This is a genomic window from Acinetobacter sp. YH12097 (assembly GCF_013419225.1).
GTDB lineage: Bacteria > Pseudomonadota > Gammaproteobacteria > Pseudomonadales > Moraxellaceae > Acinetobacter > Acinetobacter amyesii.
Window position 1 is genome coordinate 1 of sequence record NZ_VPAN01000005.1, and the last position, 57,671, is coordinate 57,671.

Below are 57,671 nucleotides of genomic sequence, written 5' to 3' on the forward strand. Positions count from 1 at the left end.
TATAAAGAGTTCCTGTACCGCCATACTGTCAGCGCAGTGCGGTATCGAAAGGTGCAATCTCTAAGATTGCATGGGTCGCAAAGATTCCCCCACCATAGCTCTTAGCTTGGTGGTGGGAGTATGTCAATGTTTAAAACCGTACCACAGCAGTTTTTCCCACCGTCAAACCGTGCTGAAATTTTAGTGGATTTAAAGCTTGAGGAAGGTGCATCACTGAAAGCCACAGAAGCGGCCGTAAAAAAAGTCGAAGCGTTCTTGTCAAAAAAACAGGGCATTGATAATTTTGTGGCTTATGTGGGGACAGGTTCACCGCGGTTTTATTTACCTCTAGATCAGCAGTTACCCCAAGCCAGTTTTGCTCAGTTTGTGGTATTGGCTTCATCTTTAGATGATCGCAATGAGATCCGCCAGTCATTAGCAGAAGAAATCCGTAAGCTTTTACCTGAAGTACGTACACGGGTTTCACTTTTAGAAAATGGGCCACCTGTGGGTTATCCATTGCAGTTCCGCGTGTCGGGTGAAGATCTAAGCTTAGTGCGTGAGTGGGCACAACGCGTGTCTGCAAAAGTCAGTGAAAACCCGAACACCACCAATGTGCATTTGGATTGGGGTGAACCAAGCAAAGTCATTAAACTGGACATCGACCAAGATCGCGCACGTCAAATGGGGGTTTCCAGTCTAGATCTGTCCAATTTCCTGAATAGTTCAATCAGTGGTGCGGTGATTAATCAGTATCGTGAGAAACGAGAGCTGATTGAAATTCGGATGCGTGGTGATCAAGCGGAGCGATTGGATGTCGGTTCTCTCAGCAGTTTGGCTGTACCGACCAGCAATGGTGGTTCAGTGCCATTGGCGCAGATTGCGAAAATTGAGTATAGCTTTGAAGAAGGTTTGATTTGGCATCGTAACCGTTTACCGACCATTACTGTGCGCGCGGATATTCGCAGTAAATTGCAACCTGCAACGGTGGTGGGTGAGTTAAAAGATTCATTTGATCAGTTACGTGCAGAGATGCCGAATGGTTATCTACTCGAAGTAGGCGGCACTGTGGAAGAGTCAGCACGAGGCCAAACTTCTGTAAATGCAGGCATGCCATTATTTCTCGCAGTTGTCATGACTTTGTTGATGATTCAACTACGTAGCATGTCACGGGCGATGATCGTATTTTTAACTGCACCTTTGGGCATTATTGGCGTGGTGTTATTCCTGTTATTGTTCAATAAACCCTTTGGTTTTGTGGCAATGCTCGGCACGATTGCACTGTCAGGAATGATTATGCGCAATTCACTGATTTTGATTGATCAGATTGAACAAGATATTCAGTCCGGGGAGTCGGCTTGGGATGCGATTATCAATGCGACGGTACGTCGTTGCCGTCCCATTGTGTTGACTGCATTGGCCGCTGTATTGGCGATGATTCCACTTTCTCGCAGTATTTTCTTCGGTCCAATGGCCGTGGCGATTATGGGTGGATTGATCGTGGCGACCCTGCTGACCTTGTTCTTTTTACCTGCGCTATATGCACAGTGGTTTAAAGTGAAAAAAACTCAGCAGAATCCTTAAAAGTGTCATAATATTGGGTGCGAAATATTGAATTTTTCTCTATAGTAGCACCTGATCTACAAAGACATTTTTAAAAAGTAAAACTACCACAAGTGCAGCGCGGCATATTGTGGTGTACGGGGTTGAATCACAGATGACAGCAGAGAGTTTAGCTAAGTATCGCCGTTATATTGCGATTTCTTATGTCTTCATGTTTTTCGCTTTATTTACCCTGATTAGTGGTGTATTTGCCTACGGTTTTGCACGCAAAGTGACTCAAATCGATTCTACAGAAGTTTGGCTACAAGCCCAAGCGCTTTGGGTCATGCGCACCGTCGTGATTTATTCCATGATGGCCATTTTTGCCGCACTGTGGTTTATTCCTTTATTTTTCTATTATTGGGACACCTATCTTTGGGTGACTGCATGCACGGTAATTGGTGTGATCTTTTCTTCGATTGCCTTTTTGTATCTATTAAATGCATGGATCCAAGGTCTATCCAAATTCGTTAAAAATAAGGCTGTTTTCTAAGTCGATTTATTTTTTTCCTGCCTACCCCTTGAAAAAATGGTTTGATTCCCCAATTTCAGACCACAGTTAAGTATTAAATTAAATTCCGTGAGGAGCATCGCCAGACATGGCTAAACGTGATTATTATGAGGTTTTAGGTGTATCTAAAACCGCAAGTGATGATGAAATTAAAAAAGCCTACCGTAAGTTGGCGATGAAGTATCACCCTGACCGTAATCCAGATAACCCAGAAGCTGAAGAAAAATTCAAAGAAGCTGCAGAAGCATATGAAGTTTTATCGGACAGCGAAAAACGTAGTATGTATGACCGTATGGGACATCAAGCTTTTGAAGGCGGCATGGGCGGCGGCGGTGGCTTCGGTGGCGGTTTTAGCGCAGAAGATATCTTTAGTCAGTTTGGTGACATATTCGGTGGCGCATTTGGCGGTGGTGGCCGTGGTGGTCAGCAACGTGCACGCCGTGGTTCAGACTTACGCTATGTTATGGAGCTTACCCTTGAGGAAGCTGTGAAGGGCGTGAAAAAAACCATTACCTTTACTGCGCCAGCGCCATGTGATGCCTGTGATGGTAAAGGATCTAAAAATCCGAATGACGTTGAAACCTGTAAAACCTGTCATGGTGCCGGTCAAGTGCGTATGCAACAGGGCTTCTTCTCTGTGCAGCAAACCTGTAGCACCTGTCGTGGTCAAGGTAAAATCATTAAGAACCCATGTAATAAATGTCATGGTTCAGGGGTTTCTGACCGTCAGCAAACTTTAGAGGTGACCATTCCTGCAGGTGTGGACAATGGCGACCGCGTACGTTTAAGTGGCAAAGGCGAGGCGATCCGTGATGGCCAAGCAGGCGACTTATATGTAGAAGTGGTGGTACGTGAACACGAAATCTTCCAACGTGATGGCGCTGACCTATATATGGATGTGCCTGTAAGCATTGCAGATGCTGCATTGGGTAAAGAAATTCAAATTCCGACACTCGATGGTCGTGTGAGCTTGAAAGTACCTGAAGGGACTCAAACTGGTAAATTGTTCCGCTTACGTGGTAAAGGTGTGAAGCCTGTACGTACCAGCATGACCGGTGACTTACTCTGCCGTATCGTGGTGGAAACGCCTGTGAACTTAACGGCTCGTCAACGTGAATTGTTGAAAGAGTTACAAGACACGATGGATGGCGATGACAATAAATCATCTCCGAAGAAAAAATCATTCTTCGACCGTTTGTTTGATTAATTGAAATGATTTGCTTGAGTTCGCTGTGATGTGAACTCAGGTATAAAAAAGCCTGCATAATTGCAGGCTTTTTTATTGAGCGTTTTAAGGTTTCGGCTGTGCTGTAGGCGGTAATAAACTCTCATAGCTCATGTCGAGCCTATAGATATTTTTAAGACGCTGTAGCTGATGACGTGCTTCAGCCTCACGACCATTAAATGCCAATAAACGTGCATATTTAATGATGTGGTATTTCGCTGGATAGCTGCGAACCAATTTTTCAGTATCCTGAATGGTTTGTTCAGAAACGATGGAATATGGATTTAAACGAATAATCGCTACCCGATGTCTAAATTCCGTGAGTAAATAGATCGGCGCATGGTTGGTGATTTTCTCCGGTGTTTTTTCATATTTTGATGCCTGACCCAGCTGAATCGCTGCATTGGCATAATCACGATAAATCACCGTAATCAGCACAGCGCCAATCACGAAAACAATGCGGATAAACCACGGAGACAGGCTCAAAGTAGCCGTCTGTGGCTTCGCTGCTTGAAGAACCCCGATAATAAAACCCGCAGGCAGTAAGAAATATGCGTAGTTTTGCGGAAACTCCAACATGGCATGAATAACGAAGACACCGACCATCAATAGGCCAATCACAGATAATGCAGACTTGGCTAACTTCTGTAATTGAATGCCCCAATAGGCGAAATAGGCCAAGAACGGCACACCAATAATGGCGCCATTCCACAATAAGAAATCCAAAATAAAATTGTGTGAGCTACGAATCCAAACAGGCCCTTGCACCGTGTCAGAGATCGAGACAAAAGCGCTACTGGTTTGATGCCAACCATAGCCAAACCAAGGCTGTGCAGCTACGGCATGCGCCATTTGTTGCCAAATGGCTAAACGAGACATATCTCCACCAGCACGTTCAGCTACGTCACGACTTTCTTGAATATTCATGTCGGATATTTGGCTCATGATTTGACTTAATTTTGGCATCAATACAATCAGTGCCACAAAGCCGATAAACCAGGCCAAGCTGTAAAACCAGCGAAGACGGATATAATCTTTGTACTGTGCATAAGCCAAATAGACTAGGACACAGATACTTGCCACCCAAGAGGTGCGAGATTGGCTGAGCACGACCCCAATTAAAATAGGAATTGCACAAGCGACCAAATAGCGGGTTTTAACTTTTTGCTGTTCATATACATATAAGCAGGCTAACAAGGACATGAGCAGAAACGTGGCCATGTTATTCGGCTGAGCAAAGTTTGCAAATGGGCGCGTAGTTCCACTAATTTTCATCACAAAAGGAAGAAACGAGTCAAAATCTAGCCACTGACATATTGCGATGAGTCCGGTCATGACCCCCGAAGCAACAAAGGTATAGCTCAGGTATAGGAAGGTTTTTTCGCGTTTTTCCGTACCTTGCGAGAGGCTGAAACCAAGATTGATACATAGCCAGAAGCTGAACACAAACAGCATACAGAGTAAGGCAATACTAAAATAATACACCTGCCCAAAAGCCAATTGGACGAAGGGAATCAGCGCTAAGAGCAACAGGGGCAAGGAAATTTTTGCCACTATGAGCTTTTCTTTAAAGAACGTTGCCGCTAAGGCAAACAGGGCAAAGAAGGTATAAAGCTCACCGGTATACGTGGCCCAAGGTCGGTAATGAATCGGAATCAGCCATGCCAGTGCAATACAGACTGCCGCACAAAGATACAATAGGGTTTTCATGAATATTCAAGATCAATAGAACGCGCCTATCATACCGTGAAAATGCTCAAACTTGGTGAGGGAATAGTCAGCGTCTGTGGTAGAAGTTGATTTGCAAAAGTCTTTCGGAAAATACAGGATTTTTTTGTTTGCAACTTAGCCTGCGCATGGAGTTTTGATATAGTAAGACCAATTTCGAATCAACATTAGGAAAATGTTATGTCAGCAGCTCCACGTATTGGTATCTTGGGCGCAGGCGGTCGTATGGGACGCATCTTAATTCAGGCGGTTCAGCAAGCTGGCTATCAATTGGCTGCTGCGGTAGAACGTCCTGAAAGTAGCTTGGTCGGTGCGGATGCCGGTGAACTTGCAGGGATTGGCGCGGTTGGCGTAAAGGTTGTTGGTAACCTTGCTGAAGTTTTAAAAGATTGTGATGTCGTGATCGACTTTACTGCACCTGCAGCAACGGCACAGCATCTAAAGCTTTGCCGTGAAGCAGGCGTTGCGATTGTCATTGGTACCACAGGTATGAATGATGAGCAAAAAGCTTATCTCGATGAAACAGCAACAGAAACCCCAGTAGTCTATGCAGCGAACTATTCTGTCGGTGTAAACGTTTCAATCAAACTTCTTGAATTGGCATCGAAAGTGTTTGGCGATACTGTAGATATTGAAGTGATTGAAGCCCATCATCGCCATAAAGTTGATGCACCATCAGGTACAGCGCTGATGTGGGGCGAAGCCATTGCCGGTGCTTTAGGACGTGACTTAAAACAAGATGCTGTGTATTGCCGTGAAGGTCATACGGGTCCACGTGAACGTCAAACCATTGGCTTCCAAACGATTCGTGGTGGTGACATTGTTGGTGAACATACTGCGATGTTTATTGCGGATGGCGAACGTGTTGAAATTACCCATAAAGCGACCAACCGTATGAACTTTGCCTCTGGTGCAGTACGTGCAGCTGCATGGGTAGTCGGTCGTGAAGCACGTAAGTACGATATGAAAGATGTACTGGGTTTTAACGATATTGACGTATAAAAGCGCGTTAAAATCCGTTATAACAACAGCATAAAATTAAAATAAGACGATCAATGGAATGAAAAAAGTCATCTTTATGGCCTGTGCTGTCGCATTCACTGCGGCAGTACAAGCGAAAACTATGGATAATGCCAAACTCACGATTAATAAAAATAATATTAAAGTTTGGACCTACCAAAATGCTCAAAATCCTGTCTTTCAATACAAAGCTGAAACCAGTTTTGATGTGCCCATCGAAAAAGCGGTTACCCTGATTTTAGATGTGGAAAATGCAGTGAATTGGGTCCCTTATATGGGCAGTGTCAAAGTCTTATCCCGCGATGACCAGAAAGGTGAATTCAGTTTATATATGGTGTTGGATTTTCCTTTTCCCTTAAAAGACCGTGATTTGGTGGTACAAGGCAAAATGCGTAAAGATGCACAGGGCATTATTAGCATCCAAAATAAAGCGGTGAAAAAAGGTTATCCGATCAATCCCAATTATGTACGCCTAACCGACTATGAGGGCGATTGGACCTTCCAGCGTTTAGGCAATCAAAAGGTCAAAGTGTCGACCTATGGCTACGCCAATCCGGAAGGTTCCATTCCGCTCAGTTTCGTGAATATGTTCGTGCAGCAACAGCCTTATCAAATGCTACAAAAAATGAAAGTGCAGTTGGGTAAAAGCAAAACTGTTGAGACCTTTCCCGAAATTTTAAAATAAGCAGCAGTAATGATTCAGTTCAATATGAACGATCAATGACTTCGCTACTCAGGCAGGCGAAATGCAGTCAACTGCTGCATGTGTTGTGTTTCTGGAAGTTCGATACTGAGTAAGGTCTGTTCTGGAAATTGATGCGGATGTAACTTGATTTGAAATTGCCGCGCAGTCAATTGTTCACAGGCAAAGCGAAGTTTGGCTTGCTGCGGCATGATATTCATGCCGTTTTCAGATTTGGCTTTATAAATATATAGCTGCTGATGTAACCCGCCGCTAGTGATCGGTTGGATCTGCTCAAGTTCATATTGCGTCAGTTTTTGGGCACTCAAAAAACCTTGAATTAAAGATTTACAGATAAAATTTTGTTGGCTTTGAGCTTGAGTGTGCTGCTCGGGTTGGCACGCCATAAGCGTGAGTGTACTGATGATGATTAAACCCGCTCGAAACTGCGTGAAGTCATTCATTTAATTGTCCCCCTATCGTTATTTTTGAGATATCAACCTGATGCATTCAGCTTAAATCTGTTAACTTAATGGGTACAGATACAAGAATGATTAAAAAAAGGGTACAGATGGCTTTTCAATATCAGCAGCTTGCGCAGCAGTTGGCACAGAAAATTTATAGTGGTGAATTGGCCGCAGGGCAGCGTCTGTATGCGCTACGTCAATTTTCACAGCAGCATCAGATCAGTTTAAATACTGCGAAACGCTGCTATGAATTACTTGAAGCCAAAGGCCTGATTTATGTCAAAGAAAAGTCTGGTTATTTTGTGAAATCCTCACAGAAAGCCCAGCAAATTGCCGTGCCGAATCATCCTGATTTTGATTCCCGACCTCGTGAAATTTCGAATTTAGAATTGCAAATTCAGATCCATGAAGCATCTGCAAATAGTCGCCTGATTCATTTGGGTTCAATTCAGTTGTCCCCCAATTTTGTTCCTGTTGAAGCAATCAGACGTTCAATCCAAAGGGCATTAAAGCATTGTAAACCAGAAGATTTTTTATATAACAATCGGCAAGGTCATCCACAATTGCGTGAAGCTTTGTCGGCACATTGGGCTGAAGATGGTTTTTACATGCCTAAGGATGATATTTACATCAGCAATGGTTGTATGCCTGCTTTGTCAGTGATGTTGCAAAATCTGAGTGCGGAAGGGGAGAGTGTCATTGTTCCGACGCCGAACTATAACGGGCAATTGCAATTATTGGCTTTATTAAAGCGGAAAATTGTTGAAATTCCTGCCAATACGGAAGGTTTTGATTTAGATCGTTTAGAGCAGGCGATGCGGGATTCAGGCGCGAAAGTATGCTTATTGACTGCAAATTTTCAAAATCCTTTGGGTTTTTGTTTAAGTAATGAAGAAAAGGAACGAATTGCACAACTGGCTGAAAAATATCAATGTTATGTGATTGAAGATGATATTTATGCTGAGTGTAGTTTCAATGCAAAGCGACCATTGCCTATCAAATATTGGGATCGGGCGGGCTATGTGATCTATTGTGCGTCGATTTCAAAATCTTTGTCGCCTTCTTATCGGGTGGGGTGGTTTTGTCTTCCACCACATTTGCAACATTTGCGTCCCAAATTACTTTTGCAAAATGATTCGGTGAATACGCCTTTGCAGTTAGGACTTGCCGATTTGATTTTTAGTCGTGCGTATCGCCAACATCTTGCTGAATTGCGTCCTAAATTAATGGTGCAAGTCGAGCAGTATCGTCAGTTTATTTACGATGCTTTTCAAGGGGTTGATATCCGTCTAAATCGGCCTCAAGGCAGTTATGCACTGTGGTTGCAGATGCCTGAACAAATAGATAGTTTGGCGCTGTATTACCATGCGCAAAAACATGGCATCAATATTGTGCCAGGTTTAATTTTTGGTGAGGACAATCGTTATAACAATTGTATTCGTTTAAATGCAGGGCATGAGCTGTCGACAGAAATTCAGCAGGCTATTTTGTTGCTCGCAGATTGGGTGCGTAAGGAATGCATAAACTCAAATACCGTCTAATTTTGATGAGTGTATAAAGGACACAAAAAAGCCTGCATGCAGCAGGCTTTTTGGGCTTAGATTTTTGCCGTTAAAAATCAGCTTTCAGCACAATTCGATAACGCACGTTTCCTGAATGCAAACGTTCAATCGCTTCATTCACCTGAGACATGGGATACATTTCAATTTGTGGTGCAATATTTTGACGTGCGGCGAATCGAAGTAATTCACGCAGTGCTGCAGGAGAGCCTGTTGATGAGCCAGTGACAGATTTAGCACCACTGATCAGCATACCTGCGGGGATTTGCATCGGCTCAAGTGCTAGGCCGAGCATGTGAACGCTTCCATTCGGTGCCAAAGTTGAAAGATAGGCTTGCCAATCCAACGTCACATTGACCGTGCTTAAAATTAAATTGAACTTACCACGTTGTGCTTTAATCGCGGCAAGATCACGACTATTCACCACATGGTCAGCCCCCATAGCTTTAAGTTCATCGGTTTTATCTAAGTTTGAGCTGAATGCGGTAATTTCACAGCCCCAAGCTTTGAGCAATTTAATCGCCATATGACCTAAACCACCAATGCCGATCACGGCAACATGGTGAATGGCCTGAATTTGGTGCTGTAATATGGGATCAAATACCGTAATCCCGCCGCAGAGTAGAGGACCAGCACTGGTTGGATCGAGATCATCTGGAAGTGGAATAACCCATTGCCAGCCCGCACGGACTTTGTCGGCAAAGCCACCTGCATGACCGACGATTGTCGCCGTCTTGGTTCCAGTACATTGCACTTGGCGACCATCGATACACGAGTCACAGTGTTGACAACTTTCTGCTGTCCAGCCAATGCCCACACGCTGTCCGATTTTCAGTCCTTTGGCTTCGCTGCCGAGTTGGGTAATGGTTCCAATCACTTCATGCCCTGGGACCACAGGATAAACCGAAGATTTCCAATCATTTTGGATAATAGAAATATCTGAGTGACAAAGACCGCAATACTCGACTTTGACTTCAACCTGATGGGCTTGTAATTCACCTGCATCAAATTGGTAGGGAACAAGGGCTTCACCACTGTTCATTGCTGCATAAGCGTGGATTGTATTGTCACTCATTATTCTATCCTTTATGTTTTGAGGTCATTCTTCGTGCGTGTATTTAAAGTCACAGTGATTTTCATGATCATTGACCATGCCGATAGCTTGCATCAGAGCATAGCAAGTCGTCGGGCCGACAAATTTAAAACCAAGCTTTTTTAATGCTTTGGACATTGCCTGACTTTGAGCGGTTTGTGCAGGGGCGCTACGATATTCAACTACATCATTATTGGCAATTTGACCTTCGACAAAATTCCAAAGAAATTCCACCGGATGAATCCCTTGGGCTTTTAACTGTTGCCATGCTTTTGCATTATCTCGAATGGCAGTGAGTTTGCCGATATGACGAATCAAACCTGAATCTTGTAATTTTTCTTGTAATTGTAGGTCACTCAACGCTGCGATTTCGGCAATGGGATGTTGAAAAAAATGCTGCTGATAACAGGCCCGTTTTTTCAGCACAGTAATCCAAGACAGCCCCGCTTGTTGTCCTTCAAGACACAGCATTTCAAAGAGATGCTGCTCATCAAAACTGGGTTTAGCCCACTCAGTGTCGTGGTAGGCAATATACAAAGGATCTTCGGAGCACCAAGCACAGCGTTGTATCGTCATGTTGAATGCTCCTTTTTGACTTAAATTTTAAAAGCTGTCCATTGGTCGTTTTTATTGTCCCAATACAACAGTTCCGCTTGATCGAGATCGGCAAATTGAATCCATACATCTTTACCAGATTTGTCTGCGTAGCCGGTGCTGATGAGTAATGCTTCTTCAGTGATCTCCATGATCCAGCCCTGATAAGACTGTCCATTGAGGCTGATTTTTTGTTGATTACCAGATTCTGCAAATTCCACCAGACGATTGATCAACGCTTCTGACATGTATGTTTCCTAAAATTAACGTAAATACGGATAGGGGTTAACGGCATTGCGACCTTTACCACCCAAGTAAATGCCATAATGCAAATGTGGTGCAGTATGTCGAGCATTGCCAGTATTACCTACATAGCCAATGACATCACCTTTTTTGACATAGTCGCCGACATTTAAGCCACGTTTATGACCATCAAGATGCGCATAATAATGCCAAGAACCTGCGGGCCCCATAATCCATATCACTTTACCACCCAAATTGTTATTACGTAAGTCAGCAACTAAACCTTCTGTAGCACTGAGGACTTTTGTTCCACGTGGAACAATAATATCAATGCCTTCGTGGCTTCGTCCTTGGCTACGCGCTGCGCCCCAAGTATCCTTAAGCGCACTTCGTTTGACTTGATGAACAGGAACAGGTAATTGATTGGATAAACGCATGTTTTGTAATTTTTTCACTTCATGAGCAGGCAATGTACTGCCTGATGGTTTGGGTGGAGTCGACGTACAGGCGCTGAGTAAAAGCAAAATAAAACCAATACCGCCGAACAACCCTTTGCGGAGCTGAAAAAATCCTTGAGTCACATTTGTCCCTTTACAATTGATGAGCAGTTCAAAACTATGGCATAGAATGGCTTTCGAGTTCTAGCGTAGAAATAAGTTTTTTCATGGCGGTTGGAATACCGAGTGCAGTGGCTTGTATCGGGGTATACCACTGTGCGTTGCATTCAATGGCTAAATGCTCTTTTTGATCGGCAGCAATGGTAAATACAGTAGCTTCTAAAAGCCAAGTGAAGTGGGTAAAGCTATGTGATATTTGCACTTGAGTGGTGGTAGGTTTCAGTCCAAGTTGCTGAGTGTGGGATTGAAACTCATGGGGTTGATCAAAAATAGGTAAACACCACAGACCGCCCCATAGACCGCTATTCGGACGTTGTATCCACAGCCATTCTCCTGCAGATTGAATCAGCATGACTTGAGCCTCTCTCACTGGAACAGGCTTTTTAGGCTTTTTATAAGGTAATTCAGTCTCTAAACCTTGTGCATGTGCTTTGCAGTGCTGTTGCATGGGACAATATAAACAGAGCGGTTTTTTCGGCGTGCAAACGGTTGCACCCAGATCCATAATCGCTTGGGTATAATCGTGGTTGCGTTCAGTGGGGCAGAGCTCTGTCGCCAGTTGCCACATGGCCCGTTCATTTACAGGTTTCGATAAATCATCTTCAATAGCAAAGAAACGAGACAATACACGCTTGACGTTGCCGTCCATAATCACGCCATATTGTCTTAAACCTAAAGACATCAGCGCACCCGCGGTAGACGGGCCGATGCCCGGTAGTTCCATCCACTGCTCAAGATTGCTTGGAAAATGTCCCTGACGTGCAACAATACCCGCGGCTTTGTGTAAGTTCCGAGCCCGTGCATAGTAGCCTAAGCCAGCCCAATAGGGCGCCACATCATCCCAAGAGGCATGGCCTAAATCTTCAACAGTCGGAAACCGTTGAATAAATCGATCAAAATATTGTAAGACGGTTTTGACTTGAGTCTGTTGTAGCATAATTTCTGAAACCCATACTTTGTAAGGGTCATCCTTCACTTGCCACGGTAAGTCATGACGACCATGGACATCAAACCAGTCGAGAAGGGCATCAGAAAAGTTAAACATGCAATACAGTCAAAATTGAAAAAACCTGCCTAGTATACATCTTTCAATAGTCATTCTTTTTGTTCAAAACGAAAACTGTATATCAGGGGAAATGCAAAAATAGTGGCTATCAAAAAAGGAGCCGAAGCTCCTTAGTGAGTGTCAATTTTTAAATTTTAGCTTTTAAAGCCCCAGCGGGTATCAAGCGCCAATGTTTGGTTTTCATAACGTGGAATAATGTGAATATGCACATGTTCAGTGGCTTCGCCAAAAACTTGTCCATCATTAAACCCAATATGAAAACCAGTGGGTTGATAGCGTAAATTTAATTCATTACGCGCTTGTTCAAGTAAGGACATTAAACTTTTACGTTCTTTATCAGTAATTTCAAAAAATGAACCAACATGACGTAGCGGGACAATGACAGCATGCCCTTTAGACAGTGTATGTGGTTCAGGAAGTACAACACCAAAATCATTTTTTGCAATAACGTCATATTCGTCAAAATTGCAATATGGACAATTGAGTTCTGTCATTGTGCTCTCCTCATTTTTATAAATTAAATATTGGTATTGGTTCTTAGCGCTTTAAGAACTAAGCTGGCGTGCTAACAAGGCATACATGGCCGCTAAGCTTTGTTGTTCTGCAGCAGCGTTATAAGCTAAATCTACGCCGTTGGCTTTGGCACGTTCATCCGCCATCGGGTTGCTAAAGCCGTGTTTTGCACCTTCAAAAATATTGATTTGATACTGCACTTGGGCAGCATCCATTTCATTTCTAAAGGTTGCAACATCTTCTAAGCTCACCATCGAGTCGAGCTCACCATGTTGCACTAAAATCTCTGCTTGAACTTGTCCTGTTTGTGCAGGAGTCGCTGTAGCAAGTGTTGCATGGAAGGTCACCACTGCTTTTAATTCAGCACCTGAACGAGCTAAATCCAGCACGACTTTTCCGCCATAGCAAAAGCCTATAGCTGCGAGTTTATCTGCATTTACTTCTTTTTGCTGTGCCAAAGTGTTTAATGCAGCAGACGCACGGGTCACAATGGTGTCGGCATGATCAAAAGTATGCATCATCCATGCATAAGCTTGCTTGGCATCTGTGGTGACTTTTTTGTCACCATACATATCCAAAGCGAAAGCAGCATAGCCTTGTTCTGCCAATTCGCGCGCACGTTGTTCGGTATATTCATTGCGTCCCCACCATTCAGGGGCAACTAACACACCTGCGACTGCAGTGTCTGACTCTGGTGCGGCAAAATAGCCAAAAAGTTGAGTTCCATCAGCTGCTGTATATTGAATTTCGCGCGTCTTAATTTTAACGGTCATGGTCAAATCCTTATGTGCGGCTACGCAGTTAATGAAGATTTAAAATAAAGGGGAAAATAGTTTTTGTGAAATAAATATAAGATATCAATGTGAATTTTAAGTCAAATCAATCAAAAAAATTGTAAAAGAAAATAATGGAAAGAAGAAATATTGGGGAGCACCGAGATTTGTCGATGCTCCTGAATGGAGTATTGTTATTTCGGGAGAACTTCAATGAGCTCTACATCAAAAATCAGCGTGCTGTTTGGCTCAATGACGTCTGCTGAACCAATTTGACCATAGCCTAAATTTGCAGGAATGAAGAAGCGATATTTTGCACCTTCTTTCATCAACTGTAGACCTTCCGTCCAACCCTGAATGACTTGGCTCACTTGGAACATCGCAGGTTGGTTGCGTGCAATTGAACTATCAAAAACAGTGCCATCAATTAAGCGCCCTTCATAGTGAACTTTCACTGTTGAATTGGCTTTGGGTGACTTACCTTTGCCGGCTTGAATGACTTGATACTGCAGGCCAGATTTCGTGACCTGAATGCCCGGTTTTTTGGCATTTTCAGCAAGGAAAGCGGCACCTATGGTGGCATTCGCATCCGCTTTTTGCTTCAGTTCAATCAGTTGTTTCGCTTCGGTTTGCTTTTTATATTGGGTTAAGGCACGGGTCATTTCTTCATCTGTTAATGACGAAGCTTGACCTTTAGAAGCTGCTTTTAAACCTGCAACAAAAGCATCAATGTCTAAGTCCTTAATGGATTCAGCATTACTGCGTCCCATTAAATAACCAAAACTATAACCCACTTGTTCTGCAGCACTACTTTTATTACTGATATCTTTGGCAAATACAGTGCTTGAGCAGAGTGCCAAACACAACATACTGATCTGTAATTTCATGACCGAGTCTCAAAATAAAGCAGGAGAGCGAAAAGCTCTCCTGTACCGGTTTTATTATTTAACTTCAATGAGTTCTACATCAAAAATTAAAGTACTGTTCGGTGGAATCGTTCCTGGAACACCTTGAGCACCATAACCTAAGTTTGAAGGAATATATAAAGTGGCTTTACCGCCTTCTTTCATTAACTGTAGACCTTCAGTCCAACCTGGAATTACTTGGTTCAATGGGAATTCAATTGGCTCGCCGCGCTGTACTGAACTATCAAATACTGTGCCATCCACTAACTTACCTGTGTAGTGAACTTTAACAACTGATGTGGCTTGCGGTTGTTTACCTGTACCTTCTTTCGTTGTTAGGTACTGTAAACCAGAAGCAGTGGTTTTAACCCCAGCTTTACTTTTGTTTTCTGTTAAGAAATTATCGCTGCTACTTTGTGCTTGCTTATTGCTTTCGAGCTGCTTGTTTTGCATTTCTTGCTGGAACTCAGCATATGCTTTTTGTAATTCTTCTTCAGTATATGCAGGTTTTGCACGAGCATGACCCGCACGAACGCCAGTGACAAAGCTATCAATATCTAATTCTGGAGGCGTTTGATGGGCAACTTCATAACCAAGTGCATAACTGATTTTAGCGACAGCAGAAGCATTTGCAGCTGGTTGAGTTGATGTTGCTGATTGCGTAGCAGGTGTTTTAGTTGCATAGTAAACAGGAACAAGTGCGGCACCGCCGAGTAATACAGCGACAGCGATAGGTAGGGCCTTACTCATATATTTTCCCACAATTATTTTATATGTAAAAAGTTGCTGAAATTCTAGCAGACTTTTCCTGTTCAGCGCTTACCTATCTCTATGATCAGGTAAGGTGCAGGAAAGATCATCATAGTCATGTTCTTATTTTTATACTATAACGGTATGAATATATAAAACATTTTTTATACAGAAAGATGCATGCAACATAAATTTCGCAAATAAAAAAAGCCACCGTAATCGGTGGCTTTTTGAAAGAGCTTGAATCAGTCTTGATCTTTTGAAGCTTTATAACCATAAGAATAGTTATAGCCATAACCATAGCCTGCTGAGCTACGTTGAATGTCGTTTAGAATAATACCATTGACCTTCACACCCACTTGTTCAAAGCGGTTCACGGTTAACTCTAATTCTTTCAACTGAGTTTTCGCATAACGAGCAATCACCAGATTCACGCCAGCAAATTGCGAAATAATGATACCGTCTGTCACCGCAAGTACAGGAGGGGTATCAATGATCACATGATCAAACATCGGTGAAATCAAATCTAAGAATTCTTTGAATTTACCAGAACTTAAAAGCTCAGATGGATTAGAAGGGCTTTTACCACGAGTAATCACACTCAAATTTGGAATTTCAGTGGTTTTAATGATGCTGTCTAGATCACGCTGACCATTTAAATACTCAGAAAGGCCTGGTTGGTTATCATGATTGAAGTATTTGTTTAAATAACCACGACGTAAATCGGCATCAATAATTAAAACGCGTTTATCACTTTGCGCAAGAATCGTAGCTAAGTTGGTAGAAATAAATGATTTACCGACTTCAGGCGCAGGCCCTGAAATCATAATCAGGTTATTTTTTGCAGATGTCAGTGCAAAGTGAATAGCAGTACGCATACTGCGCAGGCTTTCAATTGCAATATCATCGCTATTTTTAACTGCAAGTACGGGAATTGTTTTCTTCTTCTTCAAGAGTTTAATACGGCTTTCTTGAACAGGCGAACGTGGCACAGTGGCATAAACCGGAAGATCCAGATTATTTTCAATTTCAGTAGAATCTTTAATCCCTGAACGGAGCATATTACGGAGTAAGGCAATTAAGACACCAATAAAGCCACCGACAAATAGCGAGAGTATAAGGACAATTAACTTTTTAGGTTTAATAGGTTTAATTGGCTCTACTGCAGTATCAACGATGCGGACATTACCAATTTCCCCTGCTTTTGCAATACGGAGTTGTTGGTAAGAGTTGAGTAGAGCGGTATAGAGTTGCTGTTTTACTTCAACTTCACGGTATAGCTGTAAATAGCGGCGTTGTAAATCTGGAAGTTTTTTTAATGTGGCATTGAGTTCAGCAATTTTGCTATTAATTGCCCCCAATTGTGCATTCATTTGCTGCATCACTGGGTGTTCGCTGGTGTATTTTGCAGACGCCTCAGCTACTTTTTGCTCTAATTCAGCTTTTTGAGTTTCAAGAGTGACGCTTTGAGTTAAATATAGCTCAGATTCTTTAGTGACATCGACAGTATTAAACTCTTGACGGAATTTGTTAAATTCACGTTCTGCGACATCAAGCTGTTGTTTCAATTCAGGGAGTTGTTCATCCAAGAATTTTAAAGTTTGTGCACTTTCAGCTGAACTGCGTTCAATATTTTGCTGGCTATAGGCTGCTAAAATTGAATTGAGTACTTGGGTAATATGTTCTTTATCTTGACCCTGATAATTTAATCCAAGGACACCGGTCATTTTCCCTTTTTCAGCAACCGAAAAATTCTCTAAAATATTATCAACTGCAGCAGGTAAAGATTGCTTTTGAATTAGGTAGTGATCTTTTAACTTGTCGCGGGTAAAAATCGAAATATCCCACGATCCATCAGTGGTATGTAATGAATTCGCTTGATTGAGCTTCGCAGTCAGAATTTTTTCTTCAGTTTCGGTATCTATCAGTGTAATGAGATTATCTTCGAAGCTTAAACTGAGGTCTTTATCACGATATACGTTAGGCACATTAAATTGACGGACTTCAAAACTTTTTTCATCGTCTTTAAAAGTTACTGATTTATTTTTATATTCTGTGACATATTCATGTGGAGAAAATAGGCGATCAATAAATGAATTCTCTGTACCCGAAACTTTAAGATCAAGATGCAAATTTTGAATCACAGTACCTAGAACTAAGCGTGATTTAAGAATCTCAATTTCTGTTTGGGCAGGTTGTTTTTGATCAATCATGCTTGATAGATCACCCAAGAGTGCTGCTGAAGTTCCTTTACTTTCCTCAACCTGTACCAGTGCATTTACTGCGTAGGTATCAGGCGTGGTTCTTAAATAAAGCAGGGCACAAACGAGACTTAAAATTACACATAAAGCAATTAACTTCCATTGTGCAATCAGAGAGAAAAATAATTCTTTTAAATCAATTGTATCTTCTGTATTGGTATTTTGGCTCATAATCGTACATCAAAAGTTAAATATGTTTAGTCCAATCCGCAACGCAAGACTGGATCAATTGTGAAGTTTGGTCAAAAAAGGCCTGATCATGCTGGTATGGATCGGGAACATTTTTACCTTGCCAATGACCTAAACGAAAAGTCTTTCCCTTTGCAAATGGCCATGTCTGTTCAATATGCTTTTGTTGATTTGAACTCATGACCAAAATTAAATCTGATTTTTTGATCAGTTCAGCATTTAATTTTTGGGCAATATGTCCACTCATATCGATGCCAATTTTTTGCATACAGTATTGAGCTTTTTCATCTGCTGCATGTCCAATCATACCTGAGATTCCCGCTGAATAAATATTCAGATCGGGATGAGCTTTTTTTAGGAGATATTCTGCCATAGGGCTTCGGCAAATATTACCTACACAGACCACCAAAATATTTTTAAATAACATTATTGGCCCAATCTGTCCATGTTATAGATCATATTTGAGAAAGGAATCACTTGATTGATCACACGCTGCCAACGAGCTAAACCGGATGCATCAACATACACAATATCATTGCTACGCATTTTGAACTGGTTTGCGAGACCAAAATCACCGATACTGGTCAAATCTAAATGGTAAATTTCAGTCATTGGGCTATTCATATCGCTACGCACAACGTATATTTTACCTCGACTCGCTGAAAGTGAGTTAATCCCTAGACTTTCCCCCAGGACATCACTGAGGCTCATGCCTTGTTCACGCATGGGTAAAGATTGGTTTTTTCCAGACTCTCCCATCACATAAATTTTTTGGTTTTCACGGGAGTTGACATAAATTGTGTCATTCGGTTTGATGAGTAAGTTGTGTAAAGAATATCCAGCTTTTTCAAGTTCAATACTATTGAGTACATAACTTTGACCATTTCTAACTAAGGTTAAAGATGCATTGTCACCAAATTGACTATTTACTCCGCCCGCCATACCTAAAGCAGTATAAATACTTGTCGGCTGATCGGTTAGATTAAACTGACCACCTTTCATTACATTACCTTGAACCGAAAAACGTTGTCCTTGGTAGGAAAGTACGCGAACAATCACATCTGGGGTTTTTAAGTAACGAGCAAGTTGGCTGCGTAATTCCTGATTGACTTGTGTCAGCGATTTTCCTGCAGCTTTATATCGGCCAATAATTGGAAATTGGATATAGCCACTTTGATCAATTTGGTAGCCATTAGAAATAATGGCATCTTGATTGTTAATTGTATTTGTGGGTGGTGTAATTTCAGGGTATGCCCATAAATAAATAGATAAAATATCACCCGGATTTAAACGATAACTTTTTTGTTGTTGATTGAACAGATGGGCAAAATTTTGCTGATTTACTTGGGCGGGTTGAACAGCAACTAAATTTTCTTGAGTTAGTTTAATAACATTGACTGTCGAGCCTAAATCAGTTTGAAATGTGCCTTCTTTAGGAAGGTCATAGGTTTGTAAGCCTGAAGTAATGGCACAACCCGTCATACTTAGACTCAAAGCTAACATACAGCTATAACGATAGTAACTCACTCGAATACAAATCCTATTTATAAAATATTTGAATCATTGAAATACGGGTTTAAGTACCCAAATTACTCATTTTAGAATGTTAAGTTTATACTATTCACCTTGTAGAATATAGCTTTACATTTGTTTTAAATCGTAAGTTTAATCAAGACTTGCATGGATGAATATCTTTTTAAAGATCTTATTGTTATTTGAATTTTTTTAAATATACAAAGTTGGTTTTATAGGGTGAATTGTTTAATCCTATAAATATTTTTGATTAAAATTACAGTCCTCATAGAACATCATTACACAATCGAAATTTGATTTTCTGATATAATTTAACGCTATTTACAACATAACGATGATTGATGATTCATCGATGACATAGGCTTCAGTATGTTACAACTCTCCGAATTAAAAATTGCCATAATCGGATTAGGTTATGTCGGTTTACCGCTAGCTGTTGAGTTTGGAAAAAAAGTTCCCGTGGTGGGTTTTGATATTCATCAAAAGCGTATTGATGAGCTACAGAGCGGACAAGATCATACTTTAGAAGTTTCACCAGAAGAATTAAAGCAAGCAACGCATTTAAGCTACACCACGAACTTACAGCAGTTAGTAGACTGTAATTTCTTTATTGTTACAGTTCCAACACCGATTGATGAATATAAGCAGCCAGATCTAACGCCATTAGTGAAAGCCTCAGAAAGCATTGCAAAAGTGTTGAAAAAAGGTGATGTGGTTGTTTATGAATCGACCGTTTATCCGGGTGCAACAGAAGAAGTCTGTATTCCTGTTTTAGAGAAAAATTCAGGCTTAATATTCAATCAGGATTTTTATGCAGGCTATAGCCCTGAACGAATTAATCCGGGCGATAAACTGCACCGTGTGACGAATATTTTAAAAATCACTTCGGGTTCAACACCTGAAGTTGCTGATTATGTTGATGAAGTCTATAACCTGATTATTGAAGCAGGCACACATAAAGCAGCCAGCATCAAAGTAGCTGAAGCTGCGAAGGTGATTGAAAATACACAGCGCGATGTGAATATTGCCTTAATTAATGAATTGGCATTGATTTTCAATAAAATGGGCATTGATACCGAAGCGGTATTACAAGCGGCAGGTACTAAATGGAATTTCTTACCATTCCGCCCAGGTTTGGTTGGTGGTCACTGTATCGGCGTTGACCCGTACTACCTAACCCATAAAGCACAAGCGATTGGCTACAACCCTGAAATTATTTTAGCGGGTCGCCGTTTAAATGATGGTATGGGCGCTTATGTGGTCACTCAGTTGGTGAAAGCCATGCTGAAAAAACGCATTCAAGTAGAAGATGCCAAAGTCTTAATTTTAGGTTTAAGCTTTAAAGAAAACTGTCCGGATATCCGCAATACCCGCATCATTGATATTGTGAATGAGCTGAAAGAATACCATATTGATGCCGATATCTATGATCCTTGGGTTGATGGCGTTGAGGCTGAACATGAGTACGGCATTAGCCCAGTACAGGCGCTGGAAAATGGCAAGTATGATGCTGTAATTTTGGCTGTTGCTCATCACCAGTTTAAAGATATGGGCGTAGATGCCATCCGTGCTTTGGGTAAAGCTGATCATGTGCTGTATGACTTGAAATACGTGTTATCTCAAGCCGAATCTGATCTTCGTTTGTAAGAGGGCCATACCAAAATGAATCAATATCAACAGGTATGTGAAAACCTTAAAATAGCGCCTAAAACATGGCTGGTAACTGGAGTTGCTGGATTTATTGGTTCAAACTTGCTTGAAACTTTATTAAAGCTGAATCAAACCGTAGTGGGTTTAGATAACTTTGCCACAGGTCATCAGCATAATTTGGATGAAGTGCAAAGTTTAGTGACTGCTGAGCAATGGGCAAAATTCAGTTTTATTGAAGGTGATATTCGCCAATTTTCCGACTGCCAAAAAGCCTGTGCAGGCGTGGATTATGTCCTGCATGAAGCCGCTTTAGGTTCTGTACCGCGTTCGATTGCCGATCCGATCATCACCAATGACACCAATATTAGCGGTTTCTTAAATATGCTCACTGCTGCGCGTGATGCAGGTGTTGCCAGCTTTACATATGCAGCCAGCAGTTCGACTTATGGTGATCATCCTGCATTGCCAAAAGTAGAAGAAAATATTGGTAATCCGCTTTCACCGTATGCAGTGACCAAATACGTGAATGAACTATACGCCGATGTTTTTGCACGCAGCTACGGTTTTAAAGCGATTGGTTTACGTTACTTCAATGTCTTTGGTCAACGCCAAGATCCAAACGGCGCTTATGCTGCGGTGATTCCGAAATGGACGGCATCGATGATCGCGGGTGAAGATGTCTTCATCAATGGTGATGGTGAAACCAGTCGTGATTTCTGTTTTATTGATAATACGGTTCAAGCCAATATTTTGGCGGCGACAGCATCGGATGAAGCGAAAAACCAAGTGTATAACGTGGCTGTGGGTGACCGTACTACGTTGAATGAGTTATATCGTGCCATTCAGGTGGCACTTGCTGAAAATGCGGTGAACTTTGAGCGCGATCCTGTGTACCGTGATTTCCGAGCTGGTGATGTACGTCATTCACAAGCCAGCATTGCCAAAATTGAGCAAGGCTTGGGTTATGCACCGCAGTTTAAAATTGCCGAAGGCATTCAACTGGCGATGCGTTGGTACGTAAACAACTTAAAATGATATTGAACAGATGATTGCGAAAATTTTCGCAAAGTATCAGTCGATTGGGCTGATTACCTTAAGTTTACTGGCAGGTGCGATAATGACATTTATCGCACTTCCTGTTTTAACACGCCTATATTCTGTTGCTGACTTTGGGGCTTACGGGATTGCATTGGCGATAGTCAGTGTTATATCGACGGTGGCGAATTTACGTCTTGATCAAGCTTTATTGGTTGCCGAAGAAGGTGATAAAAAAAGCCTGATCTTTGAAGGGGCTATATTCTCAACAGTAATCGCTGTGATGAGTGGCATCGTTATCAGCGTGATTTTAAATGTTGAAATGGCGTTTGCTGTGGCAACGGGTGTGCTTGCCAATACCCTGATTCAAAGCCTATATAATTATCAATTTTCCGCACATAAAGAATATTTTTGTGCAGGTTTAAATATTTTTAGAAGTGCCATTGTCGTGTTGGTGCAACTCTCGTTGCCATTCGTGATGCAGATCAGCTTGGTGAATAGTTATAACGTCAGCTCGATTATCATGATTGTGGCGGTGCTGATTTATTTACTAAAGAATCAACTGTATCAAGTGAGTTGGCAAGCATTTAAACATTACAAAGATTTTATTTATGCCAATACACCTCATGCCTTGCTGAATAGTTTTTCGCATAATTTGCCTTACTATGTGGTGTCGCATTTTGTCGGTGTGCAGGCGATGGGCTTCTATGCCATTGTCGAAAGGACTTTGCGTGTTCCGATTAATTTGATTTCGCAAACTTTGCGTCAGTTCTTTATTCGCAAATTTAAAACCACGGATTCCAATCAAAGTGCTTTAAAGGCGAGTGTACTACTCAGTCTGGTTTCACTGCCATTATTTGCTTTGGTCTTTGTATTGCCTGAATCTTTATATTTATGGGTTTTTGGCAGTGAATGGGTGGGTATTTCGAGCTATTTCCAAATTTTAGCTTTGGGCTATTGGGCGATTTTCTGTAATCCGCCAAGCTCAGCTTTTCTGATTGCTAAGCGCAATAGCCAAGTGCTGTTTAAGTTGCAAATCGTAGAACTCATGATTAAGTTCGCTTTATTTGCAGGCTTCTATGCAGTCTTTGCTGATAAAGTATATATGTTGCTTGCGGTGCCTGTAGCACTGATCATTTATAACTTTGCCATTTTATATGTGGTGTGGAGAAACAAAAACTGATGTTTTTTAAAATCTTAAAATACATGAATTGGTTTGCTTCACAGTGCCGTAAAGTGATGTACAACATGGCATTTGGCACGCAATTCCGTTACTTCGGCAAAGGCTGTACAGTCGAAATCAGCGGACAAGTGAAGATCGGCAACAATGTTTATATTGGCGATCATGTCAGTTTAATCGTCGAGCAAGGTGCGATTTTAGAAATTGCAGATCACAGTTTTATTGGTGAAAGCTGTTATATCAAATGCTTTGGTGGCAAGGTGTCGATTGGTCAAGACGTCAGCATTAACTCGAAGTCTTTTATCAATGGCTGTGGTGGTATCACCATTGGCCATAACACCCGTATTGGTACGCAAAGTATTATCATCGCCAGCAACCATAAATTTGGTGAACCTGATCTGTTGGTGAAAGATGCGATTACCAAGCAGGGCGTGAGTTTGGGGCAAAATATTTGGCTTGGCGCACGGGTTACGATACTTGATGGTGTAACTATTGCCGATGATAGTGTAATTGGCGCCTGTAGTTTGGTATCTAAACCTTTGCCTGAATCAGGGGTGTATGTCGGTATTCCGGCCAAAAAAATCAAATCTGTGTAAAGTGCTATGCGTATCGTAAAACACATTTTCAGCGTAAAATATTCAGCTTAATTTTCTCCCTTTTGATTTTCTGGTCCTGACATAGGTCATACGTATGGCATTTATGGTTTCTGCTTTTCGACAGCTGTTTGATCTTGCTTATTTTATGGCGAAGGGCAGTGTGGCTTATGCACGTAAAAAAGGTGTGAAAGTCGGTGAAAACTGCCGAATCTATATTAAAAGTTGGGGCTCAGAACCGTTCTTGGTCAGTATTGGCGATCATGTGACGGTCACTTCAGGAGTGAAATTTATTACCCATGATGGCAGTACTTGTTTAATCAAAGATGAGCAAGGTAAACGCTACCAACGCTTTGCCCCAATTCAAGTCGGTTCGCATGTGTTTATTGGGGTCAATACAATCGTTATGCCCGGTGTGAGCATTGGTTCAAATGTAGTGATTGGCGCAGGCTCAGTGGTGACCAAAGACATTCCTGATCATAGTGTGGCGATTGGTGTACCTGCCAAAGTGGTATCCAGTTTTGCCGACTACCAAGCCAAAATTCAAAGTACCTGTGCCAGTGATACTGACTTAGCTGGTATTACGGATTATCGTGAGCGGGTGGAACGTGCCATGGCGATTCAAGCCTCAAAAACACTGCATTAATATTCTCCCATTTTAAAATTTAGGTCTGATTATGTTGAATAAAGTCATGTTCTTTTTGCCGAGCTTGGGCGGTGGCGGTGCAGAACGTACAGTCATTCAACTCGCTAACAGCTTTGCTGAACAAGGTCTGAATATTCATTTGGGCGTGTGTGATGTCACAGGTGATAAAGCTAAGCTGTTGCCTGAAGTCAGCCGGAAAATTCAATTGGTCAATTTTAATTGCGGTCGGGTGATGAATAGCATTACACCGTTAAAGATGAAGCTGAAAGCTGAGCACTATGATTGTTTGGTGGCAACGCAAACCCATACCAATATTGTGGCGGGCATTGCCAAAAAGCTGGCAGGCGTTCAAACCGCATTAATTTTCCGTGAAGTATCGACGCCATCTAAGAATTTGAAATTGCAGGGCATTGCCAAATTTGTGCTGAAAACTTTGGTGAATTGGACCTATCCCATGGCCCAGCAAGTGGTTTGTGTCTCTAAAGGCGTAGAAGCCGATTTTCGTGAATATTATGCTTATAAGAAAAATAATCTGAGCACCATTTATAACCCTGTACTAGATGATGCCTATTTTGAAAAACTGAAAGTGCCCGTCACACACAAATTTTTCAATGAAAGCAATAAAGTGATTTTGGCGGTAGGTCGCCTGACTGAAGCAAAAAACTTTGGTTTTTTGATCCGTTCTTTTAAAGCCTTACATGATCAGCATTCTGAAACCCGATTATTGATTTTAGGTGAGGGCGAACTGCGTGCAGAGTTTGAGGCTTTAGTTGCTGAATTGGGTTTAAAAGACGTGGTGGATTTGCCGGGCTTTGATGCCAATCCATACGCTTATTTTAAATATGCATCGCTATTTGTTTTAAGCTCGAATTGGGAAGGCTTGCCGGGTGTACTTATTCAAGCCTTAGCCTCTAAAGTGAAAGTGGTGAGTACCAACTGTCCAAGTGGACCAATGGAAATTCTAGAAAACTCTAAGTTTGGTTTATTGGTTGAATGTAATGATCAGGCAGGTTTAACCCAAGCGATGCAACAGGCAATTTTTGCAGATTATGTGCGATATCAAGATGCTGATTTTGAATCACATATTCAGCAGTTTCATAAGCAAACCGTGCTCAAGCAGTATTTGCGAATGATGGAGTCGGCGGCATGAGCAAACCCTTGATGGTACATGTGATCACCAACTTTGCAGGCGTGGGTGGTGCCGAAATGATGTTGGCACGCTTAATTCAGCAAACTGAACATGACTATCAGCACGTGATCATTGCACTGATGAAAACTTCCGAGGTGTATCAAAGTACTTTAGAGCGTTGTCAGTCGCATTATGCGCTCGGTTGGAATGGTTTAAATACGCTGAGTACGGTGAGTCAGCTGCGCGCATTACTCAAAAAGCTACAGCCCACAACGGTGCAATGCTGGATGTACCATGCCAATGCATTGACCAGTCTGAGTGTTATTGGTTTAGCGAAAAAACCAAAGGTCGTATGGGGTATTCATCATTCTCTTGCTTCTCCTAAAGATGAATCAATCAGCACCAAGATTGCCTTGGGCATAAGCAAAATACTGTCACAGCAACCTAGTGCTATTATTTATTGTGCGCATTCGTCCATGCAGCAGCATCAGGCCTTCGGCTTTAAAAATGGCAATAGCCAAGTGATTGCCAATGGCGTATTTCTCGATAAGTTTCAGCCTAATCCCCAATTGCATGAACCAACCGTGATTGGTTTTGCAGGGCGTTACCATACGGCCAAGGGCTATCCCTATTTGTTTGAAGCTATGGGTTTGCTGAAAGATAAAAACATCATCTTTAAAATTGCAGGCAGCGGTGCAAGCCTAGAGAATCATGAAGTGAAAACTATGTTCGAGCAGTATCAGCTAGATGCTCAAAAAGTGTATTTGCTTGATCAAATCTCAGATATGCCTGCTTTTTATCAGTCGATAGATGCCTTTTTGATGACGTCAATTACCGAAGGTTTTCCGAATGTCTTGGTAGAAGCGATGGCATCAGGTTTGCCCTGCATCAGCACCGATGTAGGTGATGCGCAATATATTGTGCAAGAGCTTGGCGAAATTGTACCGCCACGTAATGCTCAAGCGTTGGCAGAGGCGATTTTGTCATATCTACATAAAACTGAAGCAGAAAAACAAGCCTTAAAACAAGCAGCGCGTGAACGGGTCGAGCAGAATTTCAGTATTGCGACCGTTAGCCGTCAATATATGCAGGTGTGGAGCCAACAGGCATGAAATTTTTAATGATCAGCAGTTTTTTGCCTTCTGTTTTAAATTTCCGCGGGAAACTGTTGGAAGCTATTCATGCACAAGGCTACGAAATTCATATTATGGCGCCTGAATTCGCATCATTCCCTGAAGAACAGCAAAAACTGCAAGCCCTTGGCTATCATCTGCATGAAATTCCCATGCAGCGCACAGGCACCAATCCACTGGCAGATTTAAAACTGTTAAAACATCTTTATCAGCAAATCCGTCAAATTCAGCCTGACTATGTGCTGTCTTATACCATTAAACCAGTCATTTACGGCACGCTGGCTGGATGGCTTGCAAAAGTACCACATCGTTTTGCTTTAATTACCGGTCTAGGTTATGCCTTCCAAAATGTAGAATCGGGCAAACGCAGTCTGTTTCAAAAACTGGTGCATGGTTTATATGCACAGGCTTTAAAACATAGCGACAAAGTCTTTTTCCAAAATCCGGATGATCTCAAATTATTTCAAGAGATGCATTTGCTTGACGCTGAAAAACCGACGGTGGTGGTGAATGGCTCAGGGGTCAATGTACAAGACTTTGATGTATTGCCCTTACCGCAAAATGATGCGGGGACAGTCAAAGCCTCATTCTTACTGATTGCACGTTTGCTCGGTGATAAAGGCGTACGTGAATATGCCGAAGCCGCACGGATCATCAAAGCAAAACACCCAGCAACAGAGTTTCATTTGGTCGGTTGGATTGATGATAATCCTTCGGCCATTTCACAAGCTGAACTTGATGAATGGATTGCCGATGGTCGCCTCAAATATTGGGGCAAACTCAGTGACGTGCGTCCTACAATTGCAGAAAGCTCGGTCTATGTATTGCCGTCCTACCGTGAAGGTACGCCACGTACGGTATTAGAGGCGATGGCGATGGGTCGAGCGATTATTACCACTGATGCACCGGGTTGTCGTGAAACGGTATCGCACGGTGTGAATGGTTATTTGGTCGGGGTGAAGTCTATAGATGATTTGGTGCAATGCATGCAATACTTTATTGAAGATCCAAAATTGATTGAATATATGGGGCAGCGTTCACGTGAAATCGCGCTGAATAAATATGATGTGCATCAAGTGAATAAGCACATGATGGCTGAAATGGATATCCATTAAAGGCGATTCATCGAATTTTAGAGGCGATCCAGATGACTTTAAAATATATAAAAAGTGATTTATACCGCTATACGGGCAATCTTGGTTTTAAATCATTTTTGAAAACTTATTTATTCAATCGCGGTTTTAATTTTTCATTTTGGCTGCGTTTAGCCAGTGCAAAATCATTTTGGGCGAAGCTGGCTTATCCAATTTATTATTATAAAAAAAAGCAGTACGGCATAGATATTCATACCACAACTCAAATTGGCTATGGCTTGTTTATTGGTCATGGCGGGCCACTGGTTGTTAACCCTACGACTGTGCTTGGCAATAATGTGAATTTATCACAATTTACAACGATTGGTGCCAATGGTGGGCGTAAAGCTGCAGAAATTGGTGACAATGTTTATATTGGGCCGAATGTTTGCATCATTGAGCATGTCAAAATTGGCAATAATGCCACTATTGGTGCGGGCAGCGTTGTGACGAAAGATATTCCTGAAAATGCAACTGCAGTAGGAAACTACGCGAAGGTTATTAGCATGAATAATCCAGGTCATGCAGTCAATCGTCGTTGGATAGACCTCTAAACTGCTATATTCTTTGGCAGCTTTTAGAATGGGGACTACTTGAGTCCCTTTGGCCGTTAAAATATTTTACAAATCTGATGGCGTCGAACAGGGTATAATCATTGCTAGAAATGGATACCATTCCCCCATCTTTATCTAACCTTAAGAGTGAACCATGTTAAAGCGCTTATTGGATATTGTTATCGCATCATCTGCGCTGGTGCTGCTGTCTCCTGTTTATGCTTTAGTGGCTTATAAGGTGAAAAAGAATTTAGGTTCGCCAGTCTTATTTCGTCAGGTACGTCCGGGTCTGCATGGTAAACCGTTTGAAATGGTGAAGTTCCGAACCATGAAAGATGCACTTGATGCGCAGGGTAATCCATTACCTGACAGTGAGCGTCTGACGTCATTCGGAAAAATGCTCCGTGCCACCAGTTTGGATGAAATGCCTGAACTGTGGAATGTGATTAAAGGCGATATGAGTATTGTCGGACCACGACCATTATTGATGGAATATTTACCGCTCTATAATCGTGAGCAGGCCAAGCGTCATCATGTGCGTCCGGGCATTACAGGTCATGCTCAAGTGAATGGTCGCAATGCCATTTCATGGGAAAAAAAGTTTGAACTCGATACTTGGTATGTGGAAAATCAGTCCTTATGGCTCGATTTTAAAATCATGCTAAAAACCGTGAAAAAAGTGATTGCCAAGGATGATATCAGTGCCGAAGGCGAAGCCACCATGACAAAATTTACCGGCACACCGGAACAAAAATAATGACAACACTCTATGCGATTTATGGGGCTTCAGGTTGTGGACGTAGCCTGATGCCTGTCGCGCGTCAGCAATTGGTACGTCAAGGTGATGCGTCTGAAATTATCTTTATCGATGATGCTTTAACAGAGATTGGTGTGGTGAATGGTCATCGTGCCATGAATTACTCAGCATTTTTAAATGAATCAGCATCGACAAAATACGTGCAAATAGCGATTGCCAATAGTCATGTACGCGAAAAAATCGCTCAGCGTTTAGAAGCAGATGGCATTCAGCTTTGGTCGATCGCTGCGGACCATGTGGTTTTAATGGATCAAATTGAACTCGCTGAAGGTTCTGCTTTGAGTACTTTTGTCAGCATTGGCTCAAATGTCAAAATCGGCAAGTGTTTTCATGCCAATTTATACAGTTATGTCGAGCATGATTGTGTGATTGGAGATTTTGTTACTTTCGCGCCAGGCGTAAAATGCAACGGCAATATTCATATACACGCGCATGCCTATATTGGCGCGGGTGCGATGATTAAGCAGGGCACACCTGATCAGCCTTTAGTGATTGGTGCAGGTGCGATTGTGGGTATGGGTGCTGTCGTGACCAAAAGTGTACCCGCAGGCGTCACTGTGGTCGGTAATCCCGCCCGAATTGTGACTTCAAAATAGATTTTTAAACTCGATTTTTAGACTGGGAAAATTCCATGTTAAACAGTGCATTTGAGCCTTGGCCAAGCTTTACCCAAGCAGAAGCCGATGCGGTGTCAAAGGTCCTATTATCCAATAAAGTGAATTATTGGACAGGTCAGGAATGCCGTGAATTCGAAAAGGAATTTGCACAGTTTGCAGGAACCAAGCATGCAGTTGCCGTTGCCAATGGTACAGTGGCTTTAGATTTAGCCCTCAAAGCTTTGGGTGTGGGTGCAGGGGATGACGTGATTGTCACCTCACGGACTTTCTTGGCATCAGCAAGTTCAATTGTCACCGCAGGTGCCAATCCGATTTTTGCCGATGTTGAACTCGATTCACAAAATATTTCACGCCGTACCATTGAAGCGGTTTTAACACCCAATACCAAAGCGATTATTTGTGTGCATTTGGCAGGTTGGATGTGTGATATGGATCCGATCATGCAATTGGCTGAGGAAAAAGGCATTTTTGTAATTGAAGACTGTGCCCAAGCACATGGCGCGATGTACAAAGGCAAATCGGCAGGTTCAATTGGTCATATTGGGGCGTGGTCATTCTGCCAAGACAAGATTATGACTACAGGCGGTGAAGGCGGGATGGTCACCACCAATGATGAAGGTCTTTGGAAAACAATGTGGTCGTATAAAGATCACGGTAAAAACTTTGATAGCGTCTATAACAAGCAACATCCACCGGGTTTCCGTTGGTTGCATGACTCATTTGGCACCAACTGGCGCATGATGGAAATGCAAGCGGTCATTGGTCGTCTGCAACTCAAACAAATGTCTGAATGGACGGCAAAACGTAATGCCAATATGGCACGTATCCAAGCAGTATTTGAAAATAGTCCTTACTTTACCGTAGCGAAACCATCTAGAGACTATGTACATGCCGCTTATAAATGCTATGTGCAAGTCAATGTTGATGCTTTGCCAGAAGGCTGGTCACGTGACCGCATCATGGCGGAAATTTCATCTCAAGCTGTTCCATGCTTTAGTGGATCATGTTCAGAAGTATATTTAGAAAAAGCCTTTGATGGCACAGCATGGCGTCCAAAACAATCATTGCCACAAGCAAAACAACTCGGTGAAAGCAGTTTGATGTTCTTGGTACATCCAACATTGTCGGATGCCAGCCTGCAAAAAACCGTGGATGTCATTACGCAAGTCATCGCAAAAATCTAAACCTGAAAAGCGCGTATAATAATACGCGCGAATATTCCCTTGACCTGATTCGAGCACGTTGTGAAAGACATTATCCGATCTATAGCATCACTACCGCGTCGCCAAAAGCAAATTGTTTTGGTGCTGATGGATATCTGTGTTTTACCGTTGATGATGTGGCTGGCTTATGCCATTCGTTTGGCGCGTCCGAATGTACAGGTCATGCAAGGTTTAGATGCTTGGTATATCTATGTCGGTATTTTTGGCATTGCAATTTTTGCTTTGCTCGGGATTTACCGCGCAATTGTCCGTTCTTTTAATGAAGACTATTTGTTGCGAATTTTAATCGGGACATTTATTCAAATCGTGGCCTTGTATACGATTAAAAAACTGAATGTTGCTTTTATACCTATGAGTATTCCACTGATGTATGGCTTTATGCTTTTTTCATACATGTGGTGGAGCCGTGCAGTCATTCGTTATGCAACATTAAAAACCTTTGCCAAAAAGCAAAGCCGTAAGCGCGTGGCAATTTATGGTGCAGGCTTAGCAGGTCAGCAAATTGCCGCTGCTTTAAACCGTTCAGATGACTATTTACCAGTGTGTTTTATCGATGATAAACGCTCTTTAAAAGGACAGTCATTAAGCGGTTTAAAGATTTATTCACCCAAAAAAGCACAAACTAAATTGGGTAAATTTGGTATTGAAGAAGTCTTACTTGCCATGCCTTCTGTTGGACGTGCACGAAAAAAAGAGATTATTGAATCTTTTGATTCGGCAGATGTCAAAATTATGGAGTTGCCTGGGGTCACCCAGTTGGTCGATGGGCAAGTCCAAGTCTCTGATATTCGTGAAGTGGATATTATTGATTTACTGGGGCGTGATCCTGTACCGCCTAAAGCTGAATTGTTAGAAAAAAACATTAAAAATAAAGTGGTCATGGTGACAGGAGCAGGGGGGTCGATCGGCTCTGAGTTATGCCGTCAGATCGTGAAGCATCAGCCGAAATTGCTGGTGCTGTTTGAAATGTCTGAATTTGCTTTGTATTCAATTGACCGTGAATTGCAGGCATCTGATATACACATTATTCCAGTCTTAGGTTCTGTCACCAATCAGTCAAAACTGGAACGTATATTGCAACAATATGCGGTACAAACGGTGTATCACGCGGCGGCTTATAAGCATGTGCCGCTTGTGGAGGCAAATCCTTTTGAAGGTATTTACAATACCTCAATTGGTACACAGCGCAGTGTGGATGCTGCGGTGAATCAAAATGTTGAAACTTTTGTATTAATTTCAACGGATAAAGCCGTGCGTCCAACCAATGTGATGGGCGCTTCTAAACGTATGGCAGAGCTGTATTGTCAGGGTTTAGCATCGACCAATCCAAAGACTCAAATCAGTATTGTACGTTTTGGTAATGTGCTGGGTTCATCAGGTTCTGTAGTGCCATTGTTTAAAAAGCAAATTGCCCAAGGTGGTCCTGTGACAGTGACACATCCTGAAGTAACGCGTTACTTTATGACCATTCCAGAGGCTGCACAGCTGGTGATTCAAGCAGGGGCAATGGGTACTGGTGGTGATGTATTTTTATTAGATATGGGTGAGCCAGTTAAAATTGTAGACTTAGCCAAACAAATGATTCGCTTGAGTGGTTTTAAGCCTGCAGATGAAAAAGGGCTTGGGGATATTAAGATTGAATTTACAGGGCTAAGACCAGGTGAGAAATTGTACGAGGAGCTATTAATAGATGCAGAAAATGTTGAAAAAACAAAGCATGAGCGGATTTTAAAATCTTTTGAGCAATTTTATAGCATTAAAGAAATGAAGGAAGTTTATGTAAATTTTGAAAAGATACATAAAGATGAAGATAGGTTGAGTTTGCATAAAATCCTTGAAAATCATGTGGATGGATTTGTTAGGTAAAAATACAATCTGATTATATTATAATGAGAGAATTATATTTAAATAAAATGAAGCGTATTTTTCGCAGATTTTGTAAAAAATATGTATAATTCCTCGCGTTAAAATTTTTTGAATGATTATTTTATAAGTTATGGCAATTATTATGCCTGCAATTTACTTTGAAACATAATGTAAATGAATGCCAATGGAATAATGGGACATGTGCATATATTTAACCAAGAAGAGCGGTGAGGACGAATGTCTAAAATAACAGTAGTTGGTACGGGTTATGTGGGGCTTTCAAATGCGATGCTTTTCGCAGAGAAACATGAAGTTACTGCATTAGATATAGATAAACATCGTGTAAATTTGTTACAACAATTAAAATCACCCATCCAAGATGAGTTAATTGAACAGTATCTCACTAAAAAAAATATTCACTTTAAAGTGACGATGGATCAGCATGAAGCTTATGCTATGGCTGATTTTATTATTGTTGCAACACCAACAAACTATGATGAGAGCACAAATTATTTTGATACAAGCTCAATCGAGCAAGTATTAGCTTATTTAAGTGAAATTCAAAGTAAATCGATCATTATTATTAAATCGACAATACCAGTTGGTTTTACAGCAAAAATGCAAAATCAATATTCAGATTTACATATTGTATTTGCCCCAGAGTTTTTGCGTGAAGGCAAAGCACTCTTTGATAACTTGTACCCATCGCGGATTGTCGTTGGTGAAAAAAGTGATGTTGGTGAGACCATTGGGCTTTTATTTAAAAATTCTTGCTTAAAAGATGATGTTGATGTTTTGTTGATGGACGCAACTGAAGCAGAAGCAGTTAAATTGTTTTCAAATACATATTTGGCAATGCGTGTAGCTTATTTTAATGAGCTAGATAGTTATTGTGCACTTCGTGGTTTAAATTCGAAAGATATTATTCAGGCTGTTGGTTTAGATCCACGCATTGGTTCGCATTATAATAATCCATCATTTGGCTATGGTGGTTATTGCTTACCTAAAGATACCAAACAGCTTTTAGCAAATTATCAAGATGTACCTCAGAGCTTAATTTCTGCCATTATTCAATCGAATACCACACGTAAAGATTTTATTGCAGAAGAAATATTGAAAAAATCACCTAAGGTTGTTGGAATTTATCGTTTGGTGATGAAAGCGGGCAGTGATAACTTTAGGCAGTCTGCAATACAAGGCATTATGAAACGCCTTAAAGCAAAAGGCATTGAGTTGGTAATTTATGAGCCAGCTTTGCATGAGGGCGCATTTTATAATTCAAAAGTATTAACAGATATTCACGAGTTTAAAGCCACTGCTGATATTATTATTGCAAATAGAATAGTGGCAGATTTGGATGATGTGTTAGATAAAGTGTATACACGTGATTTATTTGGCGATAATTAATACCATTTATATTTAATAACTTGATTGGAATTTAACGATGAAAAAAGCACTGATTACGGGGATTACAGGTCAGGATGGTTCTTACCTTGCAGAATTTTTATTAGAAAAAGGTTACGAAGTACACGGTATTAAGCGTCGTTCTTCATTATTTAATACACAGCGTATTGACCATATTTATCAAGACCCACATGAGTCTCATGCTCGTTTACACTTACATTATGGTGATCTAACTGATACATCAAACTTGACGCGTATTTTGGCGGAAGTTCAACCTGATGAAGTTTATAACTTAGGTGCACAGTCACATGTGGCAGTGTCATTTGAATCACCAGAATACACTGCAGATGTAGATGCGATTGGTACACTACGTTTATTGGAAGCAATCCGCTTTTTAGGCTTAGAAAAGAAAACTAAATTTTATCAAGCCTCTACTTCTGAGTTGTATGGTTTAGTCCAAGAAATTCCACAAAAAGAAACAACGCCGTTCCATCCACGTTCACCGTATGCAGTAGCTAAAATGTATGCCTATTGGATTGCAGTGAACTACCGTGAAGCGTATGGCATGTTTGCATGTAATGGTATTTTATTTAACCATGAGTCACCACGACGTGGTGAAACCTTTGTAACACGTAAAATTACCCGTGGTTTAGCCAATATTGCTCAAGGCTTAGACCAGTGTTTATATATGGGTAATTTAGATTCACTGCGTGACTGGGGCCATGCTAAAGATTATGTACGTATGCAATGGATGATGTTACAGCAAGATCAGCCTGAAGATTTTGTTATTGCGACAGGTGTTCAGTATAGTGTGCGTCAATTTATTGAATGGTCAGCACTTGAACTTGGCATTACTTTGGAATTCACGGGTACGGGTGTGGATGAAAAAGGTATTGTCGTTAAGGTAGAAGGTGATGATGCACCTTCAGTGAATGTTGGGGATGTATTGATTGCTGTAGATCCGCGTTATTTCCGCCCTGCTGAAGTTGAAACATTACTTGGTGACCCATCTAAAGCAAAAGAAGTCCTTGGCTGGACACCTGAAATTACAGTGCAAGAAATGTGTGCTGAAATGGTGGCTGAAGATTTGAAAGAAGCACAACGTATTGCATTATTAAAAGCCCATGGTCATAACGTATCTGTATCTTTGGAGCACTAACAAATGTCAGTTGATTTAAATCAACGCATTTTTGTGGCTGGCCATCGTGGGATGGTCGGCTCAGCAATTGTGCGCCAGCTTCAAGCCAAAGGCTACACAAATATTATAGTAGCAACACATGCTGAACTTGATTTATGTAGTCAGGTAGCAGTAAATGACTTTTTTAAAACACATCAAATTGATCAAGTGTATTTAGCTGCAGCGAAAGTGGGTGGTATTCATGCCAATAATGAATATCCAGCGGACTTCATTTATCAAAATTTGATGATAGAAGCAAATGTAATACACGCTGCCCATGTAAATGGCGTACAAAAGCTGATGTTTTTAGGGTCATCATGCATTTACCCTAAAATGGCACACCAACCTATGGTTGAGTCTGAGCTTTTGACGGGTGTCTTAGAAAGTACCAATGAACCTTATGCTGTAGCAAAAATTGCGGGTATTAAGCTGTGTGAAAGTTACAACCGTCAGTTTGGACGGGATTATCGTAGCGTAATGCCAACGAATTTGTATGGTCCGCATGATAATTATCACCCTGAAAATAGCCATGTAATTCCTGCATTACTTCGCCGTTTTCATGAAGCGGTAAAAGACAATGCTGAAGTGGTAACCATTTGGGGTAGTGGTAAGCCAATGCGTGAATTCTTGTATGTTGATGATATGGCAGCAGCCAGCATTCATGTAATGGAGTTAGATGCTGAAATGTTTAAAGCCAATACGCAGCCGATGCTGAGTCATATTAACGTTGGAACAGGTATTGACTGTACAATTCGTGAACTGGCAGAAACTGTTGCTAAAGTTACTGGTTTCCAAGGTCGTCTTGAGTTTGATGCGACTAAACCTGATGGCACGCCACGTAAGCTGATGGATGTAAGTCGTTTGGCTGATCTTGGTTGGAAGGCGAGCATTTCATTAGAAGATGGTCTACGAGATGCCTATCAGTGGTATTTAAATAATATTGATTCTGCACGGTCTTAAATATGTGGTTACCAGACGAAACATTTAAAAGTGTCATTCAACATACACCTCTGATTTCGATTGATTTGATTGTTCGAAATGAGCAGGGTGAGGTTTTATTAGGTAAACGAGTTAATGCCCCTGCAAAGGGTTATTGGTTTGTACCTGGTGGGCGTGTACGCAAAAATGAAACTTTGGATGATGCTTTTGTTCGTTTGATCAAAGAAGAGCTTGGAATTGAATCTGGGATGACTCGTGCAGATGCCAAGTTTTTAGGTGTATATGAACATTTTTATGATGATTGTGTGTTTGGGGATGAGGTAAGTACACATTATATTGTTTTAGGCTATGAGATTAAGATAAATAGTTTGAAAAATCTATCTTTTACTCAGCACTTTGAATATAAATTATTAAATGAAGATCTATTATTGATTGATGAATTTGTAAATAAATATACAAAAAAATACTTCATTAATTTAAAGGATTAGATAATGGCCTTTATTGTTATGATCCTTGGGATTTTGAATTTATTTTTGCCATTTATTCTTAGAATAAATTTAATGAATGCTTATGGTGTTTGGTATTTGTATTATTTTTTTGGTGCATTTATTCCCTGTGTTTTATATTTTATGGGAAGTTTAAAGACAAGTTTTGATTTTATATTGGATTTGGATAGTTATTATTATGGTTTTATATGTATATTTATAGCCTTTACTATATCAACATTTTTTTGTTTGCCATTTAGAAAAAAAAGAATTCATAAAGAAAAGATAAAAATTACTACTTTGGGTTTAGATATTATTTCTATTGCTTCTATTTTTTTCTTCTTAATATACTTTTCTGTATCTATTTGGGCTTATGGTGGATTTCTAAACTTTATAGAGTCATCTTATTCGAGGGTTAGAACTAATAATTCAATAGTTAATTTTGTTTCAATATTTATGTGGGGAAGTGTAGTTTTTTCAATAATTTCATATTATGCAATGAAGGAAATTTCTTTATCAAAGCGATTAAAATTTCAAATTTATATAGCTATTCTCTGTGGTTTAATCATTTCGCTCATGGCTGGTGGTAGAGCAGTGTTAGCATTTTATCTTTTTGCTTTACTTACTAAATATATCTTAACTCAAAAAAAATATAAAGTTTTTTTAATTGGAATAGCTACATCATTAGTATTTTTTATAGCATCATATTTTATTATTTATTATCGATTTTATGTTCAAAGCCAAGGTAATATAGCGATTGATGATCTTGATTCTACAGAGGCATTAAATGGTTTAGTATTCGTTGACCATATTATGTTATCTATTAAATATGCTTCTATTAAAGGTTTTGATTATGGTGCTGTTTATTTAAATTCATTTATTTCATTCTTGCCTAGAGGTATATTTGAAGATAAAGCAACCGCATTAGCTTTTCAAATGAGAGGTTTTGCATTTGGTGATGAAACCGCAGGTGTTCCACCTGGTCTATTTGGTGAGGCTTATATTGCAATAGGGATTTGGGGTGTAATACTTATTTCTATTATTTACGGTAGATTTTTATATGTCACAACAGTTATTTATAATAATGCTATAGAAAATAACTGCAATATAAGATTTGCAATATTGGGGATTATTATTCCATTATTTGGTTTCTTACTTGTAAGAATCGGAATAGATTTAGGATTTTTGAGAATAGGAATGCCGTTATTTTTTTGTTGGTTAGGTTCAAAGATTATTTCATTAAAGTATAGATAAATTTATTTAAAATAGTAGAAGAGTAATTTTGATGCATGATTCATTTCAACCGTTGAGAGTTTTACATATTATTGCATCAGTGCGAAAAGAATCTGGTGGTCCAGTAGAAGGTTTAACTCAATCAGTTATTTATCGACAATCACTTGGACAGTATATCGAAGTATTAACTTTGGATCCTTATAATGCTGATTTTTTAAATGAATTTCCATGTAAAGTAACAGGAGTGGGGCCAACACCAAAAAAATATGGATATACACCTAAGTTAAAAGAATGGATTGTGGATAATGTAGATCGCTTTGATGTAGCAGTTATTCATGGTCTATGGAATCATGCTTCCGTTGGTGGATGGCAGGGGTGTGTCAAGGCGAATCTACCTTATGTGTTGTTTACTCATGGAATGATGGATCCATGGTTCAAGAAAGCTTATCCATTGAAACATTGGTTAAAGCAATTATTTTGGATTATTCAAGGCCCAGCATTAAAACATGCCTCTGAAGTACTATTTACCAGTGAAGAAGAAAAAAAATTATCCCAAGGTGTTTTTTGGGGATTCAAATATAATGCTAAAGTTGTTTCCTATGCTGCAGGTGAGGCAATCACACCTTCACATGAGGCAAAAAATACTATTAATCAAATTCTAAAAGATGTGGCAGAAAAACCCTATCTTTTATATTTAAGTCGTATCCATGAAAAAAAAGGATGTGACCTATTAATAAAAGCATTTGCTAAACTAGATAAACGAAAAAATCTACAATTAGTTATGGCTGGACCTTGCCATGATGATTATATTATTACACTTCAAAAATTAGCTTTAGATTTGGGAATAAGTGATCGTGTACATTGGCCTGGGATGTTAAAAGGTGAAGTAAAGGCTGCAGTTTTTAATAAAGCAGAAGCTTTTGTACTTACGTCACATCAGGAAAATTTTGGGATTGCAGTTGCTGAAGCTTTAGCATATGGAAAAGCGGTTTTGATTTCAGATCAAATTAATATTTGGCGTGAAATCGAAAAAGGCGGTGCTGGAATAGTTGCTCCTGACACTGTAGATGGTGCTTTATCGGTCTTACAGCGTTGGGAAAATATGACGAATGTTGAAAAACAGCAAATGTCTAATGCTGCACGCAGAACTTATTTGGAAAACTTTACTGTGCAGGCAGCCGCAGAGGATCTAACTGTTGCCCTACAGAAAGCAAAAGCGACAAGGAGTATTCAATGAGTATCTCTCCTTTAAAAGCCACAGAAAGAGATGATCCATTTAAAGGTGCTGCATCCTTTTCAGTAGGTCATAGATTAACTCGTATTTTATGGTCATTTACATGGACTTTATTGGCCTCCTGGACACCTGCACCTTTTCATCTTTGGCGTGTATTTTTACTCAAAATTTTTGGTGCTCAAGTGCATTCAACAGCACATGTCTATGGCTCTGTAAAAATTTGGTATCCAGCAAATTTAATTATGGATGCACATGCCTGTTTAGCCCCTCATGTCAATTGCTACAACATGAATCTTATACATATAGGTGAAAAAGCAATTGTGAGTCAGTACTCCACCTTATGTGGTGGAACACATGATATCAGTGATCCAAAATTTCAGTTGATAACCAAACCAATTATCATTGAAAAAGGGGCATGGGTCGCTGCAAATGCTTTTATTGGCCCAGGCGTGACGATTGCTGAAAATTCTGTGGTAGGTGCTTGTGGCGTTGTATTTAAAAATACGGTGAAGAACGGGGTTTATACAGGAAACCCAGTACAATTTGTCAAAATGAGAGAGTTTAAGGATGCCCAATAAAAATCTGGCAGTCGTGATTTTAACGCATAATGAAAGTATGCATATTCAACGTTCCATTGAATCAGTTAAATCTATTGCTTCAGAAATTTTTGTCATTGACTCTGGTTCAAAAGACGAAACGGTAAAAATAGCAGAAGAACATGGAGCAGTTGTTTTACATCATCCATTTGTAAACTATGCAAAACAATTTCAGTGGGCACTCGACAATGCACCAATCACGGCTGATTGGACGATGCGTCTAGATGCAGATGAAATTATTGAGCCCGATTTACAGCAAGAAATTCAAGCAAAATTACATCATCTACCTAGTAATATAGTTGGAGTAAATTTAAAACGTAAACACATTTTTATGAACCGCTGGGTGAAACATGGTGGACGGTATCCGCTCGTTTTACTCCGTATTTGGCGTACGGGGCATGGCCGTATTGAAGATCGCTGGATGGATGAGCATATGGTGATTTCTGGTGGTGAAACGGTTACTTTTAAAGGCGGCTTTGCTGATCATAACCTAAATGATCTAACATTCTTCACAGATAAGCATAATAAATATGCAACACGTGAAGCAATTGACGTTATTAACCAGAAGTTAAATCTGTTTGCACGAGATGAATCATTAAATACAGAAAGTGCTTCTTTCCAAGCATCTATTAAGCGAATTGGTAAGGAAAAAATTTATAATAAAATACCTTTTACTATAGCGGCTTTCGCGTACTTTATTTATCGCTATATCTTCCAACTCGGATTTTTAGATGGTCGCTCTGGATTGGTTTATCATTTTTTACAAGGCTATTGGTATCGCTTTTTAGTCGGTGCAAAAATTATGGAACTTGAAAAAGCAATTGAGGGTATGAGTGATAAAAAAGAAATTTTAAAAGAAATTTCAAGGCTAACAGGACATAAATTGGCAGATGATTAAATGAAAATATTGTTTTATGGTATTAACTTTGCTCCTGAGCTTACAGGTATTGGTAAATATACAGGTGAAATGGCGCAATGGTTTGCTGAACAAGGTCATGAAGTTCGTGTAATTACTGCTCCGCCCTATTATCCAGCATGGAAAGTATCTGAAGGCTATCAAAATGCCTATGTCACGGAGCAATGGAATGGCGTGACTGTTTATCGTACTCCTCTTTGGGTACCTGCACAGCCGAGTGGTGTAAAACGGCTTGTTCATCTTGCTTCCTTTGCCTTGAGTAGCCTGCCAACCTTGTTTAAGCAATGGTCATGGAAACCAGATGTCGTTTGGACTGTAGAACCAGCCTTAATGTGTGCGCCAGCTACAGTCGCTTTTGCAAAAATGAATGGTGCAAAATCTTGGTTACACGTACAAGACTATGAAGTAAATGCAGCCTTTGATATGGGATTAATTAAAGCAAAATGGCTTCGAGGTTTTGTTGAGGCATGTGAACGTTGGTTGATGCGTTGTTTTGATCGTGTATCCAGTATTTCAGGACAGATGCTTAAACTCGCACGAGGAAAAGGTATGGATGAAAAGCAAATCATTTCTTTCCCGAATTGGGTGGATATTTCAGCCATTCAACCTTTAAAAGATGTGAGTCCATATCGAAAAGAATTACAGATCAGTGAAGATAAAATCGTTGCGCTTTATTCTGGAAATATGGGTGGCAAACAAGGGCTAGAAATCTTAGCGAAAGCAGCACGTATTATTGCAGAGCAAAAAAATGAAAATATTCAATTTGTATTCTGTGGTAATGGAGCAGGACGCGCAGAACTAGAACAAGCATGTATGGATTTAAATAACGTCATGTTTTTAGACTTGCAACCGTTTGAACGTTTAGGTGAGTTGTTGGGCTTGGCAGATATTCATCTATTGCCACAACGTGCTGATGCTGCGGATTTAGTGATGCCTTCTAAATTAACAGGAATGCTGGCAAGTGGTAAGAGTGTCATCGCAACTGCAGATGCAGAGACTGAATTGGGTCATGTCATTACTCAGGGTGCAAAGTGTGGTTTGATTGTTGAACCTGAAAATGGACAAGTGTTTGCACAAGCCATTCTTGAACTTTCATATGATGCAGAGCGTAGAAAAAGCTATGGTCAGAATGGACGTTATTATGCAGAGCATCATTTAAGTAAAAGTCAGATATTAATGAATTTTGAAAGAGAATTATTCAAGGTAATTAGCGTTGAAAAAAACTAAAAATGGTACTTGGTTTAAGTTTGGTTTGATTGCTATTGTGTTGGTTGGTCTTGCTATTGAAATTACATTACATGCTTTAGGTGCTGTAGATTTTCCGATTTATGATATTGATGACAAAATAGGTTATGTACCTAAAGCAGATCAGCAGGGTTCTTTCTTAAATAAACATGATTGGGTTTTGAATAACCGTGCGTTAGGCACAGTACATCAATGGCCTGCTGATAGCTTGAACAAAAAAAATGTTATGTTGATTGGTGATTCTATTGTATGGGGTGGTAACCCATTAAAGCAAAAAGATAAATTAGGTGATCAGTTAGAGAAACGGTTAGGGTCAAATTTTGCTGTATGGCCTGCATCCGCAGGTGGATGGAGTATAGCCAATGAAATTGAAATGATTAAGCGGAATTTAGATATCTATCAACAATCATCATCTGTAATTTGGTTTATTAATTCTGGTGATTTTAGTCCTTTAGCGGAATCAGCAGGTTCTTTAATTCATCCGAATGGAACTGTAATATGTGCAACTTGCTTTTATGTTCAAAAATATATGTTACCTAAGTTAGGTATTCAAATTGGAATGGAAAACCCGCCTATAGACACATCTGCCGACTTTGATCCAAAAATCTTGAAAAGTTTTTCTGATATTGTTTCTTTAAGATTAAAGAATAATAAGAGAATAGTTTTTGTTATTTACCCGAATACAGATGAATTATTAAAGCATGATTGGTTGGGTTATGAGAAACTGGTTGAACAAATGAATTCTATATGTGGCACTAAAAATATTGAATGTATTGATTTATCCAAAGACCAAAAATGGAATGCATCTTTTTATCGTGATGGTATTCATCCTAGTGTTGAAGGCAATAAAGTATTATCTGAAATAATCAGCCAAAAATTTAAAAGCTAATATTTTATTAGCTTTTAAATTTTTGTTGGAAAAACGGCCACAAATGAACTTTAAAAATAATGCCATTTTTATAAAAGTAGTTAAACAAGGTTGCAGAAATTAGTTCTATTAATGCAATACCGTATGCTGCACCCATTAAACCAAAATACTTGATGCAAAAGTAAGAAATAGGAACAGAACAAACAGCCATACATAGCATTTTTTTAGAGATATAACTGTAGCCTTCTTCTCGAATAATCAAACGAGCGGCAGCAGTTCCTAAACCAGAAAACATACCTGCAAATGCCATGACGACCAAAAGAGGTACAGCAGGTAAATATGCATTACCATAAAGCAAATTAATGATCCAATGTCCTAAGAGAGCAAAGCCAAGGATTGCAACACTTGAAACGATAATAATCAATAGATTAAGTTTAGCAAACATGCGGTAAGCAACGTTGTCATTCTTTTCTTTATAAATTTTAGTCATGACAGATGTAATTAAGGATTGATTGACAAATCCCCAGGCCATACCAATGCTTGACGCAACGGAATATAGCCCTAATTCATAAGTTGAAGTTAAATGTACGAGCATCAAATTAGTTATTTGTACATAAAGTGCAATTGATAGAGTTGAAAGGACTAAAGCACTACCTGCATAAATATAATATTTTGAGTAGGTAGCTGAACGAATGCGTGGTGCATGATCAGCCAAATTAAAATAATAACGCTTAGCCACATAGGGAATCAGCGTCACTAATACAATAGGGATGGCTAAATATTCTGCTGGTAATTCAAATAGCACAATCAAGTAACGAACAGCAAAAGCGATTGCCAAGCCTGCAATATTAACAAGGGTATTGATATAAGATTTTAGGACGGCATTATTATAAATAACGAAAATATCTTGAATTAAGATAAACGTTGCCAATGCGGTGGCAATACCGAAGATAAAGGTCAATTGATCAGTATAGATAAACAGCCAAGCGAGTACTGGTAGGCTGAATAAGCTAAATAATAGCTTACGTAAATTTTGTGTTGAATTTAGAAATTTTAGCCCTGAAGATGGATTCTTGCTCACACGCTTAAATAAAATTTCTTGATTGCCAAACCATGTTAAGGTTTGGACGAAGGTGAAGATTGTTGTTGCTAATGCAATTTTCCCAAAATTTGTTGGCCCAATATATTTCGCAACATAGGACATAACAAAAATTAGACCAAACATGGAAATGACTTTTTCAAGCATCATCCAAAGGGAGTTGGATAGAATTTTTTTAGAAAGAATAGACATTAGCTTTTATTAAAATCTCGGATTATTAAAAAATAAAATGCTCAGAAAGAGCATTTTATGATGGTTCTAGTACTTTTTGTTATACACGCCCATATAAATCTTCAAAACGCACAATATCATCTTCACCCAAATATGAACCTGACTGAACTTCAATCAGTTCTAGTGGTACTTTTCCGGGGTTTTCAAGCGCATGTGTTTCTCCGAGCGGAATATATACCGATTCATTCTCAGTGAGTAAGAAAGTTTCTTTACCTTTGTGAATGCGAGCTGTTCCACTGACTACAATCCAATGCTCTGCACGGTGGTGATGCATTTGTAAAGAAAGCTTTTGGCCAGGATTCACTGTAATGCATTTCACTTGGTGGCGTTGGCCATTATCAATGGAATCATAGCAACCCCAAGGGCGATATACTTTACGGTGAGTATCCACCTCGGTACGTTCATTTGATTTTAATTTTTCTACAATCTTTTTAATGTCTTGGACTTTATTTTTATTTGCAACCAAAACAGCATCAGGTGTTTCAATCACAACAACATCATCTAATCCAAGGACGCTAACTAAGCGACTGTCAGCGTGAATTAAAGAATTGGATGTATTTACAGCGATGGTATCGCCACGGCAAACATTGCCATTTTGATCTTTGTTGCTGACTTCCCATACACTTTTCCAAGCACCTACATCACTCCAATTGGCTTTAAGAGGCACAACAACAACCTGATCAGATTTTTCCATTACGGCATAATCAATAGAGTCATCAGGGGATTTTTTAAAACTTTCTTGATCTAAGCGTACAAAATCTAAATCATTTTTGCTGAGTTTGAACGATTCTTTGGCTTGATTTGCAATCGCCGAATTAAATTTCTGTAACTCTTGTAAGTAGACAGAAGCTTTAAACATAAACATGCCACTATTCCAAAGATACGAGCCTTGGTCTAAATATTGTTGGGCAGTTTGAGCATCTGGTTTTTCTACAAATTGCTCAACTTTGCATGCTTTTATTGCTTGGTCTGTAGAAATTGTGTCTGATGCTTTAATATAACCATAGCCGACTTCTGGTGAAGTAGGAACAATACCAAAAGTAACCAGTAGACCAGATTCAGCTGCTTCTAAGCCCACTTTAACAGCATCATTAAAAGCTTCTTGTTGTTGTATAACGTGGTCTGCAGCAAGAATGAGTAAAACAGGATCATCTCCATAAGAGAGGGCAAGTTCTGCGGCGGCAGCAATAGCAGGTGCAGTGTTTCTAGCAACAGGTTCAAGTAAAATTTTTGCGTTGATTTTCTGTTGCCTTAGTTGTTCGGCAACAATAAAGCGATGATTTTCATTGGTGACAATAATAGGGTTTTGAAAATTATCTATGGCATGATTTAATTGTGTAATTCTTTCTAAAGTAAGCTGAAATAATGTTTTTTCTTCAGTAATGGGTAAAAATTGTTTAGGATAGTTGGATCTTGAAAGTGGCCAAAGTCTCGTGCCAGAACCACCAGATAGAATCACAGGAATCATATTATGGATCTCACATAATTTTATTATTGCTTATCCTACAGGAATATATATCTAAATCCAAATAAATACAGATTTTTGCTCGATATTCAATAATATAGTCAAAGATAATGGAAGTAATTTTAGAGTTTAATTGTCAAAAAATGATTGCGTGTTTATAATGCTAAAGAAAATATTAATTAATTATTTTATTGATTTTTCAAGAATTGGGATGGACTTTCTAAATAAATCAAGAATCTATGTAATGGGTTTCATTGATAAGAATGGCTGTTTATATAATAAATTAAGCGATATGGGAAAAAAATGGCTTCTCGATTAAATGCGTCTTATGTATCAATTTTACAAAGATTTTGTGATGTGGTAGCTATTTATTGGGCTTTGTATGCTGTTTTTAATTTAAACTCATTAGCGATCAGCCATCAGGCTATGCTTATATTTTTAAGTATGGTCAGTTTTTTTCAATTGATTGGTGGATTGACCGATTTTTACCGTTCTTGGCGCGGTGTAAGCTTGTTTAATGAATTGGTTGCGTGCTTAAAAAATATCTTCTTTAGCGCTTGTTTGCTTCTTCCATTTTGTCTTTTTTATTCTGATATTAGTTTAATGGTTCTGGTTCAATATTTTTGTGCAGTCTTAGTATTTATGGGAATATTACGAATTTTTGTTCGTTTAATATATGCCATTTCTTTTAAAATATTCAAAAAATCTCGAAATGTAATTGTTATTGGTGATACCGTTAAAGCACATAAGCTTTTTACTGATTTAAAAAAATCAGAGTGGATTGGATTTAATCCGATGGGTATTTACTCATTTAATGAAAAAGCAGATCAATATGATTTTAATGGTAATGTAAATGATGCAATTGGCATTATTCATTCAGAAGAGATTAATCAAGTCTATATTGTGACAAGTCAGGAAAATATTCATCAAGTCGATAACCTATTAAAAATGCTTTCGGATACAACATGTTCAACAGTTATTGTCCCTGAGTTATTTAGTTATGATTTTTTATATTCTCGAGTAGAAGATATTAATGGTACTCCAATTATTCCAATCATCGATACACGTATTAAAGGAATAAATATCTTTCTTAAGCGTGTCGAAGATATCTGTGTTGCTTCGGCTATTTTAATGCTGATTTCACCACTCCTTCTTTGCATTGCTATCGCTATTAAGCTGGATTCTAAAGGGCCTGTCTTTTTTAAACAAATCCGCTATGGCTTAAATGGCAAGCCTATTCTAGTCTATAAATTTAGAAGCATGTCTGTAATGGAAAATGGCGCAGACGTTAAGCAAGCTGTAAAGAACGATCCACGTGTGACCAAAGTTGGTAGTTTTCTGCGTAAAACTTCTTTAGATGAGTTGCCACAATTTATTAATGTTATTTTAGGTAATATGTCTGTTGTAGGGCCTCGTCCACATGCTGCTGCACATAATGAAGAGTATCGGAAGTTGATTACTGGCTATATGCTGCGCCATAAGGTTAAGCCTGGCATTACAGGATTGGCTCAGATCCGCGGTTGGCGGGGCGAAACAGATACTTTGGATAAAATGGAAAAACGTGTGGACTGTGATTTGGAATATATCCGCACATGGAGCCTGTTGTTGGATTTAAAAATTATATTTTTAACTATTTTTAAAGGTTTTATTAATAAAGCTGCATATTGATGCCAATTAAAAACCGAAAGCTAATGTTTTATGGATTTATTAAAATCTAGCTTAGACTTTAATAAATATGATGGTAAATTTAAACTTAGAAGTGTGATGTAATGATTAAAAAAGCAATTCTTCCTGTAGCTGGTTTGGGTACACGTTTTCTTCCTGCAAGTAAATCCATTCCTAAAGAAATGGTCACTGTCGTTGACCGTCCGGCCATTGAATATGTGGTCAAAGAAGCAGTTGCTGCAGGGATTGAACAGATTATTCTTGTTACCCACTCTTCAAAAGCCTCGATTGAAAATTACTTTGACCGTAATTTTGAGCTGGAAACCACTCTAGCACATAAAAAGAAATTTGATTTACTCAAAGAAATCACTGAAATTTTACCACCACACGTGAGTGTGATCAGCGTACGTCAACCACAGCCACTTGGTTTAGGTCATGCAGTTTTATGTGCTAAATCTGTCGTGGGGAATGATGATTTTGCTGTGCTATTGCCAGATGTTTTAGTCAAAGATCCATCAGACCAAAACGATCTGAGTTTGATGATTCAACGTTTTGATGAAACCAATGCATCACAAATTATGGTGGAAGCTGTACCTGATCATTTGGTGGATCAATATGGCATTGTAGATGTTGCTTCTACACCTGCAGAAGGGCATAGCATCGTCATGCAAGGCATTGTGGAAAAACCGGCAGTTGGAACTGCACCATCCAATTTATCCGTAGTCGGCCGTTATATCTTACCTGCCAAGATTATGCAGTTATTGGAAAACACACCTAAAGGTGCAGGTAATGAAATTCAGTTGACGGATGCTATTGCTATGCTGCAAGCGACAGATACGGTTGAAGCCTATCGTATGAAAGGACAAACTTTTGATTGCGGCAGTAAAATTGGCTATTTGGAAGCGGTTTTACATTATGGTGTTGACCATCCCAAGTTAGGTGATGAGTTTAAAGCACTGATTAAAGAGTTAGAGTTATAAAAAAAAGAGGGATGGGCCATGAAAATCGCAATGTTTGGTACAACGTTGTATGCGGGTGTTATCTCATCATTACTTGCAGAGAGTGGACATCAGGTCTTTATTTGTAATGATTTACAAGACCATACAGCGCTATTCAATCTTAGAGATCAAGATGTTATTCGTGCTTTAGAAAAACAACATCAAAGTGGTTTTCTAAGTTACTGTAATTTTGCGGCTCTTCCCTTGGATATTGATGCGTATTTTTTTAGTTTTAATCCAACTCAAGAGGCTGAGGCACTTGATGTTGTACAGAAATTAAAAATGCGCACGATTATTCATCCTAAATTGATGATTAATGCCTCTACTTTTGGTCTTAATGGTACTGAAAAATTAAAAGCCGTATTAACAAAAGATCATTGGGTTTATTTCCCTGATATTATTCAGGAAGGTCAAGCTTTTAAAAGTGTGACGAGTGCCTCTAAAGTGATTATTGGCTGTGCTGACCAACAAGCACAGGGTGACTTAGAGGAAATGTTGCGACCTTTATTTCCACGCCAGCAACAATATTTATTTATGCCTGTTTTAGATGCTGAATTTACCAAACTCAGTATTTCAGGCATGTTGGCGACTCGTATCAGTTATATGAATGATTTGGCAGATGTTGCTGAAAAGTTGGGTATTGATATTGCCCATGTTCGAGATGGAATGGCAGCAGACAGTCGGATAGGTGAATCGTATTTATATTCAGGTGCAGGTTTTGGTGGTGAAAACTTTTCACATGATATTTTGACTCTATCGAATACCATCAGTAATACTGGAACAAAAAGTCAGCTGTTGGGACAAGTTTGGGATATCAATGAGCAACAAAAAGAGTTTCTTTTTCGCAAGTTGTGGAATTATTTTCATGGAAATTTAGCTGGAAAAACGATTGCGATTTGGGGGGCTGCTTTTAAGCAACATACCTCAAGTACCAGTTTCTCACCTATTCATCCGATGCTTGCTGCACTGTGGGCGCAAGGTGTGACTGTTCGTTTGCATGATCCACAAGCCTTAGAAGAAATACACACAATTTATGGTGAACGTGATAATTTAATTTTATGTGAAGATCAGTATGACGCGGTGAATCAGGCACACGGTTTATGTGTTCTAACTGCATGGAAGCAATATTGGTCACTTGATTATACGCAATTAAAACTTAAATTAGCCCATCCTTTGATTTTGGATGGACGTAATATTTATCAACCTGATTATGTTAAAAGTCAGGGTTTTGCATATATGGGAGTAGGAAGATAATGATAAATTTAACTATTTTTCCTAAAAAAACGCTAGCAACAACACTTGAACATTTACAACACTTAAGTAAAACCATTGGCCAGAAGCACTTAAATACTTTTTTTGCCGAAGATGACCAAAGATTTAAGCATTTTTCTGTTCAATATGATGAAATCACTTTTGATTTTAGTAAGCATCGTGTTGATGAGTCCGTAATAAGCGCATTGATTGACTTTGCACAAGTTCGTGATCTCTCTACATGGACGAAACGTTTATTTTCAGAAGAAGAAATTAACTATACAGAACAGCGTGCAGCTATGCATTGGGCGCTTCGTTTACCGAAACATGATGAGCAGCATCCTAAATTAGCAGGCAAAGTACATGAGCAATTAGAGCGAATGTATGCATTGGTTGAGAAAATTCATGCGGGTCAGTACCGTGGTGCAACGGGTGAAGTTATACAAGATGTGGTCAATATTGGTGTGGGTGGGTCTGATCTAGGGCCATTAATGGTGAGTCATGCCCTGTCTGATTTTAAAGTCAATACAGTCAAACCACTGAAAATGCATTTCGTATCTACCATGGATGGTAGCCAACTTTCAGATTTACTGCATCAATTACGCCCAGAAACGACATTATTTATTATTTCATCAAAGTCTTTTGGAACGATTGATACACTTTATAATGCGCAAACTGCACGCCAATGGCTTGAAAAGCAATTGGGCCAATCAGAAGCGGTGGATCAGCATCATTTTATTGGGGTATCGACTAAGCCTGAAAAAATGACAGAATGGGGTATAGCACACCAAAATCAGTTTTTGCTCTGGGACTGGGTTGGTGGGCGTTACTCTTTATGGTCATGTATTGGGTTGCCGATAGCATTAAATATTGGTGTACAAGGCTTTAAACGTTTACTTGCAGGTGCTCATGCAATTGATGAGCATTTTCAAAATGCTCCTTTGCGCCAAAATATTCCTGTTCTTATGGCTGTTTTGGGAATATGGAATCATAACTTCCTAGAAATTCAGACTCAGGCTATTTTGCCTTATGATGGTCGTTTAAAGTATTTTTCGGCCTATTTACAACAGTTAGAGATGGAGTCGAATGGGAAGTCGATTCAGCGTAATGGTCAGAAAGTTGAGTTGGATACTTGCCCTATTGTTTGGGGTGAAGTGGGTCCAAATGCACAACATGCTTTTTATCAGTTGTTACACCAAGGTGCACATAAAGTAAGCTGTGAGTTTATTGCGCCAGTGAATCGTTATGCCGCTAACCAATTTACCTATGTAAAAAATGCCAATGCATTGATTAATCAACACCATTTAGCGTTATCAAATTGTTTGGCTCAGTCTCGACTATTGGCCTTTGGTAATCAGGCACTTGATGCTGAAGAGGTGGCGGGTCTAGAGAATTATCAAAAATATGAAGGTAATCAGCCTAGTACAACCATTTTGCTCAAAGAGCTTAATCCTTATACCTTAGGTATGTTGGTTGCGTTGTATGAACATAAAGTATTTGTGCAATCTGTACTTTGGAATATCAATGCTTTTGACCAATGGGGTGTTGAAAAAGGTAAACAAATTGCGAATCAAGTACTTCCAATTTTGACTGGTACAGAAAAAGATTATGTTGATTTTGATAGCTCTACCCGTGGTCTATTAGATATTTTACTTGGAAAATAAAATGGCAAAAATATTAGTCACCGGTGGGGCGGGTTATATTGGTTCACATACTTGTTTGGAATTATTGAATGCTCAACATGAGGTTGTTGTCTTAGATAATTTATCAAACAGCTCTGAAGTTTCATTATCGAGAGTCCAAGCTTTAGCCAATAAAGGTTTAACTTTTATTCAAGGGGATATTCGCGATGCGCAGATTTTAGATCAAATTTTTGCACAGCATCAGATTGATGCGGTTATTCATTTTGCGGGTCTAAAAGCAGTTGGCGAAAGTCAGAAAGAGCCGCTAAAATATTTTGAAAATAATATTTCGGGTTCGATTAGTTTGGTCAAAGCCATGGAACGTGCACAAGTGTTTAAGCTGGTGTTTAGTTCATCTGCGACGGTTTATGATGAAGCCAATGTATCGCCATTAAATGAAGACATGCCTACAGGTATGCCAAGCAATAACTATGGCTATACCAAACTGATTGTTGAGCAGTTGTTGGAAAAACTCTCGGCTACAGATGAGCGTTGGTCGATTGCATTGCTGCGTTATTTTAACCCGGTGGGCGCACATCAGAGTGGTCAGATAGGTGAAGACCCACAAGGGATTCCGAATAACTTAATGCCTTATGTCACTCAAGTGGCAGTTGGTCGCCGTGAAAAATTAGCAATCTTTGGCAATGATTATGACACGCTAGATGGTACGGGTGTACGTGATTATATCCATGTGGTCGATTTGGCCAATGCACATTTATGTGCCTTAAATAATCGTTTAAATGCACAAGGATGTCGCGCTTGGAATATCGGCACAGGCAATGGGATTTCGGTTAAACAAATTCGAGATACCTTTGAGAAGGTGAATGGTGTTGAGATTCCATTTGAATATGTACCGCGCCGCGAGGGAGATGTAGCAACGTCATTTGCCGATAATGCCCGTGCAGTCGCAGAATTGGGTTGGCAGCCACAATATCGCTTGGCTGATATGTTGGCGGACAGTTGGAATTGGCAAAAGCAGAATCCAAATGGATACAACTAAGATTTAAATTTAGTGTGTAAATTCATTAAAGACAGTATGGCGAATTTTGTATTTGCCATACTTCTCAATACTTAACTTAAGTCATGTATTGATTATGCAAATAATCATGTATTTATTCCCTTATTTTAAAAAACATCGCTATGATGTTTTTTAAAATAAACTTAGATGAAGAATATTTATGAGATATCAAAGTATTAGATTTTTGTCACTTGCGGTTTTATCTGCACTTTCTTTACCGGCCATTGCACAAGGAATTGTTTTAAATAATGAAGACTTACGAACTGATTTAAATTGGTTAAATCAACAAGGTGTGATTCAAATTAGCACGTCTACATGGCCTTTAAGTGGTGATGAAATACAACGTGTTTTATCTAATGCAAAGATTGATAATCAAGTTCAGCAGCAAGTCTTGGACTCCGTGCAAGCTGCTTTAAGTGCGGAAAATACAACGGCCAAAGCCAGTTTATATGCTGAATCTGATCCCCAAAATGTACCGCAACATTTTGCAGATGAACAAAAATCACAATATCAAGCGGCTCTTGAGTTCAATGCTGGTGGGGCGCAATGGGATGCAAGACTGCGTATTAATGCTGAAAAAGACCCTATTATTGATAATGGGCATGATGTGAATGTTGAAGGCTCATATCTGGCTGGAAAATTGTGGAATCAATGGATCATTGCAGGACAGATCCCAACCTATTGGGGGCCAGGGCATGATGGAAGTTTGATTCGAGGAGATGTGAGTCGTCCAGTGTATGGCGTAACATTACAAAGAGCGGATCAAACAGCATTTGAAACCAAGTGGTTATCTTGGATTGGACCTTGGCAATATCAAGTATTTGCTGGTCAGTTAGATGATTATAAAGCTGTTCCTGATGCAAAATTAATAGGAATGCGGCTCACTATTCAACCATTACCCTATTTAGAGATAGGTGCTTCTAGAATGTTGCAATGGGGGGGAGAAGGTAAGTTAAATAGTTTTAGTTCTTTATGGGAAGCGCTGAAAGGTAATGATAATTTCGATGATCGGTCATTAGATAAATCAAATCAGCTTGCGGGGGTAGACGCTCGCGTAAATCTAACCCGTTGGTTTGATATACCTATCAGTTTATATACACAAGTAATAGGTGAAGATGAGGCAGGATATTTACCTTCTCGAAAATTTTATTCAGCTGGTGCAGAGTATTCATCTAGTTATAGAGATTTACCTGTTCAAATATATACTGAGTGGACTGATACGCGTACTAATGGTGAAGTATGGGGATACACCTACAGACATGGGGATTATAAGGATGGTTATTATCAGCACGGATATCCTTTAGGGCACGGCATAGGCGGGGATAGTCAAATGTACTCAATTGGGGGAAATATTCGGTTTGATAAAATGAACCGTGTATCAGGGCGAATTTTATCTGCCAATGTCAACCAGTCCAGTTTATTAATTAACCAGCAATTTCCAAATAAAGATGAGATTCAAGCGTTAGAATTGACATGGACTCATTATATTCAACCGACTATGCCTTTAAAAATTAATGGGTGGGTAAGCGATTCTGATCTTCTGGGACAGGATAGTGGCTTGTCAGTCGGTATTGAATTGCCATTAGATGATTATCTATTCTAGTTTTTTTATTTAAGCCTCTAATCGACTGATCCATAGGTTTAAGTCGATTAAAGGTTTCTATAATGAAATTATGATTGAATAAGATTGGATAATTCATTCACATAGTGTTGAATAGGTAATGGATTCAAGCTACTACGACTCTCAATATTTAATCGCAATAACGGCTCGGTATTCGAAGCACGGATATTTAAACGCCAAGCACCGAAATCTAAACTAACACCATCTGTACGATCGATTTCAGGTTGCTGATCCGCATAATGATCAAAGATTTTTTGAATAGTTGCTTGGGTATCCGCTACCTTAAAATTGATTTCACCCGAACAAGGGAACTTTTCAATCATATCTTCAACCAGTGAAGACAATGTTTGCTGGGTTTCTGAGAGTACAGAAATTGCCAATAACCAAGGAATCATACCGCTATCACAATAAGAGAAATCACGGAAATAGTGGTGAGCAGACATTTCTCCACCATATACAGCATTATGTTCGCGCATAACCTGTTTAATAAATGCATGTCCTGACTTAGACTGCACAGTTTCACCTTTGTACTGTTCAGCAATATCCAAGGTATTCCATACTAGACGCGGATCGTGCACAATTTTTTCGCCTGACTGTTTCAGCAGGAAGGCCTGAGCCAATAGGCCGACAATGTAATAGCCTTCGATAAATTGCCCCTTTTCATCGAATAAGAAACAGCGGTCAAAGTCGCCGTCCCAGGCAAGGCCCATGTCTGCGCCGTGCTCCAAAACTGCATTGCGAGTGCTATCACGGTTTTCGACTAGCAATGGATTAGGAATACCATTCGGAAAAGTACCATCCGCTTCATGATGTATTTTAATAAATTTAATAGGAACATTCAGTGTTTTGAACTTTCCTTCAATTGCATCAATAACATGCCCAGCAGCGCCATTACCGGCATTTACTACTAGCTTCAACGGAATAATTTTTGCTGGATCAATATAGGTCATCAAATGTTCGATGAATTCAGGCAGGATATTGTATTTTTCAGTTGAGCCTTTCACCGTAGTTTTAGTAAATTCACCAGATTCTGCCAATGCTTGAATCTCTTTTAAACCTGTATCCGCACTAATTGGTCGTGAGTTCTCGCGAACCAGTTTCATCCCATTGTAATCCATAGGGTTATGGCTGGCCGTTACTTCAATACCACCTTGGACATCTAAATGGAATGCGCCAAAGTAAACTTCTTCTGTACCTGTCATACCTAAATCTAAAACATTCACACCCGCATCATTTAAGCCACGAATGGTTGCTTGCTTTAAATCTTCACTGCTTAGACGAATATCGCAGCCCACAACCACGGTTTGGGGTTGATAAATTTGCCCATAAGCACGGCCAATTTTATAAGCAATATCTTCGTTCAGTTCTGTACCGAGTTTGCCTCGAATATCGTAGGCTTTAAAACAAGTGAGTTGTGTCATCTGAATTCTCGAAATAATTCCTGAGTAGTGAGGGAAATGTGATTATAGAAGGAAAATAGCTTCTATATGCCATGTTACTGTTTAACTTTTATATCGATTTTGCTTTTGCTAAGATCCGTTGAGCCCAGTCAACATAATAATTTACATCGTCTAGTTGTTCCTTTTTTGAAGGATGATTAATTGTAGTAAAGGCGGTAATACCTCTTACTTCAGATATAAACTTTTTAGGCCAACTGAGTGATTGAGAAAGTATTGAATTGTTTAATTTTTCGAAATCTATCTCAATTAATAATTGAGTTTTTTCTTCATATCGGAGTAATAGTGTAGAGATGTTCTTTTTTCCATCTGATGTATCAATTTCACATAGATAGAATTGTTCATCATTTTTTGTGTTTATAATTCTATAGACATAAAAGTATCGTAGTTGATTGGCGTTAGAAAACTTGTGGCCTCGGAAACGTTTATATTTTTTAAACGGTGAATTCTTAATTTCTTTGATTTCATATCCTTTTTGTTCAATTTTGTCCAATACCTTAATCAAGTCTTTATGAGTGACTCGCTCTAGTTGAATATCTGATTCTGTTGTAACTCCAGGCAGAGTACCCTCTATATCTCCTTCTCCGCCAGCAAATCCTTCTTCTTGATTTTGGTCTTTATCCATCTGCTTTCGTCTTTGCCGTATGGTAGTTTCGGAAGGGGGCGTCTCTAAAGAAATTTTTAATTCTTCTATCGTATAAATTTTTCCTGGGAGGTTTCTTAGTTTGGCTATTAGTTTATCGATATCTGCATCAGCTTTTTGATTTAATTTTTCTCTAGGTGGACATGTTGGTGTTGACTGCTTGGGATTTTGTCCTTGAGCATTTTTTATTTGTTGTATAATCTTTTTTGAAGTGAAATGAAATTGAATAGGGCGGTTGATAGCTGTATCAAGATTTTTGAAAGACGTGATGCGCTCAATTCTGTAAATACCTGTTTTTTTATTAAAAATACCCTCTACTGTTAGGTTAATATTTTTGATATTAGGAGCTTCCATATCAAAATTAAAGCTTTTAACACCTTTTTGATCAACAATTGTTTTTTGATAAATACTAAGGAAGGCCTTATTTAAGTCCGGCTGTAATAAAATTAAAGCTAGCTTCTTTAAAAAATGAGGATCAGAGATATCAGCTCTCATAATTTTTTTGTTTTGCGCAATATTAATATGTATAGCATTTTCATCATTCATATCCACTAAAATATCTGTTGAATAATTTTCTGCAAAAAGTGCTGCACGTAAAAGATAGGGGTGTGAAAAAAATAGATCCCGAGCAAGAATAAGCTTAGGTAAAAGAATTGTCATATTTTTCTTTAATATGGGTGAATCATAATTAAACTCAAAGTATAACTGACCGTTATGCGTTTTTTGATAATTGTTCTTGGATAAATCTAAAACGTTGAGCGCTGAAAAATCCACTGATTTCAGGGTGTGGTTAAATAATTTCTGTGGATCAGGATTGGCAATTGGAGTTTTATGGTAATAAAGAAGAATACTTTCAATTGGCAATTTAAGATGAATATACCGTTTAATAAGAGGGTTAAATAAACAAGTATCAATATCAAACCGAGTTTGACCATGTCGACTAATTTTTTTCGCAGTATAATAAATCATATCTTTCGGTAAATATTCGATCAGACAATCACTCATTTTTAATTTCACCCCCAAATACTATTAAAAAATCTACGAGCTTCTGGCGTTAATCGTTCAGGGCTTAATCCGGATAGTCGAAGAAAAACACTCGGTGGATAGAACTGATTTTCAGTGTATTGGCGAATAAATGTTCGTGTAAGACGGCGTATTTGATAACAATCTGCAGACTCAGCGTAACGCTCTAGAAAGGCGGTGGTGAGTGGTAAAAACCTCCAGTTTTTTTCAATCATACTTACCGAGCCAAGTTGCTTAATAAAAAACTTTTTTGTCCATTGTGGAGAGTCGAGATCTTCTAATAATTGATCCCGGATTTTGATGAGTTGTTTAATCAATTGTTGATCTCGCTTTTTCCAATCTACACGTGGCTTGGGAATGGCTGAAGGTAATACCACAGCAGATTTATTTGTCAGTAATAGCCAGTTCTTATGATTACGATATAACCGAGCGTAAAGTGCAGGATCACATTGACGTGCCTGCTTAACAGAATTTTTCTGAATTAATTTTGTCCATTGTTTTTGATCTTCAGATAATATCATATCTATTTTATTAT

General features: G+C 39.5%; 53 protein-coding genes and 1 pseudogene (1 of these 54 running past the window's edge). 35 read left to right on the top strand and 19 right to left on the bottom strand.

What is annotated here, in order from left to right:
* Window positions 1-117 precede the first annotated feature (117 nt).
* From FTU37_RS03625 to dnaJ, 3 genes and pseudogenes are all read left to right on the top strand, one after another.
* Window positions 118-1,563, top strand: a pseudogene (locus FTU37_RS03625) (efflux RND transporter permease subunit); the annotation flags it as partial.
* Window positions 1,564-1,696: 133 nt separating this feature from the next.
* The gene (locus tag FTU37_RS03630) at window positions 1,697-2,074 is read left to right on the top strand and encodes a hypothetical protein (RefSeq protein WP_180003650.1); all 378 of its coding nucleotides are present in this window, start codon (window positions 1,697-1,699) and stop codon (window positions 2,072-2,074) included.
* 106 nt (window positions 2,075-2,180) lie between these two features.
* A complete protein-coding gene (gene dnaJ, locus FTU37_RS03635; protein ID WP_111885156.1) occupies window positions 2,181-3,299 on the top strand; it encodes a molecular chaperone DnaJ in 1,119 nt (372 codons plus the stop codon).
* Between the two features lie 84 nt (window positions 3,300-3,383).
* On the opposite strand, the gene FTU37_RS03640 is transcribed toward dnaJ, so the two are convergent.
* Entirely contained in the window at window positions 3,384-5,027 is a 1,644-nt protein-coding gene (locus FTU37_RS03640; RefSeq protein WP_180123790.1) for a PglL family O-oligosaccharyltransferase, read from the bottom strand.
* Window positions 5,028-5,225: 198 nt separating this feature from the next.
* On the opposite strand from FTU37_RS03640, the gene dapB reads away from it, so the two are divergent.
* Window positions 5,226-6,047 (top strand): 4-hydroxy-tetrahydrodipicolinate reductase, encoded by an 822-nt coding sequence (dapB, locus tag FTU37_RS03645; protein WP_078194102.1) that lies wholly within the window; start codon window positions 5,226-5,228, stop codon window positions 6,045-6,047.
* Window positions 6,048-6,105: 58 nt separating this feature from the next.
* Window positions 6,106-6,750 (top strand): START domain-containing protein, encoded by a 645-nt coding sequence (locus FTU37_RS03650; RefSeq protein WP_180123791.1) that lies wholly within the window; start codon window positions 6,106-6,108, stop codon window positions 6,748-6,750.
* A gap of 44 nt (window positions 6,751-6,794) precedes the next feature.
* Here FTU37_RS03650 and FTU37_RS03655 read toward each other — a convergent pair whose 3' ends face one another.
* Window positions 6,795-7,211: a hypothetical protein gene (locus FTU37_RS03655; protein ID WP_257225224.1), complete on the bottom strand. Its 417-nt coding sequence runs from the start codon at window positions 7,209-7,211 to the stop codon at window positions 6,795-6,797.
* A gap of 107 nt (window positions 7,212-7,318) precedes the next feature.
* On the opposite strand from FTU37_RS03655, the gene FTU37_RS03660 reads away from it, so the two are divergent.
* Window positions 7,319-8,755: a PLP-dependent aminotransferase family protein gene (locus tag FTU37_RS03660; RefSeq protein ID WP_180123792.1), complete on the top strand. Its 1,437-nt coding sequence runs from the start codon at window positions 7,319-7,321 to the stop codon at window positions 8,753-8,755.
* A gap of 70 nt (window positions 8,756-8,825) precedes the next feature.
* Here FTU37_RS03660 and FTU37_RS03665 read toward each other — a convergent pair whose 3' ends face one another.
* The 12 genes from FTU37_RS03665 to FTU37_RS03720 all read right to left on the bottom strand — a co-directional run bounded on the left by FTU37_RS03665 (window position 8,826) and on the right by FTU37_RS03720 (window position 19,280).
* Entirely contained in the window at window positions 8,826-9,848 is a 1,023-nt protein-coding gene (locus FTU37_RS03665) for an NAD(P)-dependent alcohol dehydrogenase (RefSeq protein WP_180123793.1), read from the bottom strand.
* Between the two features lie 24 nt (window positions 9,849-9,872).
* Window positions 9,873-10,442 (bottom strand): DNA-3-methyladenine glycosylase I, encoded by a 570-nt coding sequence (locus tag FTU37_RS03670; protein WP_180123794.1) that lies wholly within the window; start codon window positions 10,440-10,442, stop codon window positions 9,873-9,875.
* A gap of 20 nt (window positions 10,443-10,462) precedes the next feature.
* Window positions 10,463-10,708 (bottom strand): hypothetical protein, encoded by a 246-nt coding sequence (locus FTU37_RS03675; protein WP_180003637.1) that lies wholly within the window; start codon window positions 10,706-10,708, stop codon window positions 10,463-10,465.
* Window positions 10,709-10,723: 15 nt separating this feature from the next.
* Entirely contained in the window at window positions 10,724-11,251 is a 528-nt protein-coding gene (locus FTU37_RS03680) for a M23 family metallopeptidase (protein WP_168379469.1), read from the bottom strand.
* A 67-nt stretch (window positions 11,252-11,318) separates the two neighbouring features.
* Window positions 11,319-12,365, bottom strand: a complete 1,047-nt coding sequence (gene mutY / locus FTU37_RS03685) for an A/G-specific adenine glycosylase (RefSeq protein WP_180123795.1) — start codon at window positions 12,363-12,365, stop codon at window positions 11,319-11,321.
* Between the two features lie 155 nt (window positions 12,366-12,520).
* Window positions 12,521-12,880, bottom strand: coding sequence for an HIT family protein (locus FTU37_RS03690; RefSeq protein WP_078191628.1), 360 nt, complete (start codon window positions 12,878-12,880; stop codon window positions 12,521-12,523).
* A gap of 51 nt (window positions 12,881-12,931) precedes the next feature.
* On the bottom strand, window positions 12,932-13,672 hold the full coding sequence (locus tag FTU37_RS03695) for a dienelactone hydrolase family protein (protein ID WP_180123796.1): 741 nt from the start codon (window positions 13,670-13,672) through the stop codon (window positions 12,932-12,934).
* A 194-nt stretch (window positions 13,673-13,866) separates the two neighbouring features.
* Window positions 13,867-14,559, bottom strand: coding sequence for an FKBP-type peptidyl-prolyl cis-trans isomerase (locus tag FTU37_RS03700; protein WP_180123797.1), 693 nt, complete (start codon window positions 14,557-14,559; stop codon window positions 13,867-13,869).
* 54 nt (window positions 14,560-14,613) lie between these two features.
* Entirely contained in the window at window positions 14,614-15,327 is a 714-nt protein-coding gene (locus tag FTU37_RS03705) for an FKBP-type peptidyl-prolyl cis-trans isomerase (protein ID WP_078191625.1), read from the bottom strand.
* 245 nt (window positions 15,328-15,572) lie between these two features.
* A complete protein-coding gene (locus FTU37_RS03710) occupies window positions 15,573-17,762 on the bottom strand; it encodes a polysaccharide biosynthesis tyrosine autokinase (protein ID WP_180123846.1) in 2,190 nt (729 codons plus the stop codon).
* 13 nt (window positions 17,763-17,775) lie between these two features.
* The gene (locus FTU37_RS03715; RefSeq protein WP_168379443.1) at window positions 17,776-18,204 is read right to left on the bottom strand and encodes a low molecular weight protein-tyrosine-phosphatase; all 429 of its coding nucleotides are present in this window, start codon (window positions 18,202-18,204) and stop codon (window positions 17,776-17,778) included.
* Window positions 18,204-19,280: a polysaccharide biosynthesis/export family protein gene (locus tag FTU37_RS03720; protein WP_216076663.1), complete on the bottom strand. Its 1,077-nt coding sequence runs from the start codon at window positions 19,278-19,280 to the stop codon at window positions 18,204-18,206. Before FTU37_RS03720 ends, FTU37_RS03715 begins: the two co-directional genes overlap by 1 nt.
* A 399-nt stretch (window positions 19,281-19,679) precedes the next feature.
* Between FTU37_RS03720 and tviB the strand changes: the two genes are divergently transcribed.
* The 23 genes from tviB to FTU37_RS03835 all read left to right on the top strand — a co-directional run bounded on the left by tviB (window position 19,680) and on the right by FTU37_RS03835 (window position 43,004).
* Window positions 19,680-20,957, top strand: a complete 1,278-nt coding sequence (tviB, locus tag FTU37_RS03725; RefSeq protein WP_180123798.1) for a Vi polysaccharide biosynthesis UDP-N-acetylglucosamine C-6 dehydrogenase TviB — start codon at window positions 19,680-19,682, stop codon at window positions 20,955-20,957.
* Window positions 20,958-20,972: 15 nt separating this feature from the next.
* Window positions 20,973-21,995: an NAD-dependent epimerase/dehydratase family protein gene (locus tag FTU37_RS03730; protein ID WP_180123799.1), complete on the top strand. Its 1,023-nt coding sequence runs from the start codon at window positions 20,973-20,975 to the stop codon at window positions 21,993-21,995.
* A gap of 10 nt (window positions 21,996-22,005) precedes the next feature.
* A complete protein-coding gene (locus FTU37_RS03735; protein ID WP_180123800.1) occupies window positions 22,006-23,178 on the top strand; it encodes a lipopolysaccharide biosynthesis protein in 1,173 nt (390 codons plus the stop codon).
* Window positions 23,178-23,771: an acyltransferase gene (locus tag FTU37_RS03740; protein ID WP_180123801.1), complete on the top strand. Its 594-nt coding sequence runs from the start codon at window positions 23,178-23,180 to the stop codon at window positions 23,769-23,771. Before FTU37_RS03735 ends, FTU37_RS03740 begins: the two co-directional genes overlap by 1 nt.
* A 94-nt stretch (window positions 23,772-23,865) precedes the next feature.
* Window positions 23,866-24,414 carry an acyltransferase gene (locus FTU37_RS03745; RefSeq protein WP_180123802.1) on the top strand — a complete coding sequence of 183 codons (549 nt, stop codon included), beginning with the start codon at window positions 23,866-23,868 and terminating at the stop codon, window positions 24,412-24,414.
* A gap of 31 nt (window positions 24,415-24,445) precedes the next feature.
* On the top strand, window positions 24,446-25,564 hold the full coding sequence (locus tag FTU37_RS03750) for a glycosyltransferase (RefSeq protein ID WP_180123803.1): 1,119 nt from the start codon (window positions 24,446-24,448) through the stop codon (window positions 25,562-25,564).
* The gene (locus tag FTU37_RS03755) at window positions 25,561-26,655 is read left to right on the top strand and encodes a glycosyltransferase (RefSeq protein ID WP_180123804.1); all 1,095 of its coding nucleotides are present in this window, start codon (window positions 25,561-25,563) and stop codon (window positions 26,653-26,655) included. The genes FTU37_RS03750 and FTU37_RS03755 overlap by 4 nt, the downstream gene beginning before the upstream one ends.
* Window positions 26,652-27,791 carry a glycosyltransferase family 4 protein gene (locus FTU37_RS03760; RefSeq protein WP_180123805.1) on the top strand — a complete coding sequence of 380 codons (1,140 nt, stop codon included), beginning with the start codon at window positions 26,652-26,654 and terminating at the stop codon, window positions 27,789-27,791. Before FTU37_RS03755 ends, FTU37_RS03760 begins: the two co-directional genes overlap by 4 nt.
* Window positions 27,792-27,823: 32 nt before the next feature.
* Window positions 27,824-28,363, top strand: coding sequence for a serine O-acetyltransferase (locus FTU37_RS03765; protein WP_180123806.1), 540 nt, complete (start codon window positions 27,824-27,826; stop codon window positions 28,361-28,363).
* Between the two features lie 154 nt (window positions 28,364-28,517).
* Window positions 28,518-29,120, top strand: coding sequence for a sugar transferase (locus tag FTU37_RS03770; protein ID WP_180059642.1), 603 nt, complete (start codon window positions 28,518-28,520; stop codon window positions 29,118-29,120).
* Complete coding sequence (locus tag FTU37_RS03775) at window positions 29,120-29,776, top strand: NeuD/PglB/VioB family sugar acetyltransferase (protein WP_218954634.1); 657 nt, start codon at window positions 29,120-29,122, stop codon at window positions 29,774-29,776. Before FTU37_RS03770 ends, FTU37_RS03775 begins: the two co-directional genes overlap by 1 nt.
* A 35-nt stretch (window positions 29,777-29,811) precedes the next feature.
* Window positions 29,812-30,981 (top strand): DegT/DnrJ/EryC1/StrS aminotransferase family protein, encoded by a 1,170-nt coding sequence (locus FTU37_RS03780; RefSeq protein WP_180123807.1) that lies wholly within the window; start codon window positions 29,812-29,814, stop codon window positions 30,979-30,981.
* A 60-nt stretch (window positions 30,982-31,041) separates the two neighbouring features.
* Window positions 31,042-32,886: a nucleoside-diphosphate sugar epimerase/dehydratase gene (locus tag FTU37_RS03785; RefSeq protein WP_180123808.1), complete on the top strand. Its 1,845-nt coding sequence runs from the start codon at window positions 31,042-31,044 to the stop codon at window positions 32,884-32,886.
* A 237-nt stretch (window positions 32,887-33,123) separates the two neighbouring features.
* Window positions 33,124-34,293 carry a nucleotide sugar dehydrogenase gene (locus tag FTU37_RS03790; RefSeq protein WP_180123809.1) on the top strand — a complete coding sequence of 390 codons (1,170 nt, stop codon included), beginning with the start codon at window positions 33,124-33,126 and terminating at the stop codon, window positions 34,291-34,293.
* Between the two features lie 37 nt (window positions 34,294-34,330).
* Window positions 34,331-35,449, top strand: coding sequence for a GDP-mannose 4,6-dehydratase (gene gmd, locus FTU37_RS03795; RefSeq protein ID WP_120364583.1), 1,119 nt, complete (start codon window positions 34,331-34,333; stop codon window positions 35,447-35,449).
* A 3-nt stretch (window positions 35,450-35,452) separates the two neighbouring features.
* Complete coding sequence (locus FTU37_RS03800) at window positions 35,453-36,427, top strand: GDP-L-fucose synthase (protein WP_180123810.1); 975 nt, start codon at window positions 35,453-35,455, stop codon at window positions 36,425-36,427.
* A 2-nt stretch (window positions 36,428-36,429) separates the two neighbouring features.
* The gene (locus FTU37_RS03805) at window positions 36,430-36,894 is read left to right on the top strand and encodes a GDP-mannose mannosyl hydrolase (protein ID WP_180123811.1); all 465 of its coding nucleotides are present in this window, start codon (window positions 36,430-36,432) and stop codon (window positions 36,892-36,894) included.
* 3 nt (window positions 36,895-36,897) lie between these two features.
* On the top strand, window positions 36,898-38,145 hold the full coding sequence (locus tag FTU37_RS03810) for an O-antigen polymerase (protein WP_180123812.1): 1,248 nt from the start codon (window positions 36,898-36,900) through the stop codon (window positions 38,143-38,145).
* Window positions 38,146-38,176: 31 nt separating this feature from the next.
* On the top strand, window positions 38,177-39,361 hold the full coding sequence (locus tag FTU37_RS03815; RefSeq protein WP_180123813.1) for a glycosyltransferase: 1,185 nt from the start codon (window positions 38,177-38,179) through the stop codon (window positions 39,359-39,361).
* Window positions 39,358-39,936, top strand: coding sequence for a putative colanic acid biosynthesis acetyltransferase (locus FTU37_RS03820; protein WP_180123814.1), 579 nt, complete (start codon window positions 39,358-39,360; stop codon window positions 39,934-39,936). The genes FTU37_RS03815 and FTU37_RS03820 overlap by 4 nt, the downstream gene beginning before the upstream one ends.
* Window positions 39,926-40,852, top strand: a complete 927-nt coding sequence (locus FTU37_RS03825; RefSeq protein WP_121531772.1) for a glycosyltransferase family 2 protein — start codon at window positions 39,926-39,928, stop codon at window positions 40,850-40,852. The genes FTU37_RS03820 and FTU37_RS03825 overlap by 11 nt, the downstream gene beginning before the upstream one ends.
* Window positions 40,853-42,097 carry a glycosyltransferase WbuB gene (locus FTU37_RS03830; protein ID WP_180123815.1) on the top strand — a complete coding sequence of 415 codons (1,245 nt, stop codon included), beginning with the start codon at window positions 40,853-40,855 and terminating at the stop codon, window positions 42,095-42,097.
* Window positions 42,084-43,004: a hypothetical protein gene (locus tag FTU37_RS03835; protein ID WP_180123816.1), complete on the top strand. Its 921-nt coding sequence runs from the start codon at window positions 42,084-42,086 to the stop codon at window positions 43,002-43,004. Before FTU37_RS03830 ends, FTU37_RS03835 begins: the two co-directional genes overlap by 14 nt.
* Before the next feature lie 7 nt (window positions 43,005-43,011).
* Here the strand turns inward: FTU37_RS03835 and FTU37_RS03840 are convergent, their stop codons facing one another.
* The gene (locus tag FTU37_RS03840) at window positions 43,012-44,274 is read right to left on the bottom strand and encodes an oligosaccharide flippase family protein (RefSeq protein WP_180123817.1); all 1,263 of its coding nucleotides are present in this window, start codon (window positions 44,272-44,274) and stop codon (window positions 43,012-43,014) included.
* Between the two features lie 79 nt (window positions 44,275-44,353).
* Complete coding sequence (locus FTU37_RS03845) at window positions 44,354-45,781, bottom strand: mannose-1-phosphate guanylyltransferase/mannose-6-phosphate isomerase (protein ID WP_180123818.1); 1,428 nt, start codon at window positions 45,779-45,781, stop codon at window positions 44,354-44,356.
* Between the two features lie 300 nt (window positions 45,782-46,081).
* Here FTU37_RS03845 and FTU37_RS03850 point away from each other — a divergent pair, with 300 nt between their 5' ends.
* From FTU37_RS03850 to FTU37_RS03875, 6 genes are all read left to right on the top strand, one after another.
* Window positions 46,082-47,446 (top strand): undecaprenyl-phosphate glucose phosphotransferase, encoded by a 1,365-nt coding sequence (locus tag FTU37_RS03850; RefSeq protein WP_180123819.1) that lies wholly within the window; start codon window positions 46,082-46,084, stop codon window positions 47,444-47,446.
* A 101-nt stretch (window positions 47,447-47,547) separates the two neighbouring features.
* Window positions 47,548-48,423, top strand: a complete 876-nt coding sequence (gene galU / locus FTU37_RS03855; protein WP_180123820.1) for a UTP--glucose-1-phosphate uridylyltransferase GalU — start codon at window positions 47,548-47,550, stop codon at window positions 48,421-48,423.
* A gap of 18 nt (window positions 48,424-48,441) precedes the next feature.
* Entirely contained in the window at window positions 48,442-49,695 is a 1,254-nt protein-coding gene (locus FTU37_RS03860; RefSeq protein ID WP_180123821.1) for a UDP-glucose/GDP-mannose dehydrogenase family protein, read from the top strand.
* Window positions 49,695-51,356 (top strand): glucose-6-phosphate isomerase, encoded by a 1,662-nt coding sequence (gene pgi / locus FTU37_RS03865; protein WP_180123822.1) that lies wholly within the window; start codon window positions 49,695-49,697, stop codon window positions 51,354-51,356. Before FTU37_RS03860 ends, pgi begins: the two co-directional genes overlap by 1 nt.
* 1 nt (window position 51,357) lies before the next feature.
* Entirely contained in the window at window positions 51,358-52,374 is a 1,017-nt protein-coding gene (galE, locus tag FTU37_RS03870) for a UDP-glucose 4-epimerase GalE (RefSeq protein ID WP_180123823.1), read from the top strand.
* A 172-nt stretch (window positions 52,375-52,546) separates the two neighbouring features.
* A complete protein-coding gene (locus FTU37_RS03875) occupies window positions 52,547-53,995 on the top strand; it encodes a capsule assembly Wzi family protein (protein ID WP_373686269.1) in 1,449 nt (482 codons plus the stop codon).
* 68 nt (window positions 53,996-54,063) lie between these two features.
* On the opposite strand, the gene FTU37_RS03880 is transcribed toward FTU37_RS03875, so the two are convergent.
* The 3 genes from FTU37_RS03880 to FTU37_RS03890 all read right to left on the bottom strand — a co-directional run.
* Window positions 54,064-55,434, bottom strand: coding sequence for a phosphomannomutase CpsG (locus tag FTU37_RS03880; RefSeq protein ID WP_180091955.1), 1,371 nt, complete (start codon window positions 55,432-55,434; stop codon window positions 54,064-54,066).
* 88 nt (window positions 55,435-55,522) lie between these two features.
* Window positions 55,523-57,118 carry a Tn7-like element transposition protein TnsE gene (locus tag FTU37_RS03885; protein WP_026056512.1) on the bottom strand — a complete coding sequence of 532 codons (1,596 nt, stop codon included), beginning with the start codon at window positions 57,116-57,118 and terminating at the stop codon, window positions 55,523-55,525.
* Window positions 57,119-57,126: 8 nt separating this feature from the next.
* Window positions 57,127-57,671 carry the 3' end of a TnsD family Tn7-like transposition protein gene (locus FTU37_RS03890; protein ID WP_180035096.1) on the bottom strand. Its footprint extends 997 nt past the window's final position, so 545 of the gene's 1,542 nt are visible here — the last part of the coding sequence; its start codon lies off the right edge, out of view; it ends in the stop codon at window positions 57,127-57,129.

What these genes read in the sequence shown, in the direction of transcription:
- gmd (WP_120364583.1), top strand. Translation starts at nt 34,331, where the DNA reads ATGAAAAAAGCACTGATTACGGGGATTACAGGTCAGGATGGTTCTTAC.
- FTU37_RS03830 (WP_180123815.1), top strand. Translation starts at nt 40,853, where the DNA reads ATGAAAATATTGTTTTATGGTATTAACTTTGCTCCTGAGCTTACAGGT.
- FTU37_RS03705 (WP_078191625.1), bottom strand. Translation starts at nt 15,327, where the DNA reads ATGAGTAAGGCCCTACCTATCGCTGTCGCTGTATTACTCGGCGGTGCC.
- galU (WP_180123820.1), top strand. Translation starts at nt 47,548, where the DNA reads ATGATTAAAAAAGCAATTCTTCCTGTAGCTGGTTTGGGTACACGTTTT.
- FTU37_RS03860 (WP_180123821.1), top strand. Translation starts at nt 48,442, where the DNA reads ATGAAAATCGCAATGTTTGGTACAACGTTGTATGCGGGTGTTATCTCA.
- FTU37_RS03675 (WP_180003637.1), bottom strand. Translation starts at nt 10,708, where the DNA reads ATGTCAGAAGCGTTGATCAATCGTCTGGTGGAATTTGCAGAATCTGGT.
- dapB (WP_078194102.1), top strand. Translation starts at nt 5,226, where the DNA reads ATGTCAGCAGCTCCACGTATTGGTATCTTGGGCGCAGGCGGTCGTATG.
- FTU37_RS03815 (WP_180123813.1), top strand. Translation starts at nt 38,177, where the DNA reads ATGCATGATTCATTTCAACCGTTGAGAGTTTTACATATTATTGCATCA.
- FTU37_RS03750 (WP_180123803.1), top strand. Translation starts at nt 24,446, where the DNA reads ATGTTGAATAAAGTCATGTTCTTTTTGCCGAGCTTGGGCGGTGGCGGT.
- FTU37_RS03790 (WP_180123809.1), top strand. Translation starts at nt 33,124, where the DNA reads ATGTCTAAAATAACAGTAGTTGGTACGGGTTATGTGGGGCTTTCAAAT.
- FTU37_RS03820 (WP_180123814.1), top strand. Translation starts at nt 39,358, where the DNA reads ATGAGTATCTCTCCTTTAAAAGCCACAGAAAGAGATGATCCATTTAAA.
- FTU37_RS03745 (WP_180123802.1), top strand. Translation starts at nt 23,866, where the DNA reads ATGGCATTTATGGTTTCTGCTTTTCGACAGCTGTTTGATCTTGCTTAT.
- FTU37_RS03850 (WP_180123819.1), top strand. Translation starts at nt 46,082, where the DNA reads ATGGCTTCTCGATTAAATGCGTCTTATGTATCAATTTTACAAAGATTT.
- FTU37_RS03740 (WP_180123801.1), top strand. Translation starts at nt 23,178, where the DNA reads ATGTTTTTTAAAATCTTAAAATACATGAATTGGTTTGCTTCACAGTGC.
- FTU37_RS03700 (WP_180123797.1), bottom strand. Translation starts at nt 14,559, where the DNA reads ATGAAATTACAGATCAGTATGTTGTGTTTGGCACTCTGCTCAAGCACT.
- FTU37_RS03770 (WP_180059642.1), top strand. Translation starts at nt 28,518, where the DNA reads ATGTTAAAGCGCTTATTGGATATTGTTATCGCATCATCTGCGCTGGTG.
- FTU37_RS03885 (WP_026056512.1), bottom strand. Translation starts at nt 57,118, where the DNA reads ATGAGTGATTGTCTGATCGAATATTTACCGAAAGATATGATTTATTAT.
- pgi (WP_180123822.1), top strand. Translation starts at nt 49,695, where the DNA reads ATGATAAATTTAACTATTTTTCCTAAAAAAACGCTAGCAACAACACTT.
- FTU37_RS03670 (WP_180123794.1), bottom strand. Translation starts at nt 10,442, where the DNA reads ATGACGATACAACGCTGTGCTTGGTGCTCCGAAGATCCTTTGTATATT.
- FTU37_RS03690 (WP_078191628.1), bottom strand. Translation starts at nt 12,880, where the DNA reads ATGACAGAACTCAATTGTCCATATTGCAATTTTGACGAATATGACGTT.
- FTU37_RS03665 (WP_180123793.1), bottom strand. Translation starts at nt 9,848, where the DNA reads ATGAGTGACAATACAATCCACGCTTATGCAGCAATGAACAGTGGTGAA.
- FTU37_RS03880 (WP_180091955.1), bottom strand. Translation starts at nt 55,434, where the DNA reads ATGACACAACTCACTTGTTTTAAAGCCTACGATATTCGAGGCAAACTC.
- FTU37_RS03660 (WP_180123792.1), top strand. Translation starts at nt 7,319, where the DNA reads ATGGCTTTTCAATATCAGCAGCTTGCGCAGCAGTTGGCACAGAAAATT.
- FTU37_RS03715 (WP_168379443.1), bottom strand. Translation starts at nt 18,204, where the DNA reads ATGTTATTTAAAAATATTTTGGTGGTCTGTGTAGGTAATATTTGCCGA.
- FTU37_RS03655 (WP_257225224.1), bottom strand. Translation starts at nt 7,211, where the DNA reads ATGAATGACTTCACGCAGTTTCGAGCGGGTTTAATCATCATCAGTACA.
- FTU37_RS03800 (WP_180123810.1), top strand. Translation starts at nt 35,453, where the DNA reads ATGTCAGTTGATTTAAATCAACGCATTTTTGTGGCTGGCCATCGTGGG.
- FTU37_RS03810 (WP_180123812.1), top strand. Translation starts at nt 36,898, where the DNA reads ATGGCCTTTATTGTTATGATCCTTGGGATTTTGAATTTATTTTTGCCA.
- galE (WP_180123823.1), top strand. Translation starts at nt 51,358, where the DNA reads ATGGCAAAAATATTAGTCACCGGTGGGGCGGGTTATATTGGTTCACAT.
- mutY (WP_180123795.1), bottom strand. Translation starts at nt 12,365, where the DNA reads ATGTTTAACTTTTCTGATGCCCTTCTCGACTGGTTTGATGTCCATGGT.
- FTU37_RS03630 (WP_180003650.1), top strand. Translation starts at nt 1,697, where the DNA reads ATGACAGCAGAGAGTTTAGCTAAGTATCGCCGTTATATTGCGATTTCT.
- FTU37_RS03640 (WP_180123790.1), bottom strand. Translation starts at nt 5,027, where the DNA reads ATGAAAACCCTATTGTATCTTTGTGCGGCAGTCTGTATTGCACTGGCA.
- FTU37_RS03760 (WP_180123805.1), top strand. Translation starts at nt 26,652, where the DNA reads ATGAAATTTTTAATGATCAGCAGTTTTTTGCCTTCTGTTTTAAATTTC.
- FTU37_RS03845 (WP_180123818.1), bottom strand. Translation starts at nt 45,781, where the DNA reads ATGATTCCTGTGATTCTATCTGGTGGTTCTGGCACGAGACTTTGGCCA.
- FTU37_RS03695 (WP_180123796.1), bottom strand. Translation starts at nt 13,672, where the DNA reads ATGACCGTTAAAATTAAGACGCGCGAAATTCAATATACAGCAGCTGAT.
- dnaJ (WP_111885156.1), top strand. Translation starts at nt 2,181, where the DNA reads ATGGCTAAACGTGATTATTATGAGGTTTTAGGTGTATCTAAAACCGCA.
- FTU37_RS03805 (WP_180123811.1), top strand. Translation starts at nt 36,430, where the DNA reads ATGTGGTTACCAGACGAAACATTTAAAAGTGTCATTCAACATACACCT.
- FTU37_RS03720 (WP_216076663.1), bottom strand. Translation starts at nt 19,280, where the DNA reads ATGTTAGCTTTGAGTCTAAGTATGACGGGTTGTGCCATTACTTCAGGC.
- FTU37_RS03650 (WP_180123791.1), top strand. Translation starts at nt 6,106, where the DNA reads ATGAAAAAAGTCATCTTTATGGCCTGTGCTGTCGCATTCACTGCGGCA.
- FTU37_RS03840 (WP_180123817.1), bottom strand. Translation starts at nt 44,274, where the DNA reads ATGTCTATTCTTTCTAAAAAAATTCTATCCAACTCCCTTTGGATGATG.
- FTU37_RS03735 (WP_180123800.1), top strand. Translation starts at nt 22,006, where the DNA reads ATGATTGCGAAAATTTTCGCAAAGTATCAGTCGATTGGGCTGATTACC.
- FTU37_RS03825 (WP_121531772.1), top strand. Translation starts at nt 39,926, where the DNA reads ATGCCCAATAAAAATCTGGCAGTCGTGATTTTAACGCATAATGAAAGT.
- FTU37_RS03730 (WP_180123799.1), top strand. Translation starts at nt 20,973, where the DNA reads ATGAATCAATATCAACAGGTATGTGAAAACCTTAAAATAGCGCCTAAA.
- FTU37_RS03765 (WP_180123806.1), top strand. Translation starts at nt 27,824, where the DNA reads ATGACTTTAAAATATATAAAAAGTGATTTATACCGCTATACGGGCAAT.
- FTU37_RS03775 (WP_218954634.1), top strand. Translation starts at nt 29,120, where the DNA reads ATGACAACACTCTATGCGATTTATGGGGCTTCAGGTTGTGGACGTAGC.
- FTU37_RS03755 (WP_180123804.1), top strand. Translation starts at nt 25,561, where the DNA reads ATGAGCAAACCCTTGATGGTACATGTGATCACCAACTTTGCAGGCGTG.
- tviB (WP_180123798.1), top strand. Translation starts at nt 19,680, where the DNA reads ATGTTACAACTCTCCGAATTAAAAATTGCCATAATCGGATTAGGTTAT.
- FTU37_RS03780 (WP_180123807.1), top strand. Translation starts at nt 29,812, where the DNA reads ATGTTAAACAGTGCATTTGAGCCTTGGCCAAGCTTTACCCAAGCAGAA.